The organism is Pseudorhodobacter ferrugineus DSM 5888 (assembly GCF_000420745.1).
GTDB lineage: Bacteria > Pseudomonadota > Alphaproteobacteria > Rhodobacterales > Rhodobacteraceae > Pseudorhodobacter > Pseudorhodobacter ferrugineus.
In genome coordinates this window covers 114,729-170,598 of record NZ_ATVN01000006.1, presented here as the reverse complement: position 1 = coordinate 170,598, position 55,870 = coordinate 114,729, and the positions used below count along the sequence as shown (strand labels likewise).

Annotated in this window: 56 protein-coding genes (2 of these 56 only partly in view); 34 read left to right on the top strand and 22 right to left on the bottom strand. The window is 55.5% G+C overall.

Annotated features, from left to right (window positions below; all coding sequences use genetic code 11):
- Positions 1 to 262, bottom strand: partial view of a Maf family protein gene (locus tag G560_RS0107585; protein WP_022703716.1) — the 5' portion only. 341 nt of this gene lie to the left of the window's left edge; 262 of the gene's 603 nt are visible here — the first part of the coding sequence; its start codon is at positions 260 to 262; the stop codon falls past the left edge of the window.
- Between G560_RS0107585 and G560_RS21195 the strand changes: the two genes are divergently transcribed.
- The 8 genes from G560_RS21195 (at position 261) to G560_RS0107545 (ending at position 8,183) form a co-directional block, all read left to right on the top strand.
- Entirely contained in the window at positions 261 to 473 is a 213-nt protein-coding gene (locus G560_RS21195; protein ID WP_022703715.1) for a hypothetical protein, read from the top strand. The two genes, G560_RS0107585 and G560_RS21195, sit on opposite strands and share 2 nt — an antisense overlap.
- A 184-nt stretch (positions 474 to 657) precedes the next feature.
- Complete coding sequence (gene hemJ / locus G560_RS0107575; RefSeq protein ID WP_022703714.1) at positions 658 to 1,107, top strand: protoporphyrinogen oxidase HemJ; 450 nt, start codon at positions 658 to 660, stop codon at positions 1,105 to 1,107.
- 132 nt (positions 1,108 to 1,239) lie between these two features.
- Complete coding sequence (gene rho / locus G560_RS0107570) at positions 1,240 to 2,538, top strand: transcription termination factor Rho (protein WP_022703713.1); 1,299 nt, start codon at positions 1,240 to 1,242, stop codon at positions 2,536 to 2,538.
- Positions 2,539 to 2,656: 118 nt separating this feature from the next.
- Entirely contained in the window at positions 2,657 to 3,955 is a 1,299-nt protein-coding gene (mnmE, locus tag G560_RS0107565; RefSeq protein ID WP_028913850.1) for a tRNA uridine-5-carboxymethylaminomethyl(34) synthesis GTPase MnmE, read from the top strand.
- 11 nt (positions 3,956 to 3,966) lie between these two features.
- Positions 3,967 to 5,832, top strand: coding sequence for a tRNA uridine-5-carboxymethylaminomethyl(34) synthesis enzyme MnmG (gene mnmG, locus G560_RS0107560; protein WP_033419308.1), 1,866 nt, complete (start codon positions 3,967 to 3,969; stop codon positions 5,830 to 5,832).
- On the top strand, positions 5,829 to 6,455 hold the full coding sequence (gene rsmG / locus G560_RS0107555) for a 16S rRNA (guanine(527)-N(7))-methyltransferase RsmG (protein ID WP_022703710.1): 627 nt from the start codon (positions 5,829 to 5,831) through the stop codon (positions 6,453 to 6,455). Before mnmG ends, rsmG begins: the two co-directional genes overlap by 4 nt.
- Positions 6,448 to 7,275 (top strand): ParA family protein, encoded by an 828-nt coding sequence (locus G560_RS0107550; RefSeq protein ID WP_028913848.1) that lies wholly within the window; start codon positions 6,448 to 6,450, stop codon positions 7,273 to 7,275. The genes rsmG and G560_RS0107550 overlap by 8 nt, the downstream gene beginning before the upstream one ends.
- Positions 7,275 to 8,183: a ParB/RepB/Spo0J family partition protein gene (locus tag G560_RS0107545; RefSeq protein WP_022703708.1), complete on the top strand. Its 909-nt coding sequence runs from the start codon at positions 7,275 to 7,277 to the stop codon at positions 8,181 to 8,183. Before G560_RS0107550 ends, G560_RS0107545 begins: the two co-directional genes overlap by 1 nt.
- A gap of 9 nt (positions 8,184 to 8,192) precedes the next feature.
- On the opposite strand, the gene hemW is transcribed toward G560_RS0107545, so the two are convergent.
- Genes hemW through rph form a run of 3 tightly spaced genes read right to left on the bottom strand, consistent with a single transcriptional unit; the run spans position 8,193 to position 10,681 of the window.
- Complete coding sequence (gene hemW, locus G560_RS0107540; RefSeq protein ID WP_022703707.1) at positions 8,193 to 9,362, bottom strand: radical SAM family heme chaperone HemW; 1,170 nt, start codon at positions 9,360 to 9,362, stop codon at positions 8,193 to 8,195.
- Positions 9,359 to 9,967: an RdgB/HAM1 family non-canonical purine NTP pyrophosphatase gene (gene rdgB, locus G560_RS0107535; protein ID WP_022703706.1), complete on the bottom strand. Its 609-nt coding sequence runs from the start codon at positions 9,965 to 9,967 to the stop codon at positions 9,359 to 9,361. Before rdgB ends, hemW begins: the two co-directional genes overlap by 4 nt.
- Positions 9,968 to 10,681 (bottom strand): ribonuclease PH, encoded by a 714-nt coding sequence (gene rph / locus G560_RS0107530; protein WP_022703705.1) that lies wholly within the window; start codon positions 10,679 to 10,681, stop codon positions 9,968 to 9,970.
- Positions 10,682 to 10,799: 118 nt separating this feature from the next.
- Between rph and hrcA the strand changes: the two genes are divergently transcribed.
- On the top strand, positions 10,800 to 11,879 hold the full coding sequence (gene hrcA, locus G560_RS0107525) for a heat-inducible transcriptional repressor HrcA (RefSeq protein WP_022703704.1): 1,080 nt from the start codon (positions 10,800 to 10,802) through the stop codon (positions 11,877 to 11,879).
- Between the two features lie 6 nt (positions 11,880 to 11,885).
- A complete protein-coding gene (locus tag G560_RS0107520; protein ID WP_028913846.1) occupies positions 11,886 to 12,464 on the top strand; it encodes a nucleotide exchange factor GrpE in 579 nt (192 codons plus the stop codon).
- Positions 12,465 to 12,539: 75 nt separating this feature from the next.
- Here G560_RS0107520 and mutS read toward each other — a convergent pair whose 3' ends face one another.
- The gene (mutS, locus tag G560_RS0107515) at positions 12,540 to 15,167 is read right to left on the bottom strand and encodes a DNA mismatch repair protein MutS (RefSeq protein WP_022703702.1); all 2,628 of its coding nucleotides are present in this window, start codon (positions 15,165 to 15,167) and stop codon (positions 12,540 to 12,542) included.
- 150 nt (positions 15,168 to 15,317) lie between these two features.
- On the opposite strand from mutS, the gene G560_RS0107510 reads away from it, so the two are divergent.
- The 3 genes from G560_RS0107510 to G560_RS0107500 all read left to right on the top strand — a co-directional run bounded on the left by G560_RS0107510 (position 15,318) and on the right by G560_RS0107500 (position 20,388).
- Positions 15,318 to 17,048, top strand: a complete 1,731-nt coding sequence (locus tag G560_RS0107510; RefSeq protein WP_022703701.1) for a glycosyltransferase family 61 protein — start codon at positions 15,318 to 15,320, stop codon at positions 17,046 to 17,048.
- Positions 17,049 to 17,156: 108 nt separating this feature from the next.
- Positions 17,157 to 19,415, top strand: a complete 2,259-nt coding sequence (locus G560_RS0107505; protein ID WP_028913845.1) for an NADP-dependent malic enzyme — start codon at positions 17,157 to 17,159, stop codon at positions 19,413 to 19,415.
- Positions 19,416 to 19,521: 106 nt separating this feature from the next.
- On the top strand, positions 19,522 to 20,388 hold the full coding sequence (locus G560_RS0107500) for a ribokinase (RefSeq protein ID WP_022703699.1): 867 nt from the start codon (positions 19,522 to 19,524) through the stop codon (positions 20,386 to 20,388).
- On the opposite strand, the gene msrA is transcribed toward G560_RS0107500, so the two are convergent.
- Positions 20,385 to 21,005 carry a peptide-methionine (S)-S-oxide reductase MsrA gene (msrA, locus tag G560_RS0107495; RefSeq protein ID WP_081647624.1) on the bottom strand — a complete coding sequence of 207 codons (621 nt, stop codon included), beginning with the start codon at positions 21,003 to 21,005 and terminating at the stop codon, positions 20,385 to 20,387. The genes G560_RS0107500 and msrA overlap by 4 nt on opposite strands.
- A 117-nt stretch (positions 21,006 to 21,122) precedes the next feature.
- Between msrA and G560_RS0107490 the strand changes: the two genes are divergently transcribed.
- The 3 genes from G560_RS0107490 (at position 21,123) to G560_RS0107480 (ending at position 23,344) form a co-directional block, all read left to right on the top strand.
- Positions 21,123 to 22,022: a D-amino acid aminotransferase gene (locus G560_RS0107490; RefSeq protein WP_022703697.1), complete on the top strand. Its 900-nt coding sequence runs from the start codon at positions 21,123 to 21,125 to the stop codon at positions 22,020 to 22,022.
- A 95-nt stretch (positions 22,023 to 22,117) separates the two neighbouring features.
- The gene (locus G560_RS0107485; protein WP_022703696.1) at positions 22,118 to 22,843 is read left to right on the top strand and encodes a sulfotransferase-like domain-containing protein; all 726 of its coding nucleotides are present in this window, start codon (positions 22,118 to 22,120) and stop codon (positions 22,841 to 22,843) included.
- 90 nt (positions 22,844 to 22,933) lie between these two features.
- A complete protein-coding gene (locus G560_RS0107480) occupies positions 22,934 to 23,344 on the top strand; it encodes a DUF7282 domain-containing protein (RefSeq protein WP_022703695.1) in 411 nt (136 codons plus the stop codon).
- Between the two features lie 124 nt (positions 23,345 to 23,468).
- On the opposite strand, the gene G560_RS0107475 is transcribed toward G560_RS0107480, so the two are convergent.
- Positions 23,469 to 24,710, bottom strand: coding sequence for an argininosuccinate synthase (locus G560_RS0107475; protein ID WP_028913842.1), 1,242 nt, complete (start codon positions 24,708 to 24,710; stop codon positions 23,469 to 23,471).
- A gap of 132 nt (positions 24,711 to 24,842) precedes the next feature.
- Between G560_RS0107475 and ilvA the strand changes: the two genes are divergently transcribed.
- Positions 24,843 to 26,090 carry a threonine ammonia-lyase IlvA gene (ilvA, locus tag G560_RS0107470; RefSeq protein ID WP_022703693.1) on the top strand — a complete coding sequence of 416 codons (1,248 nt, stop codon included), beginning with the start codon at positions 24,843 to 24,845 and terminating at the stop codon, positions 26,088 to 26,090.
- A 1-nt stretch (position 26,091) separates the two neighbouring features.
- Here the strand turns inward: ilvA and G560_RS0107465 are convergent, their stop codons facing one another.
- A complete protein-coding gene (locus G560_RS0107465; RefSeq protein ID WP_338053583.1) occupies positions 26,092 to 26,535 on the bottom strand; it encodes an Hpt domain-containing protein in 444 nt (147 codons plus the stop codon).
- Positions 26,536 to 26,571: 36 nt separating this feature from the next.
- Between G560_RS0107465 and G560_RS0107460 the strand changes: the two genes are divergently transcribed.
- Positions 26,572 to 27,858 carry a PP2C family protein-serine/threonine phosphatase gene (locus tag G560_RS0107460; protein ID WP_022703691.1) on the top strand — a complete coding sequence of 429 codons (1,287 nt, stop codon included), beginning with the start codon at positions 26,572 to 26,574 and terminating at the stop codon, positions 27,856 to 27,858.
- 6 nt (positions 27,859 to 27,864) lie between these two features.
- Here G560_RS0107460 and G560_RS0107455 read toward each other — a convergent pair whose 3' ends face one another.
- Complete coding sequence (locus tag G560_RS0107455) at positions 27,865 to 28,311, bottom strand: NUDIX domain-containing protein (RefSeq protein ID WP_022703690.1); 447 nt, start codon at positions 28,309 to 28,311, stop codon at positions 27,865 to 27,867.
- 77 nt (positions 28,312 to 28,388) lie between these two features.
- On the opposite strand from G560_RS0107455, the gene hslO reads away from it, so the two are divergent.
- The 8 genes from hslO (at position 28,389) to G560_RS0107415 (ending at position 37,494) form a co-directional block, all read left to right on the top strand.
- Positions 28,389 to 29,378 (top strand): Hsp33 family molecular chaperone HslO, encoded by a 990-nt coding sequence (gene hslO, locus G560_RS0107450; RefSeq protein ID WP_028913839.1) that lies wholly within the window; start codon positions 28,389 to 28,391, stop codon positions 29,376 to 29,378.
- Positions 29,375 to 29,962: a CoA pyrophosphatase gene (locus G560_RS0107445; RefSeq protein ID WP_022703688.1), complete on the top strand. Its 588-nt coding sequence runs from the start codon at positions 29,375 to 29,377 to the stop codon at positions 29,960 to 29,962. Before hslO ends, G560_RS0107445 begins: the two co-directional genes overlap by 4 nt.
- Positions 29,962 to 31,089, top strand: coding sequence for a CCA tRNA nucleotidyltransferase (locus G560_RS0107440; protein ID WP_022703687.1), 1,128 nt, complete (start codon positions 29,962 to 29,964; stop codon positions 31,087 to 31,089). The genes G560_RS0107445 and G560_RS0107440 overlap by 1 nt, the downstream gene beginning before the upstream one ends.
- Before the next feature lie 64 nt (positions 31,090 to 31,153).
- Positions 31,154 to 32,998, top strand: coding sequence for an ABC transporter ATP-binding protein (locus G560_RS0107435; protein WP_022703686.1), 1,845 nt, complete (start codon positions 31,154 to 31,156; stop codon positions 32,996 to 32,998).
- On the top strand, positions 32,995 to 34,839 hold the full coding sequence (locus tag G560_RS0107430) for an ABC transporter ATP-binding protein (protein ID WP_022703685.1): 1,845 nt from the start codon (positions 32,995 to 32,997) through the stop codon (positions 34,837 to 34,839). Before G560_RS0107435 ends, G560_RS0107430 begins: the two co-directional genes overlap by 4 nt.
- Positions 34,836 to 36,056 carry a class I SAM-dependent RNA methyltransferase gene (locus G560_RS0107425; RefSeq protein ID WP_022703684.1) on the top strand — a complete coding sequence of 407 codons (1,221 nt, stop codon included), beginning with the start codon at positions 34,836 to 34,838 and terminating at the stop codon, positions 36,054 to 36,056. The genes G560_RS0107430 and G560_RS0107425 overlap by 4 nt, the downstream gene beginning before the upstream one ends.
- Positions 36,057 to 36,094: 38 nt before the next feature.
- Positions 36,095 to 36,904, top strand: coding sequence for an ion transporter (locus G560_RS0107420; protein WP_022703683.1), 810 nt, complete (start codon positions 36,095 to 36,097; stop codon positions 36,902 to 36,904).
- Positions 36,905 to 36,987: 83 nt separating this feature from the next.
- Positions 36,988 to 37,494, top strand: coding sequence for a L,D-transpeptidase family protein (locus G560_RS0107415; RefSeq protein WP_022703682.1), 507 nt, complete (start codon positions 36,988 to 36,990; stop codon positions 37,492 to 37,494).
- 78 nt (positions 37,495 to 37,572) lie between these two features.
- On the opposite strand, the gene dalA is transcribed toward G560_RS0107415, so the two are convergent.
- Positions 37,573 to 38,085, bottom strand: coding sequence for a divisome-associated lipoprotein DalA (gene dalA, locus G560_RS0107410; RefSeq protein ID WP_028913838.1), 513 nt, complete (start codon positions 38,083 to 38,085; stop codon positions 37,573 to 37,575).
- Positions 38,086 to 38,244: 159 nt separating this feature from the next.
- On the opposite strand from dalA, the gene G560_RS0107405 reads away from it, so the two are divergent.
- Complete coding sequence (locus G560_RS0107405) at positions 38,245 to 38,844, top strand: L,D-transpeptidase (protein ID WP_022703681.1); 600 nt, start codon at positions 38,245 to 38,247, stop codon at positions 38,842 to 38,844.
- Positions 38,845 to 39,115: 271 nt separating this feature from the next.
- Positions 39,116 to 39,295 carry a hypothetical protein gene (locus tag G560_RS0107400; protein ID WP_022703680.1) on the top strand — a complete coding sequence of 60 codons (180 nt, stop codon included), beginning with the start codon at positions 39,116 to 39,118 and terminating at the stop codon, positions 39,293 to 39,295.
- Between the two features lie 86 nt (positions 39,296 to 39,381).
- Here the strand turns inward: G560_RS0107400 and hemH are convergent, their stop codons facing one another.
- Positions 39,382 to 40,464 (bottom strand): ferrochelatase, encoded by a 1,083-nt coding sequence (gene hemH, locus G560_RS0107395; protein WP_022703679.1) that lies wholly within the window; start codon positions 40,462 to 40,464, stop codon positions 39,382 to 39,384.
- Between the two features lie 54 nt (positions 40,465 to 40,518).
- On the bottom strand, positions 40,519 to 41,352 hold the full coding sequence (locus G560_RS0107390; protein WP_022703678.1) for a methyltransferase domain-containing protein: 834 nt from the start codon (positions 41,350 to 41,352) through the stop codon (positions 40,519 to 40,521).
- Positions 41,353 to 41,375: 23 nt separating this feature from the next.
- Between G560_RS0107390 and G560_RS0107385 the strand changes: the two genes are divergently transcribed.
- The 6 genes from G560_RS0107385 to G560_RS0107360 are packed head-to-tail and all read left to right on the top strand — an operon-like array spanning position 41,376 to position 45,175.
- A complete protein-coding gene (locus tag G560_RS0107385) occupies positions 41,376 to 42,098 on the top strand; it encodes a double zinc ribbon domain-containing protein (RefSeq protein ID WP_028913837.1) in 723 nt (240 codons plus the stop codon).
- Between the two features lie 49 nt (positions 42,099 to 42,147).
- Positions 42,148 to 42,405: a glutaredoxin 3 gene (gene grxC, locus G560_RS0107380; RefSeq protein WP_022703676.1), complete on the top strand. Its 258-nt coding sequence runs from the start codon at positions 42,148 to 42,150 to the stop codon at positions 42,403 to 42,405.
- A gap of 3 nt (positions 42,406 to 42,408) precedes the next feature.
- The gene (locus G560_RS0107375; protein WP_022703675.1) at positions 42,409 to 43,242 is read left to right on the top strand and encodes a carbon-nitrogen hydrolase family protein; all 834 of its coding nucleotides are present in this window, start codon (positions 42,409 to 42,411) and stop codon (positions 43,240 to 43,242) included.
- Positions 43,243 to 43,686: a MarR family winged helix-turn-helix transcriptional regulator gene (locus G560_RS0107370; protein WP_022703674.1), complete on the top strand. Its 444-nt coding sequence runs from the start codon at positions 43,243 to 43,245 to the stop codon at positions 43,684 to 43,686.
- Positions 43,687 to 43,692: 6 nt separating this feature from the next.
- Positions 43,693 to 44,556: an NAD-dependent epimerase/dehydratase family protein gene (locus tag G560_RS0107365; RefSeq protein WP_231575929.1), complete on the top strand. Its 864-nt coding sequence runs from the start codon at positions 43,693 to 43,695 to the stop codon at positions 44,554 to 44,556.
- Positions 44,543 to 45,175, top strand: a complete 633-nt coding sequence (locus G560_RS0107360) for a sugar transferase (protein ID WP_022703672.1) — start codon at positions 44,543 to 44,545, stop codon at positions 45,173 to 45,175. The genes G560_RS0107365 and G560_RS0107360 overlap by 14 nt, the downstream gene beginning before the upstream one ends.
- 67 nt (positions 45,176 to 45,242) lie before the next feature.
- Here G560_RS0107360 and G560_RS0107355 read toward each other — a convergent pair whose 3' ends face one another.
- The 10 genes from G560_RS0107355 to G560_RS0107310 form a co-directional block, all read right to left on the bottom strand.
- The gene (locus G560_RS0107355) at positions 45,243 to 46,952 is read right to left on the bottom strand and encodes a hydantoinase B/oxoprolinase family protein (protein WP_022703671.1); all 1,710 of its coding nucleotides are present in this window, start codon (positions 46,950 to 46,952) and stop codon (positions 45,243 to 45,245) included.
- On the bottom strand, positions 46,945 to 48,981 hold the full coding sequence (locus tag G560_RS0107350; protein WP_022703670.1) for a hydantoinase/oxoprolinase family protein: 2,037 nt from the start codon (positions 48,979 to 48,981) through the stop codon (positions 46,945 to 46,947). Before G560_RS0107350 ends, G560_RS0107355 begins: the two co-directional genes overlap by 8 nt.
- A gap of 3 nt (positions 48,982 to 48,984) precedes the next feature.
- Positions 48,985 to 49,680 (bottom strand): ABC transporter ATP-binding protein, encoded by a 696-nt coding sequence (locus G560_RS0107345; protein WP_022703669.1) that lies wholly within the window; start codon positions 49,678 to 49,680, stop codon positions 48,985 to 48,987.
- Positions 49,681 to 49,683: 3 nt separating this feature from the next.
- Positions 49,684 to 50,406, bottom strand: a complete 723-nt coding sequence (locus G560_RS0107340) for an ABC transporter ATP-binding protein (RefSeq protein ID WP_081647620.1) — start codon at positions 50,404 to 50,406, stop codon at positions 49,684 to 49,686.
- Complete coding sequence (locus G560_RS0107335; RefSeq protein ID WP_022703667.1) at positions 50,394 to 51,329, bottom strand: branched-chain amino acid ABC transporter permease; 936 nt, start codon at positions 51,327 to 51,329, stop codon at positions 50,394 to 50,396. The genes G560_RS0107340 and G560_RS0107335 overlap by 13 nt, the downstream gene beginning before the upstream one ends.
- On the bottom strand, positions 51,326 to 52,204 hold the full coding sequence (locus G560_RS0107330; protein WP_022703666.1) for a branched-chain amino acid ABC transporter permease: 879 nt from the start codon (positions 52,202 to 52,204) through the stop codon (positions 51,326 to 51,328). Before G560_RS0107330 ends, G560_RS0107335 begins: the two co-directional genes overlap by 4 nt.
- 92 nt (positions 52,205 to 52,296) lie before the next feature.
- Positions 52,297 to 53,577, bottom strand: a complete 1,281-nt coding sequence (locus G560_RS0107325) for an ABC transporter substrate-binding protein (protein ID WP_022703665.1) — start codon at positions 53,575 to 53,577, stop codon at positions 52,297 to 52,299.
- Between the two features lie 99 nt (positions 53,578 to 53,676).
- Complete coding sequence (locus G560_RS18775; protein WP_022703664.1) at positions 53,677 to 55,062, bottom strand: hypothetical protein; 1,386 nt, start codon at positions 55,060 to 55,062, stop codon at positions 53,677 to 53,679.
- Positions 55,062 to 55,643 carry an amino acid synthesis family protein gene (locus tag G560_RS0107315; protein ID WP_022703663.1) on the bottom strand — a complete coding sequence of 194 codons (582 nt, stop codon included), beginning with the start codon at positions 55,641 to 55,643 and terminating at the stop codon, positions 55,062 to 55,064. The genes G560_RS18775 and G560_RS0107315 overlap by 1 nt, the downstream gene beginning before the upstream one ends.
- Positions 55,636 to 55,870 carry the 3' end of a thiamine biosynthesis protein ApbE gene (locus G560_RS0107310; protein WP_022703662.1) on the bottom strand. 599 nt of this gene lie beyond the right edge of the window, so only the last 235 of its 834 coding nucleotides appear in the window; its start codon lies beyond the right edge, outside the window; the stop codon is at positions 55,636 to 55,638. Before G560_RS0107310 ends, G560_RS0107315 begins: the two co-directional genes overlap by 8 nt.

Genomic DNA, 55,870 nt, shown 5'->3' with positions numbered 1-55,870 from the left:
CCCATGATTTTCCTTTGAAATCAAGTACCTGATCGCAACCCAGCACCAGCGCGTCAAAATGCTTTTCCGCCAGCTTCCGTGCTTTCATTTCCGCCAACAGGTCTGCAATATCAAGGGGCTTGGCACCGTCTGCCTCTAGGCTTGCCCGGATCGCGTCTTCGTCAATACGTGCGGCCACATGGGCAAAGGTCAGACCCGCGGCAGATAACAGGCGCTGACGGGTTTCAGAGGAAGAGGCAAGAATGATCTGAGGGGCGGCCATGGGTGTGAACAATCCTGTGGAAAATCTGCATATGTTCCGGCAAGCGGAAATGTGGGTAAGCCACTATTTGACGATTGGTGTGGGTAAGGAGTGGTTTTTGTCAAGCGTTCAGGGGTTATATCCACATGTGCAAAGATGGAATTTTGCTCTTGGGAAAACTGCTATAAACCTAGGCTATGTTGATAGATTCGGTGTTCTTCTGTTCAAATAAGTCATTGAATTTAAACTGTTTATAAAATTTTTTTGCATTTATTTACGCACTTATGCACAGGTTGAAAAATGTGGATGAACACTGGGGCAATTTGCGCTATTCCCATATCCATAGGCCCATCTATAACTACATCTTTCTATAAATATCTTATATTTATTAGAAGCGAGAACAAGGAAGCGCAGGCATGACATCGATACTGGCAGACTATTATCTTTGGGTGAAAGCCTTGCATGTGATGTCAGTGATCACCTGGATGGCGGGATTGTTCTACTTGCCCCGGTTGTTTGTGTACCATGCCGAGCAGGTGCAGACCGGTGAAAAGAGTGACGACCTTTTTCAGACAATGGAAATGAAATTGCTGCGGGTGATTATGAACCCTGCGATGATTGCAACATGGATTTTTGGGCTGATGCTGGTGGCAACGCCCGGGATCGTAGATTGGTCGATGGTTTGGTCCTGGACAAAAGGCGCATCGGTGATTGTGATGACATGGTTTCATATGTGGCTTGCAGGGCGGCGCAAGGATTTTGCGACGGGCCAGAATACGCTGACCGGGCGGCGTTATCGGATGATGAATGAACTGCCGACGTTGCTTATGATCGTGATTGTTCTGTCGGTTATTGTGAAGTTCTAAGGCTAAGATTGACTTTTTTGGATGAGTCGCTTAAACGCGACAAAGCTGGGCCGTCCGGTCCGAACAGCTGTTCCCCTTTCTGACGTGATGCCAAAACCCGTTTGGGGTTATTGGATAAGGATAATTTTGAAGATGAACGATGAGATTTTGATTGCCGAAGACGATGTACAGCGTCTTAACCTTTCGGAATTAAAGGCGAAAACGCCCGCAGATTTGTTGGCAATGGCTGAAGAATGGGATGTCGAAAACGCACCTTCGATGCGCAAGGGCGAGATGATGTTCTCGATCCTGAAAGAGCATGCCGAAGAAGGTTGGGAAATTGGTGGTGATGGCGTGTTGGAAGTTGTGCAGGATGGCTTTGGCTTTTTGCGCAGCCCGTCGGCCAACTACTTGCCGGGCCCAGATGATATTTATGTATCGCCCGAAACAATCCGCATGTTTTCCTTGCGGACAGGCGATACGATTGAAGGGGTTATTGCTGCGCCACGCGAAACCGAGCGCTACTTTAGCATGACCAAGGTGACGCGAATCAACTTTGATGACCCTGAAAAGGCGCGTCACAAAGTGCATTTCGACAACCTGACGCCGCTGTATCCGGATGAGCGATTCAAGATGGAAGTTGATGATCCAACGCTAAAGGACCGGTCTGCGCGGATTATTGATTTGGTCGCCCCGATTGGTAAAGGCCAGCGTGGCCTGATCGTGGCACCACCACGCACGGGTAAGACGGTTTTGCTGCAAAACATCGCGCATTCGATCGCGACCAATCATCCGGAATGTTATTTGATCGTTCTGTTGATCGATGAACGGCCGGAAGAAGTAACAGATATGCAGCGATCGGTTAAGGGCGAGGTGGTATCTTCGACCTTTGACGAACCTGCAACGCGGCACGTTGCTGTGGCGGAAATGGTGATCGAGAAAGCCAAGCGTTTGGTTGAACATAAGCGTGATGTGGTGATCCTTTTGGATTCGATCACCCGTCTCGGGCGTGCGTTTAACACGGTTGTGCCATCGTCCGGTAAGGTTCTGACTGGCGGTGTGGATGCGAACGCCTTGCAACGGCCCAAGCGGTTCTTTGGTGCCGCGCGGAATATCGAAGAGGGCGGGTCGCTGACCATTATCGCGACGGCGTTGATTGATACGGGCTCGCGGATGGATGAAGTGATCTTTGAGGAATTCAAAGGTACGGGTAACTCTGAAATCGTGCTGGATCGGAAAGTAGCCGATAAGCGCGTGTTCCCTGCGATGGATATTCTGAAATCCGGTACGCGTAAGGAAGACCTGTTGGTAGATAAGATTGATTTGCAGAAAACCTATGTTCTGCGGCGCATTTTGAACCCGATGGGGACGACGGATGCGATTGAATTCCTGATTTCCAAGTTGAAGCAAACCAAATCAAACTCTGACTTCTTTGATTCGATGAACACGTAACGCCGCAACGATCCGTATTTCATAGCTCGGTTTTTGTGGCCATTTGTTTTGGTCATCGAGGCCGAGCTATTTCATTTTCAGTGCCATGACAGGCTTTAACCTTGGGGTTTTGTAAATGTTGGATACGATTTATGCGCTGGCCTCGGCGAGGGGAAAGGCCGGCGTTGCCGTTGTTCGTGTTTCGGGGCCAAAAGCGCATTCCGCCTTGGCGCTGATGACGGCTGTGCCAAAAACGCGACAGGCGAGTTTGCGCAAGCTGTATTGGCAAGGGGCGGTGTTGGATGAGGCCCTGGTATTGGTTTTTGAAGAGGGCGCAAGTTTTACTGGAGAGCCGAGCGTTGAGTTGCAATTGCATGGCGGGCAAGCCGTTGTTGCTGCCGTATTGCAGGCGCTGTCTGGTATCGACGGGTTACGACTAGCGGAAGCAGGCGAGTTTACGCGCCGCGCGTTGGAAAACGGCTGCCTTGATTTGACGCAGGTCGAAGGGCTTGCTGATCTGATTGATGCTGAGACAGAGGCGCAACGGGTTCAGTCTTTGCGGGTTTTGTCGGGTGCTATTGGCGCCAAAGTAGAGGGTTGGCGACGAGATTTGGTTCGTGCAGCTGCGCTTTTGGAAGCAACGATTGACTTTGCGGATGAGGATCTTTCTGTCGATGTGATGCCGGAAGTGCGTGCATTGCTGGATGGGCTTTTGAGCCAGCTAGATGCAGAGCTTGCAGGTGCAAAGATTGCGGAACGGATTCGCGATGGGTTTGAGATTGCGATTGTCGGGCGGCCGAATGCTGGAAAGTCTACTTTGTTGAATGCGTTGGCTGGACGAAATGCCGCGATCACATCTGAGATCGCAGGGACGACCCGTGATGTGATTGAGGTTAGAATGGATGTGGATGGGCTTGCTGTCACCTTTCTGGACACGGCAGGCTTGCGCGATACTGATGATCCCGTTGAAGTATTGGGTGTTGAACTTGCGCTCCAGCGCGCAAATGCGGCCGATCTAAGGGTTTTTTTGCTGGATGGGCTTAGTGACACGCCTGCTGCTGTTTGCCGGGAGAATGATCTGATTGTCCTGGGTAAAGCTGATCGGTTTTCTGGTGATGATCTTTCCCGTTTTGCGTATCATGTATCTGGCTTAACTGGGCAGGGGGTGCAATTGTTGTTGGGTGCAGTATCTTCTGTGCTGTTGTCGCGAACTGTTGGCGCAGGTACACTGACACGGCAACGGCACCAGATAGCCGTCAGAAATTCTTTGAACGCGCTTCGCTCGGCGATGAATGAACTAGAGCGGCCCTTAATGGGCGTAGAGGTGGTTGCGGAAGAGTTAAGGGCGGCCTCTCGTGCGCTTGAGGTATTGCTGGGCAGGATTGACGTAGAAACAGTGCTTGGAGAGATCTTTGCTAGTTTTTGTATCGGTAAATGAGGATGTTTCACGTGAAACAGTTTGATGTAATCGTTGTTGGCGGCGGGCATGCAGGTTGCGAGGCAGCGGCAGCGGCAGCGCGTATGGGTGCAAGAACCGCCCTGCTGACACTTAAGAAAGAGACGTTGGGCGTAATGTCCTGCAATCCTGCTATTGGTGGTCTGGGCAAGGGTCACTTGGTCAGGGAAATTGACGCATTTGACGGCATTATGGGTGTCGCTGCAGATAAGGCAGGGATTCAATTCAGGTTGTTGAACCGTAGCAAGGGCCCTGCTGTTCAAGGGCCGCGAACGCAAGCGGATCGGAAGCTTTACCGCTTGGCCATCCAATCCATGCTTGGGCAAATACCGAATCTGGAAATTGTTGAAGGCGAGGCAATAGATTTTATTCAGAACGGTACAGTGATTTCAGGCGTTAGAATGGCGGATGAAACCGACTTGCGGGCTGCATCTGTGGTTTTAACGGCTGGTACATTTCTGAATGGAATCATTCATATAGGCGAAAATCAAACATCTGGTGGGCGCGTAGGCGAACTTCCTTCCGTCAGGTTGGCCCAGAGGTTGGCGGAATATGGTTTTGCCCGTGGTAGATTAAAGACAGGAACACCCCCGCGTCTCGATGGCAAGACGATTGCTTGGGATCGTCTGAATGCACAAGCTGGCGATGATGATCCGACAATGCTGTCCTTCCTTAGTCAATCTCCGACAGCGCGCCAGGTCAGTTGTGGAATCACAGAAACGAATGAAAGAACGCATGACATTGTCCGAGAAAATTTGTCGCGTTCAGCAATGTACGGCGGGCATATAGAAGGGGTTGGGCCCCGGTACTGTCCGTCAATCGAAGATAAAATCGTGCGGTTTTCTGAGAAAACGTCGCATCAGATCTTTCTTGAGCCTGAAGGACTTGACGACGATACGGTTTATCCAAACGGTATATCTACGTCATTGCCGGCCGCAGTTCAGGAAGACTATGTTCGTTCAATAGCGGGGCTGGAAAATACGGTAGTCCTTCAACCCGGCTATGCGATCGAGTATGATTTCTTCGATCCCCGCAATCTGACGCCGACACTATCTGTAAAGGGCTTTTCAGGCCTATTTTTTGCGGGCCAGATAAACGGCACAACCGGTTATGAAGAGGCTGCTGCACAAGGTCTTGTGGCGGGTTTGAATGCCGCTGCGATAGCCATGGGCCGTGCAGAGATTTCTTTTAGCCGGTCGGACAGTTATATTGGCGTCATGCTTGATGATCTAACACTGCGTGGGGTTACCGAACCCTACCGAATGTTTACGTCACGCGCAGAATACAGGCTTATTTTGCGTGCTGATAATGCCGATCAAAGGCTAACACCAAAGGCAATTGAGGCTGGATGTGTCGGGGTGGCGCGTCGGCAGGTTTTTGAAGCAAAGGCTGATCGCCTCGCCGAATATCGAGCAGAGCTTGATTTGGTAACCTACACGTCAAAGCAGATTGCGGATGCCGGATTCAAGGCACGGCAAGATGGTGCTCGACGGAGTGGCTTTACTGTGCTGTCTCAGCTAGAGGGCGAGCTGGCAGAAATCGCAGAAGGATTGCCAGAGTTTCCCAAGATACCGGCGGACTTTCTAACCCAGCTTTGGCGCGAATCGCTCTATGCTAATTATTCTGACCGGCAGATCACAGAGGCTGCTGGATTGAAGCGCGATGAAGACACACGGATACCAGATGGATTTGATTATGTTGGACTGCCTGGATTGTCGAACGAGCTTTGCGCAAAGTTGTGCGCTGTGAGGCCAACGTCTATTGCTCAGGCCGGGCGGATAGAGGGAATGACCCCCGCCGCACTTGTGTTAATCTTGTCTCGTGTAAAAAGCGGCGCAACGTGGCGTCAGCGGAAATGACCAATCACGCTCAGTCGATTGCTCCTCTCGCCGATGTTTCACGTGAAACAGTGGATAGGCTTTGTTTATTTGAGCAGCTTATTCGAAAATGGAACCCAACGATAAACTTGGTTTCAAAATCCAGTCTGAACGATGTCTGGATGCGGCACATAGCTGATTCAGCACAGCTTTATAAGCACATTCCCGATGGCGTGGTGAAGTGTGTCGATCTTGGTAGTGGCGGCGGCTTGCCTGGTATTGTTCTTGCCGCTATTTCAGTCGACCAATCACCTGAAAGGCACTTTACGCTTGTCGAGTCCGATCAGCGTAAGGCCGCATTTTTGCGAGAAGCGGTGCGTACTCTTGGCATAAATGCTGCGATCATAGCGCAGCGTGCCGAAACACTTGAACCACAGGGCGCCGAGTTGGTTTCTGCTCGTGCGCTTGCACCACTTTCAAAACTACTTACGGCGGCTCAGCGCCACCTTGCTAAAGACGGTGTTTGCCTCTTTCCAAAGGGGGAAAACTTTGCGCACGAGATTGACGAGGCAAAACATCAGTTTGAGTTTGAATGCAAAACTGTGCAAAGCCTAACCGATCCGAGTGGCGTAATCCTAATTGTTCATGGAATTCGAAATGCCTAGCCCAACTATTGAGAACGCGCCCAGAATTATTGCACTCGCCAACCAAAAGGGAGGCGTCGCAAAGACAACGACCACGATCAATCTGGCGGCCGGCCTTGCCGAGCTGGGCGCCAATGTATTGGTCATCGATCTTGATCCCCAGGGCAATGCATCAACCGGTTTTGGTATAGAATTGGCCAATCGAAGTCTGACAACGTATGACTTAATGGTTGAAGATGCGCCTTTGGACCTCGTCATTCACCAAACCGGCATTGAACGCGTGTCGATCTGCCCTGCAAACGCAGATCTGTCGTCAGCCGACATGGAAATGGTTGCAAATGAAAAGCGTAGTTTCCTTCTGCGTGACGCGCTTCGCCAGCCAAGCATGGCAGAGTTTGGTTTTGATTTTATTCTGATTGACTGTCCACCGTCTCTAAATCTGCTGACCGTAAATGCGTTGGTTGCGTGCCATTCAGTCCTGATACCCTTGCAAAGCGAGTTCTTCGCGCTTGAGGGGTTGTCGCAACTGATGCTAACGGTGCGAGAGATCAGGCAGACCGCAAATAACGACCTTAGGATCGAAGGTGTGCTGCTCACCATGTATGATAAGCGTAACAACTTATCCCAGTTGGTCGCAGCGGATGCGCGTGAGAATCTAGGTGACTTAGTGTTTAAAACCATCATCCCAAGGAATGTCCGGGTAAGCGAAGCGCCGTCCTATGCGTTACCGGTGCTTGCTTATGATTCCGCGTCTAAGGGGTCCGAAGCGTATCGCGCACTTTCCTTAGAAATCGCAGAGCGTTATGGTATGAAACAGAAAGCGACACAGGGGCCAAACTAATGGAAAAGAAACCGGAGCGGCGTGGTTTGGGGCGGGGACTTTCTGCATTGATGTCGGACATCAATGTGACCGCAGAACAGTCGGGCGATACAAGCGCACAGCGTCGCCAAGACTCTTTGATTGCCGTCGAAAAACTTTTGCCTAACCCAAATCAGCCTCGGCGCGACTTTACGCCTGAGGCGCTGGAAAACTTGGCTGCATCAATTCGTCAAAAAGGCGTCTTGCAACCCCTCATCGTCCGTCCAATTGCTGGCACGGATACGTATGAGATTGTCGCAGGTGAGCGCCGTTGGCGCGCCGCACAGATCGCGCAAGTCCACCGTCTTCCTGTCGTTGTTCGTGATTTCGATGATACTGAAGTGCTCGAAGTGGCTATAATAGAGAACATTCAGCGCGCTGACCTGAACGCAATTGAAGAGGCGGCGGGCTTTCGTCAGCTCATGGACCGCTTTGGACATACCCAAGAAAAGATCGCAGAAGCCCTATCTAAAAGCCGCAGCCATATCGCCAATTTGTTGCGTCTGCTCAACCTACCATCTGATGTTCAGGGGTATATTCGTGATGGCAAGCTGTCAGCAGGTCATGCGCGTGCATTGATAACGACCTCGAATCCGTCCGAGCTTGCCAAAACTGTGATGGAGAAGGGTCTTTCCGTCCGTGAAACCGAGCAATTGGCGCGTCAAACTTCAAGCACACCGAGCCGCACAAAGACGTCGAGCGGCGGGGCGCGGTTTGAAAAAGATGCAGACACGCGTGCGTTAGAGGCAGATCTTGGTGCAAACCTTCGAATGGCGGTTAGTATCAATCACGAACCGGGTGGTGAAAGCGGAATTTTGTCAATTAAATACAATACGTTGGATGATCTAGACAGCCTTTGCAGGACGCTGTCTCAAATGGATCGTGATTGACCCACCGCTCTACTCCATTAAGCCTTCAATCACTGCATTCAGTACAAGCCGCCCCTGCGCTGTCGCAGTAAGGCGGCTTTCTGATTTTTCGACCATACCGATATCGACCAAGTCGTTGATTTTCCGCAATGAAACTGGATTACCTGAAAGACTGGCAAATCGGTCAAGATCGATACCAGCGTCCCGCCGCAACCCCATTATCAAATATTCAAGCCCCTGCTCATGGTTGGGCACAGTGTGTCTGCTTTCGGCTCCGGCCTCTCCCTCTACACCAGCCAACCAGGCTGCTGGATTGGCAATGGCCTCCGTCGCATAGCGCGTCCCATCAAGCGTAAGGCGACCATGCGCACCAGGCCCAATTCCGGCATAGTCGCCAGCATTCCAATAAATGCAATTATGCCGTGATTCTTGCTCCTTTTGGGCATAGTTAGACACTTCGTAGGAGCGGTACCCTGCTGCTGCTGTCAACTCTTGGGTTGCCAAATACATATCTGCACCAAGGTCTTCGCTTGGCAATCCACGCAAAAGCCCGCGGCGAAAGCGGTCGCCGAATGCCGTGCCATCTTCGATGGTCAGTTGGTACAGTGACAAGTGGCCGCTTGCCATAGCCAGCGCCTCACGTAGCTCCATCGTCCACGCCTGAAGGCTTTGCTTTTGTCGGGCATAAATCAGATCAAAGCTGACCCGATCAAAGGTTTTTTGCGCAATCTTAATGGCCGCCTTCGCGTCCTCCACGCTGTGCAGCCGCCCAAGCGCCTTCAGGTCGACGTCGTTCAATGCTTGGACGCCGATGGAAACACGATTCACACCAGCATTTCTATACCCATTAAAGCGCCCAACCTCGACAGATCCGGGGTTCGCTTCCATTGTAATCTCGACATCATTGGCAAGGGTCCAAGTCTCTCTAACCTTGCCCAAAATGGCACTTACAAGCTCCGGCGCCATAAGGGACGGAGTTCCCCCACCAAAGAAAATGGTTTGAAGAACCCTACCTTTTGTTTGCGCTCCGACCCGCTCAATCTCGGCCAAAAACGCTGTTTCCCAGCGCCCCTGATCAACCTTTGCTGCGACATGGCTGTTAAAGTCACAGTAAGGGCATTTGGATTGGCAAAACGGCCAGTGAAGGTACAGGCCAAATCCGCCCAACTGCCAATCCTCGGTCGCAAAAGATGGTTTCACGTGAAACAACCAGTCACTAACTTGCGGAACGCATCGGCACGGTGGCTGATCTTGTTTTTCAGATCGGGGCTCATTTCCGCAAACGTCTCATTATATCCGTCCGGCTGGAAAATAGGGTCATAACCATGTCCAAGCGCCCCACGCATAGGCCAAACCACCGAACCCGCCATCTTTCCTTCAAAAACTTCATCGTGCCTATCTGGCCACGCCATCACAAGGGTCGAACAAAACTGCGCATTGCGCGGAAATGGCGCTGCGACCGCTTCCAGTTCCCGCCATGTCCGTTCCATCGCCATACCAAAATCGCGACCATTGGGTGTTTCGGCCCAATCCGCCGTATAAACACCCGGCGCCCCGCCCAGTCCATCAACGCAAATGCCCGAATCGTCCGCCAAGGCTATCAATCCCGATGCCTGTGCCGCCGCATGGGCCTTAATCCGCGCGTTTCCGACAAAATTGTCTTCTGTCTCCACCGGCTCCGGCAGGCCCAATGCACCCGCCGAAACCACTGAAACCCCAAACGGCTTCAAAAGATCGCTAATTTCGATCAGCTTTCCCGCATTATGCGTGGCAACCAGCAATTGCGTCCCATCAAACCTGCGCATTTAGGCCAATGCCGCTTTTTGTGCGCTGACCAGTTCGGCACAACCAGCCTCGGCCAAATCCATCAACTGCCCCATTTCATCGCGTGAGAATGTCGCCCCCTCAGCAGACATTTGCACTTCAATCAATCGGGCGGCACCCGTCAGAATGAAATTCCCGTCTGTCCCTGCATTCGAATCCTCGGCATAGTCCAAATCCAACACGGCTTGCCCAGCATAGATCCCGCAAGACACGGCAACCACATGGTCAATAATCGGATCAGACGTCACTAACCCCGCCTTAATCAGCTTGTTAACAGCCAAACGCAGGGCAATCCAACCGCCCGTAATCGATGCACAACGTGTCCCGCCATCGGCCTGCAACACATCGCAATCCACTACAATCTGCCGTTCGCCCAGTGCCCGACGATCAACGCCGGCGCGCAGCGCACGACCAATAAGGCGCTGAATTTCCTGTGTCCGCCCCGTCTGCTTGCCTGCAGCAGCCTCACGGCGGTTGCGTGTGTTGGTGGCGCGCGGCAGCATGCCATATTCCGCCGTAACCCAACCCTGACCTGTATTCTTCAAAAACGACGGTGCTTTGTCTTCTATCGAGGCGGAACACAGTACATGTGTTTCCCCCATTTTGATCAAACAAGACCCCTCGGCATGCTTCATCACACCTGTTTCAATGGTCACATTGCGCATTTGGTCTAGATTTCGTGCTGATGGCCGCATGGAACGCTCCTAAATATCAATTCATGCACAAATACCCACCCTGTGGATAAGGATGCAAGCGTCATTGACGAATGGACCCCGCTCTCTCTAATGTGCATGGCCCTTGGGAAACAAACCAATGACTGAACAAAACAAACGTGCTGCCCTTATGTCCGAGCTGAACGACCGCTCCCGAGAGGTGTTTCGCCGCGTCGTCGAAGGCTACCTGACGTCGGGCGAACCGGTTGGCTCGCGCACCCTTACCCGCACTCTTTCGGAAAAAATCAGCCCCGCGACCGTGCGTAATGTTATGCAAGATCTCGAATACCTCGGTCTTCTTGGCAGCCCGCACACCTCCTCTGGCCGCATACCCACCCAAACCGGCCTGCGGCTTTTCGTCGATGGTGTGCTAGAGGTGGGCGAGGTCGCGTCCGAAGACCGCAGCCTGATCGATGCCACGATGGGCGATGGCCATTCAGATGTTGGCGCCTTGCTCGATCGCGTTGGCTCGGCGCTGTCCGGCATTACGCAGGGCGCCAGTCTTGTCCTGACCCCGAAACACGAAGCGCCAATCAAGCATATCGAATTTGTTAGTCTCAGCGCCGATCGCGCCTTGGTGGTGCTGGTTTTTGCCGACAGCCACGTCGAAAACCGCGTTTTTACGCCGCCACCTGGCCAAACCCCCTCTTCGATGCGAGAGGCGGCAAACTTCCTGAACGCTTTGGCTGCCGGTAAAACCTTGTCCGAATTGCGCAAAACAGTCACGGCCGAGATTAAAACCCGGCGGCAAGAAATTGACATCCTCGCCCAGCAACTCGTCGAAACCGGCCTTGTTTTGTGGGAAAATGCCGGTGAGCAAAGTGAGCGGCTCATCGTCCGTGGCCGTTCTCACCTTCTCGACGGCACGACCGAAGCCCTCGACTTTGACCGCATTCGTCACCTTTTTGACGACCTTGAACGAAAGCGGGATATCGCCGAGTTTCTGGAACTGACCGAACAGGGCGAAGGTGTCCGCATTTTTATCGGCTCTGAAAACAAGTTGTTCTCACTTTCGGGCTCGTCTCTTGTCGTTTCCCCCTATATGAACGCTGATCGAAAGATCATTGGCGCTGTTGGCGTGATCGGTCCGACACGGTTGAATTATGGCCGCATCGTACCCATCGTTGACTACACAGCCCAACTTGTGGGTCGGCTAATTTCCGACCGGACAAGAGGATAAGGCAAGATGACTGAAACAAGGAAAGACGACATGGCCAACGATACCGCCGCAAAAGTAACCCTCGCCGATGCCCCAGAGGGTGATATTGACATGTCCGAATTTGGCGGCCCGGCCCCGACGGATGAACTCGACGCGCTGCGGGCAGAACGTGATGATTTCCGCGACCGCTTTATGCGCGCCCTTGCCGATGCCGAAAACGCTCGTAAGCGTGGTGAACGTGACCGTCGCGAGGCCGAACAATACGGTGGCTCCAAGCTCGCCCGCGATTTGCTGCCCGTTTATGACAACTTGCGCCGCGCCCTTGACGCTGCCACCGATCAGCATCGCGCCGAGGCTGCGGCGCTGATTGAAGGTGTCGAATTGACTCTGCGCGAACTGCTTTCGGTGATGACCAAGCACAATATGACCCCGATCATTCCCGACATCGGTGATCAGTTTGACCCGCAGATGCACCAAGCGATGTTCGAAGCGCCGGTTCCTGGCACCAAAGCAGGCCAGATCATTCAGGTTATGACTGAAGGCTTTTTGCTGCATGACCGCTTGTTGCGCCCCGCGCAGGTTGGGGTTTCGTCAAGCGTCGGTTAATGCTTTGATTAAGGAGCGGGGGGCTGTTTGCACCCCGCACCCCCCAAGGATATTTGAACCGAAAAGAAAGCCAAGCTATGATTTTAGCTGCGACTTTAGCTCATAGATCAGGCTCAACGCCTCCATAGGCGTCAACTGATCCGGCATCACGTCGCGCAATCGGTCCTCAACCTCGGAAGGTTTTGCGGCCTTTGCCACAGGTGCAGGCGGCAACATCCGAAACAGCGGCAAATCATCAATCAGCGCTTTTTGCTTACCGCCGCCATCCCGCTCACCCGCCTCAAGCGCCTCCAAGACCACTTTCGCGCGATCGGTCACCGCCTCCGGCAGGCCCGCAAGTCTCGCGACCTGCACACCATAAGACCGATCAGCCGCGCCCTTGCGCACCTCGTGCAAGAAAATCACGTCACCTTCCCACTCCTTGACGGTGACGGTCGCATTTTCCACGCCCGCCAGCTTGCCCGCCAGCGATGTCATCTCGTGGTAATGCGTGGCAAACAAGGCGCGGCATTGGTTTTTATCGTGTAAATATTCCAGCGTCGCCCAGGCAATCGACAGCCCGTCATAGGTTGCCGTGCCCCGTCCAATCTCATCCAGAATCACCAAGGCGCGCGCATCGGCTTGATGCAGAATCGCGGCTGTTTCCACCATTTCGACCATGAACGTGGACCGCCCACGCGCCAGATCATCCGATGCACCAACGCGGCTAAAAAGCTGACTAACAAGGCCAATATGGGCAGTTTTTGCCGGAACAAAGCTGCCCGCCTGCGCCAGCAGCGCGATCAGCGCATTCTGCCGTAGAAAGGTTGATTTACCCGCCATGTTTGGTCCGGTCAGCAACCAAATTGCCGCTGTATCACCTGCCGAAACATCACAATCATTCGCTACAAATTGCGCCCCACCTTGTTTTCGCAACGCACGCTCTACAACAGGGTGCCGCCCGCCTTCAATCTTGAAGGCGCGGCTGTTATCGACCACGGGTTCCGCCCAATTTTCCTCAGCTGCCAAATCTGCAAAAGCTGCGGCCAAATCAATCTCGGCAATCGCGCGAGCCGTTGCAGACAGTGCCGCTGCACTGTCAAGAATGGCCTGTCGCAGGCTGGAATAGTGACGTTTTTCGATTTCCAGCGTCAGGTTGCCAGCATTCAGAATTTTGGTTTCCATCTCTGATAGCGGCACAGTCGTAAACCGGACCTGCCCCGCTGTGGTTTGGCGGTGGATGAACGTCTCGGACAGTGGCGCCGACAGCATTTTGTCGGCATGTGTTGATGTCACATCGACGAAATACCCCAGCACATTGTTGTGCTTGATCTTCAAGGCGCCAATTCCGGTTTGCGCCACGTAATCGGCCTGCATCGCCGCAATCACCGCGCGGCCTTCGTCGCGCAGTTTTCGCGCCTCATCCAATTCGGGGTCATATCCCGCCGCGATAAAGCCGCCGTCGCGGGGCAGCAGTGGCGGCTCGGCAACCAAAGCTGCATCAAGCAGCGCATACAGCGCGTCATGCCCAATCAAAGCACTGGCGGCGTGTTGCAAAAGATCGGGGCCTTTGTCGGCAATCGTTTTATGCAGCGCCTTGGCCTGCTCCAATCCCGTTCGTATCGCGGTTAAATCGCGCGGGCCGCCCCTATCCAACGCAAGCCGTGACAATGCACGATCCGTATCGGGGCAGCGCCGCAGAAAATCCCGCAGATCAGTCCGAAAGCGGCTCTGTTCATGCAAATAACGAACCATATCCAAACGGTCTTGGATCGTGATTAGATCCCGTGATGGTGCCGACAGCCGGCGTTCCAGCAAGCGTCCGCCTGCCGCTGTCAGGGTGCGGTCGATCGCCGACAGTAAAGACCCTTCTTTGCCACCCGACAGTGCCGAAGTGATTTCAAGGTTCCGCCGGGTCGATGCATCGATTTGCATCAATCCTCCGGGATCTTCCTGGACCGGGGTCCGTAACAAGGGCAAATTGCCGCGCTGCGTTAGGTCAAGGTAATCCACCAGCGCACCCATCGCAGAAACCTCGGCGCGGTCAAACTGGCCAAAAGCATCTAGAGACGCGACGCCAAACAGGTCACACAGCTTGCGTTCGGCGCCCGTGCTATCAAAACTCGACTTCGCAAGCGGGGTGAGTGAGGGTCCGTCATCCAGTGTCAGGTCAAAGCCGTCTATTACCAGCAACTCTTTGGGTGATAAGCGCGCGAGTTCGGGACCCAAACGGGTTGCAGGGCAGGTAATAACGCGAAATTCGCCAGTCGAAATGTCGCACCACGCAAGGGCAGAACTGTCTCTAACTTCGCTGAATGCCGCCAGAAAGTTGTGTCGGCGGGCATCTAACAACGTGTCTTCGGTCAGCGTGCCTGGGGTGACAAGGCGCACAACATCGCGGGCAACAACCGATTTTGCGCCGCGCTTCTTGGCCTCGGCAGGGTTTTCCATTTGCTCGGCAATCGCGACGCGAAACCCTTTGCGGATCAGCGTCAGCAAATACCCTTCGGCGGCATGCACGGGCACCCCGCACATCGCGATATCTTCGCCCAGATGTTTGCCGCGTTTGGTCAGCGCAATGTCCAAGGCTGCGGCCGCATTGACCGCGTCCTCAAAGAACATTTCATAGAAATCGCCCATCCGGTAAAACAGCAGCGCATCCCTGTGCCGCGCCTTTATCTCCAGATATTGCGCCATCATTGGCGTCACGGTTTCTGTGTTCACGGCCCACCCCCTGGTTTGGCCCTGACCCTACAAAACCATAGGGCACGGGGGAAGGGGCTTTGGCAAACCCTGCTAAATCAGGTAGACCTTTGGCAGTGAAATAGGACATCTTGGGGTTTAGCGACCTCGCCGCCCAAAGTTGTAAGAAGAATGCGCAATCAGATCAGCTTTACCCAACCGTCACAGGATTTGTTCCTGAATCCCGCCCAAGAGGTGGGCATGTCGCTGTTGCGCCCTGCTGACTTTGTCTGGCGGCCGGTGGAACCTGCGTTGATACAAGGCTTTGCCGTAAGCGCGCATGCCGAGATTAACCACAAGATCCAAGCCTATCTGACTGTCATGGATCGTCACAAAGCCTTTTCCAAAGCGATCGAGTTCAACACCGTTCCCGTCCTCTTGCAGCAAGCGTCTTTTCGCAAATCCTTTTCGCTGGTCAATGGTAAGTGCCTGCTAAGTGGGGCGTCAGGCATTCGCCTTTTGAACCGTTACTGTTGGGAAAACGAGGATGATGATTTTGATCCCGAAGATCAGCTTGTTGCCTATTTTCAGCAATGTCAGAGCCTGAATACCACTGCCAGCATCCCCCTTTGGCAAGGCGGCCACCCCGCGAGTATTGCCATCGCGATCGAATGTCGGAACACCTTCAACTACTACCATTTCATCACAGAATCCCTCTCACAGCTTGCGGCTTTGGTTGATGCTGGCTTCCAAGGCGATGTCTTTTTCCACTTCCCCAACAACCCAGATAAAACCCGCCCTTTTGTCATGGATTTCGTCGCCGCGTTGTTCCCCGAACTGGATGGCCGCGTTTTCCTTGAACGTTCGCCCAAAGACTATGATCTTGTGATCACAGCCTTCGACTTCTTTTGCGCCTATTTCCAGTTTCCTCCTGATGTCGTCGGCTCTGTGACCGAATTTGCCCCCTCCGACGCCATGTTTCGTGGGCACGATGCCTACCGCGGCTCGCAAGCCATTTTGTCGATGAACAGCTTCCACTCGGGTCTAACCGCCTTACGAAAACGCGCGCTTCAGGCAATAGATGGAAAGGATTTCAGCTACTTACCCAAGCGCTTCTTTGTGGGCCGTGATGATCGCAAAAGCCGCAAACGCGATATGAGTGGCGGGGAAAAGCTGTATGAAATGCTTCAACTGTTCGGCTTCGACTATGTTGTGTTTGAAAGCCTGACCCCGCTGGAACAAATTGCGATCATGGCGAATGCGGACATGATGGTCTCGTATCACGGTGCCGGTTTTACCAATATGCTGTTCGCTGGCCCGCAAGCCTATGTGCTAGAGCTCGGCACCCTGCAAACTGCCGTATTTCGTTGGGGCGATTTTCGCAGCCTCGCCCATGCATCGGGCTGTCGTTACGTCAGCTTCTTTGCGGATTTCAACAAACCCGACCCGCTGACCAGCCCCTCCTTTGATCTGGACGGAATTGTTCCCGTCGCTTTGTCCGATGGTGGGGTAGCCGAGGTGATGAGCTTTATCGTCTCTATTATGGGTAAACTGCCGCAACTTTCCACGGCGCAAAGCCTTTACCCCCTTGTTCATCGCCTGATGGCTGTACGCGAATATGACCGCGCTTGGCAGCTCCTCGAAAACCATAATCACCTCATAAATGGCCATCTTGGTCTTTGCCTTGCAAAGGCCGATTGCCACAAGCACCGGCAAGAAAATCACTCAGAACTCTTTGCGCTTCACCTTGCCTATGAGGCGGACCGAGAGCGCTGGCAAACGCTTGTGCGCATGATTTGGTGTGCGAAAAAATGCGACAAACCCGATGTGATCACATGGGCGCTTGCCTGTCTTCGCCACGATTTCCCCAAACGCTATGCAGCCCTGACCAAATCCAAGCCATGGATGTTGCAGCTTGCCTAGCCGCAATTGGGCCAAAGCGCCTGTGTTCAAAACTGTCTGGCGCTAACAGCGTTGTGCCCTGCGCTGCCGCCCCCTAATATTGCGCAAATCAGTCAGGATATCGCAAATATGTCGTCCAAAACCCGCGTAACCCCCGAAGAGGCGCTTGCCTATCACCTAGAGCCCAAGCCCGGTAAATACGAAATCGTCGCGACCACGCCTATGGCCACGCAGCGCGATCTGTCGCTCGCCTATTCGCCGGGTGTCGCCGTGCCGGTTCAGGCCATCGCCGACAATCCTGAAACCGCTTATGACTATACCGTCAAGGGCAACATGGTCGCCGTTATTTCCAACGGCACCGCGATTCTGGGCATGGGTAACCTTGGCGCGCTGGCCTCGAAACCGGTGATGGAGGGCAAGGCGGTGCTGTTCAAGCGTTTCGCCGATGTGAACGCCATTGATATCGAACTCGACAGCGAAGATCCGGATGAAATTATCAAAGCTGTGGCGATGATGGGCCCCACCTTTGGCGGCATTAACCTTGAAGATATCAAGGCCCCGGAATGTTTCATCATTGAACAACGGCTCAAGGAAATCATGGATATCCCTGTGTTCCATGATGATCAGCACGGCACTGCTGTGATTTGTGCCGCAGGCCTTATCAACGCGCTTGAACTGTCAGGCAAGAAAATCGGCGATGTTCGGATCGTTTTGAACGGGGCAGGGGCGGCGGGCATCGCCTGCCTCGAACTCCTCAAATCCATGGGCGCGAAACACGATAATTGCATCATGTGCGATACCAAGGGCGTGATCTACCAGGGTCGCACCGAAGGCATGAACCAATGGAAATCGGCCCATGCCGCCAACACTGATCTGCGCACATTAGAGCAGGCAATGGACGGTGCCGATGTCTTCCTTGGTGTCTCGGCCAAGGGCGCTGTTACACCTGAAATGGTCACGAGTATGGCGGAAAACCCTGTTATTTTCGCAATGGCCAACCCCGATCCTGAAATCACGCCCGAGGAAGCACACGCCGTGCGCCCCGATGCCATCGTCGCCACAGGCCGCTCGGATTACCCAAATCAGGTGAACAACGTTCTTGGCTTTCCCTACCTGTTCCGCGGCGCGCTGGATATCCACGCCCGTGCCATCAATGACGAAATGAAAATCGCTTGCGCCAATGCTTTGGCAAAACTGGCGCGCGAGGATGTGCCGGATGAGGTGGCAATGGCCTACGGTCGCAAACTGTCGTTTGGCCGTGATTACATCATCCCCACGCCGTTCGACCCGCGTCTTATCTATGTGATTCCACCCGCAGTGGCCAAGGCCGGCATGGATACCGGCGTCGCACGCCGCCCGATTATTGACCTGCACGCCTATGAACTCAGCCTGAAATCACGGATGGACCCAACCGCGTCGATCCTGCAAGGCATCCACGCCCGCGCCCGTCAGGCACAGGCACGGATGATCTTTGCCGAAGGCGATGACCCCCGTGTTTTGCGCGCTGCCGTTGCCTATCAACGCGCGGGTCTTGGCAAGGCAATCGTCGTGGGCCGCGAGGCTGATGTGCGTGAAAAGCTGGAAACCGCCGGATTGGGCGAAGCGGTGCGTGAGCTGGAAGTGGTGAACGCCGCTAACACCCGCCATTTGGAAACCTACCGCGAGTTTTTGTACAAACGCCTGCAACGCAATGGCCACGACCGCGCCGATATCCACCGCCTTGCCGCGCGCGACCGCCATGTGTTTGCGTCCCTGATGCTGGCGCATGGTCACGGCGACGGGTTGGTAACGGGGGCCACGCGCAAATCGGCGCATGTACTGTCGCTGATCAATCATGTGTTTGATGCCAAGGCGACCGATGGGGCCGTTGGTGTGACGGCGCTGTTGCACAAGGGCAAAATCGTGCTGATCGCCGATACGCTGGTCCATGAATGGCCCGAACCAGAAGATCTGGCAACCATCGCCACCAAAGCCGCAGGCGTCGCCCGCAATCTGGGGTTAGAGCCGCGCGTGGCCTTCGTCTCTTTTTCCACCTTTGGTTATCCGGTGTCGGAACGCGCCACCAAAATGCATCTCGCGCCAAAGGTGCTGGATCAGCGCGGCGTTGATTTCGAATACGAAGGCGAAATGACCGTCGATGTCGCCCTCAACCCTGATGCCGCGGCGCATTACCCTTTCAGCCGCCTGACAGGCCCTGCCAATATTCTCGTCGTTCCCGCCCGCCACTCTGCGTCCATTTCGGTCAAGTTGATGCAGGAAATGGCCGGTGCCACCGTGATCGGCCCAATCCTCACAGGCCTAAAACGCCCCGTTCAAATCTGCAGCACGGCCTCAACCGTCAATGACATCTTGAACATGGCGGTTCTCGCCGCCTGCAAAGTCGGGTAAAACAACTTGACGGGGCCTTACACGCCCCGTTTCATCTGTTCACAAATATCCCGGGGTCCGGGGCAGTGCCCCGGTCCTGCCCTGTGCCACCCAAAAAGGCACTGATATGGCGATCTATACCCTCGGCTCGATCAATATCGACCATGTCTACCGTGTGCCGCATCTTGCACGGCCAGGTGAAACCCTTGCCGCCACCGACTATTCCAAAGGTCTGGGCGGCAAAGGCGCAAACCAATCGGTCGCCGCCGCCAAAGCAGGCGCCAAGGTTTTCCACATCGGCGCAATGGGCCGTGATGCCAACTGGGCGCTCGAAGAACTTACCAACTACGGCGTTGATGTGACGAACATCGCCAATATCAACACGCCCACCGGCCACGCCATCATTCAGGTCGACCCGTCAGCCGAAAACACCATCACTCTTTTCCCCGGCGCCAACCGTCAAATCTCCGACTCCCACGTTGCCTGCGCCCTCGCCTCGGCTCGTCCCAGCGACATTCTCCTGATGCAAAACGAAACCTCGGCACAATCCGCCTCCCTTCGCCTCGCCGCCGATATGGGCCTGCGCATTCTCTACACGCCCGCCCCTTTCGACCTTGCTGCCTTGCAAGAGGCGATCCCCCACGCCACCCTTCTGATGATGAATGAATGGGAAGCCGCCGAAATGGTCGACGCCCTCGGCCATCTGCCAGAGTGCGACGTGATCATCACCAAAGGCGCGGATGGCGCGGAATGGCACAGCCTCAACGCACCCCCCCTCACCCTCCCGGCCTTCCCCGTAACGCCCGTCGATACAACAGGCGCAGGCGATTGTTTCGCAGGCACAATCGCCGCCGCCCTTGATGCCGGCCTCTCTCGCGAACACGCGCTTCAACGCGCCACCGCCGCCGCCGCCCTTCAGGTCACCCGCAACGGCGCCGCATCGGCCATGCCAACCGCGGCCGAGGTCGACAGCTTCCTCAGCACAGCCCCTTAATGGGCAAAAGCCGCCGCTTTGCCCCAAAGCTGCTTCACGCGCTTGTCCCGCCCGCAGGCTGTCCGGTAAAACTTATACGCCTCTGATTGCGCTTTGGGCCCGCGTCGCGTGATCACGATATTGCTGCCCTTGTAATAATCCTGATGATACGCTTCGGCCTTATAAAACCGCCCCGCATCCACCACTGGTGTCACAATCTTGCGCCGCAAATCCGCCGCCGCGCGTCCCTTTTCGGCCTCGGCCACCGCCTTTTGCCCAGCGTTCAGCGGAAACACCGCCGTGCGGTAACTGTCGCCACGGTCACAAAACTGCCCCCCTGCATCCGTCGGATCGACCGACCGGAAAAACAGCTCTAAAATCTTGGCATAGCTGACCTTGGCATTATCAAACGTAATCTCGACCGCCTCGTAATGCCCCGTCCCGCCCTTCCCAACCTGCTTATAGGTCGGGTTCGCCGTCGTCCCCCCGGTATAACCAGACACCACCGATTTCACGCCCGGCACAGATTCAAAATCCGACTCCACACACCAAAAGCAGCCACCTGCCACAATCGCTCTTTCCGTTGCCGCCTGCGCGCCACCCGCCGTCATCGCCAACGCCAGTAAAACCCATTTCATCATAACCAATCCTCCATGTCCCCCATGCTTGCCTCGCCCAATGCCCATAAATCAACTCAACACTCCTGTTGTCACGGCAAGGTGATGCTCCTAACCTGCCGCAAAACAGGGGGCTATATGACTGACCACATCACCACCCACGCCGCCGAAGAAGACGCGCGCAATGAACAAATCCTCATCTGGCTGAACGGCAAACTCCTGCCCAAGGCGCAAGCGCTCGTCTCGGTCTATGACAGCGGCTTCATGCTCGGCGATGGCATCTGGGAAGGTCTGCGCCTCTATAACAACACTTGGTCTTTCGCCGATGAACACCTCGATCGACTGTTCGAGGCGGCAAAAGCCATCGACCTAAATATCGGTATGACCCGCGCCCAACTCCTGACCGCCCTCACCGATACTCAGGCCGCAAATCACATGACCACCGATGCCCACGCCCGCCTTATGGTCACGCGCGGGGTCAAAACCCGCCCCTTCCAACACCCCAGCCTATCGCGCCAGGGGCCAACCATCACCATCATCATGGAACACTCGCGCCCCAAAATCCCGCGCCCGATCCGCCTCGCCACAGTGCCCCATATGCGTGGCCTGCCCATGACCCAGGACCCGAAACTTAACTCCCATTCCAAACTCAACTGCATCCTCGCCTGCATCGCCGCCGAAAAGGCCGGCGCGGACGAGGCGCTGATGTTAGATGCCCACGGTTTCGTAAACACCACCAACGCCTGCAACTTCTTCATCGTCAAAAAAGGCGCGGTTTGGACCAGCACGGGTGACTACTGCATGAACGGCATCACCCGCCAAAAGGTCATCGACCTGTGCCGCGCCAACGACATTCCCGTGTTTGAACGCAACTTCTCATTGGTCGATACTTACTCGGCGGATGAAGCGTTTCTGACAGGCACCTTCGGCGCCCAAACCCCCGTCAGCCAAATCGACGGCCGTCAAATCGGTACAGGCGACATGGGCCCCGTCACCCAACGCCTGCGCACTCTCTACAAAACCCTCGTCGGTGCCTAACCCCGCCCCGCGCCTTTTTCTGTTAAAAAATATCCCACGGGGGTGCGGGGGTGTGAAACCCCCGCTCGGTCCGTCAATAAAACGGAATTCTTACTATGAAAATCGCCATGTGGTCCGGCCCCCGCAACCTCTCAACCGCCTTGATGTACAGCTTTGCGGCAAGGGGCGATTGCGCCGTGGTCGATGAACCCTTTTACGCTGCATACCTCGCGCAAACCGGCATCATCCACCCGATGAACGCCGAAATTCTCGCCAGTCAGCCCACCAATCCGGCACAGGTCGCGGCCCAACTCACCGGCCCTAACCCCGCCCAGCACCCGATTTTTTACCAAAAACACATGACCCACCACATGCTGCCAAACATGGACCTTGGGTGGATGGAAAGTTGCGAAAACGTCTTCCTCATCCGCCACCCCGCCCGCGTCATTGCCTCCTATGCCCGTAAACGGCAGGGGCCAACCCTCACCGACATCGGCTTTCCGCAACAAGCCGCCTTGTTTGAACGCGAATCCAACCGTCTCGGCCGCGCGCCCATCGTGATCGACAGCTATGATATCCGCGCCAACCCCGCCGCAATGCTGGCCAAGCTCTGCACGGCGCTGAACATCCCTTACACTGACAAAATGTTAAACTGGCCCGCAGGCGGCCACGCGTCCGATGGCGTCTGGGCCTCCCATTGGTACGGCGCGGTTCACCGCTCAACGGCGTTTGAGGAGGCTGAAGGCCCGGTCCCAACTCTTCCGCTCGAATACACAGACCTTCTGGCAGCGGCCCTTCCGCTTTATGATGCGATAAAGGCGTTCAAACTTCCCGCGCCCTAAGGGCAAAATTATTGCCTCGGTCTGAAACTTTTTGCCAACCCCATCCGTAGCTTCGCCTGTGATACCCGAAACCATCAAAGGAAAGCTCTTATGAAACTCTTTACCACCCTTGCCGCTGTTGTTTTGTCCGCAGGCACCGCATTTGCAGCGGGCGATATGAGCCAAGGCGTAATGGCCTCCAATCAGAACGTATCAAACGGCATCGTTTCGGCAGAAAAGATCACCGCCGCGCAAAACGGCTGGCTGGTCGTTCACCGCACAAACGCCGAAATGAAGCCCGGCCCGGTGGTCGGTTATGCCCCGATCCGTGAAGGGGAAACGATGGACGTTGCAGCCATCCTGACCGAACCTGTTGCCTCGGGCGATATGCTGATGCTGATGGTCCACGGCGAAGATGGCGGCAATCTTGTCGGCAATTTTGAATACACGCTGGGCGCCAAAGAGGACGGCCCGATCAAGATTGACGGCAAACTGGTGATGACGGTTATCACCGTCGATTAATTTGATCTTTTCGCACAATCAAAAACGCGGGCGCAGGCAACTGCGTCCGCGTTAAAATTTGGTAAACAAAAATCGTAAAGCCCAATAATTACAAAGGTTTCCCGTTTTGTCCGCGCGCGAACATTTACCTCTTTACGCGGGCATTTCGGGTCGCGATCAATTTCAAACGCAGGGCATTCAACCGAATAAACCCAGCCGCGTCTTTCTGATCATAAGCCCCGGCATCGTCTTCAAACGTGACGTGAGCCTCAGAATAAAGCGAATAATCCGACCAGCGGCCCACAACGCTCGCGACCCCTTTATACAGCTTCAACCGCACGGTTCCGGTCACGTTTTCCTGACTCTTATCAATCAAAGCCTGCAACATTTCCCGCTCTGGGCTGAACCAGAAACCGTTATAAATCAGCTCGGCATAGCGCGGCATGATGCTGTCTTTCAAATGACCCGACCCTGAATCCAGCGTGATCTGCTCGATCCCGCGGTGGGCCTCCAAAAGTATGGTCCCGCCGGGGGTCTCATAAATCCCGCGCGATTTCATCCCGATAAAACGGTTTTCCACGAAATCCAACCGCCCGATCCCATGCGCGCCGCCCAGCTCATTCAGCTTGGTCAAAATCGTGGCAGGGCTCATCGCCTCACCATTGATCGCAACCGCGTCACCTTTTTCAAACGTCACTTCAATATACTCGGGCGTATTCGGGGCATCCTCGGGCGCCACGGTCCGCTGATACACATATTCCGGTGCCTGCTCGGCCGGGTTCTCCAAGGCTTTGCCCTCGGACGAGGTGTGGAGCAAATTCGCATCCACCGAAAACGGCGCTTCGCCGCGCTTATCCTTCGCAATCGGAATCTGGTTCGTCTCGGCAAATTCCAGCAGCTTGGTCCGGCTGGTCAAATCCCATTCCCGCCACGGCGCGATCACCTTGATTGCCGGATCCAAAGCATAGGCTGACAATTCAAACCGAACCTGATCGTTGCCCTTGCCTGTCGCCCCGTGGGCCACCGCATCGGCCCCGTGCTCATGCGCCAGCTCTACCAATCGCTTGGAAATCAACGGCCGCGCGATAGACGTGCCGAGCAGATACAGCCCTTCATACAATGCATTCGCGCGAAACATCGGGAATACGAAATCGCGCACAAACTCTTCGCGGACATCTTCGATGTGGATATTTTTGGGGTTGATCCCCAACAGCACGGCTTTTTCGCGGGCTGGCTCCAGCTCTTCGCCCTGACCCAGATCGGCGGTGAAGGTAATAACCTCGCAGCCATACTCGGTTTGCAACCATTTCAGGATGATCGACGTATCAAGGCCACCGGAATAGGCGAGAACGACTTTTTTCGGGGCAAACTTTGTGGCGGCAGACATGGGCTTCTCCTTCGCAATTTCCCCGCAATTACTGACAAAAGCGGGCAAGGGCAAGCGCGCTGCCGTATCTGACGCACAAATCCTGTTGTACATAGACTTGTCTTTGCAGCCAGCTTGGGTCTAATCACGGATATGAGTGATTTTGCCACCAATGCCCGCCTTGCCACAGCTGCTTTGCGTGATCTTTTTGATCCGACGCCTTTGCAGCGCAATGACCATTTATCTGCACAGTATGATGCCGAAATTTGGCTGAAGCGTGAGGACTTGGCACCTGTTCGCTCTTACAAAATACGTGGTGCGGTGAATGCGATGCGCAAGGTGCGTGCGACCAATCCGGCGCAACAGGTGTTTGTTTGCGCCAGCGCGGGCAACCACGCGCAGGGCGTTGCTTATGCCTGCCGGCATTTTGGCGTACAGGGCACAATTTTTATGCCTGTCACGACTCCACAGCAAAAGATCGAAAAAACGCGCGTTTTTGGCGGTGATAGTGTCGATATTGTTTTGACCGGCGACTATTTTGACCAAACCCTTGCTGCCGCGCAAAATTTTTGTACCGACCAAAATGCGCATTTTTTGTCGCCTTTTGATGACCCCGATGTGATTGAAGGGCAGGCCAGTGTTGCTGTCGAGATGCTAGAGCAACTTGGCCGCGCGCCGGATTTGGTTGTTTTGCCTGTTGGCGGGGGCGGGCTTGCGTCGGGTGTAACCGCCTACATGCGCGCTGAATCTCCCAAAACGCAATTCAGGTTTGTCGAACCTGTGGGTGGCGCCAGCCTGACCGCAGCCCTTGCGCATGACGGACCGACAACGATTTCCAGAGTGAATTCTTTTGTTGATGGTGCTGCAGTCGCGCGCCTTGGGGTTTGTACCTATGATTTTTTGAAATGGGTGGATCCGGCCCATGTGCTTTTGGCACCAGAAGACCGGATTTGCGTGACAATGCTGGAAATGCTGAACGTCGAAGGGATTGTATTGGAGCCAGCTGGTGCTTTGTCTGTCGATGTGTTGCCAGAATTGTCTGACCAGATTCGGGGTAAGGCGGTCGTATGCGTTACCTCTGGCGGGAATTTCGATTTTGAACGTCTTCCCGAGGTAAAAGAGCGCGCGCAGCGCTATTCCGGACTCAAGAAATACTTTATTTTACGCATGCCGCAACGCCCTGGCGCATTGCGTGAGTTTCTTATGATGCTTGGTCCTGATGACGATATCGCGCGGTTCGAGTATTTGAAAAAATCCGCTCGAAATTTTGGGTCTGTTCTGATTGGCATCGAGACAAAAAGTGCTGATAATTTTCGCCAATTATTTGACAATATGGGCAAAGCTGGTTTTAGTTTTCGGGATATTACAGCAGACGAGGCTCTCGCCGAATTCTTAGTGTGATTCAGGCGGCGCTTTCGGCTTTTTGACCGATATCGAATGCGGATTTTGATTTTTCATAAATAGCAATAACTTGATTCAAATCTATTGTTTCAAACTGACCCATAGCTGCAGATTTCTCTCCAACTTGGCACATGCTTGCAAGCTCCCTAAAACCAAGATTAAGTGCACTGCCTTTCAGAAAGTGTAGCGCGGATTCAATATCGCGTTCAGGCATGGCAGAGCGAATCTTTTCAGCAACTTCATCTGTCTCTTCCAAAAAAAGCTGAACAACTTCAGCAAAATCCTCTGTCCCGATTTCATCGCGCAGTTCGCGCACACGACCCCAATCAATCATAGCAACCCTCACGTTATTTACCCAAGCTTTCCCAGTCATACGAATCTGGGCGAGGAAGTTTAACATTTTATAATTTTGAAGAGGCTTCAAAGTGCAAATTTTAGGCTTCATACGCCTTTAATATTTGTGCGGCACATAAATAGCGAGATGCGCAAAGGAAACGCCGTGGCCGCCAAACTGAAACAGCAAAAGAATAATGTAATTGCGCATGAAAAGGCGTTTGGGCGGCATGTCTTAGTGGTGGATGACAGTAGGGCGCAACGGCGAATTTTAGTGCTTGCGCTGGAGCGCGGCGGGTATCGGGTGACAGAGGCTGATTCCGGGGTGACAGCATTGGCGCGCTGCCAGGAGGCGGCGTTTGATTTCGTGCTGAGTGATTGGATGATGCCGGAAATGGACGGACTTGAATTTTGCCGCGCGTTCAAGGCAATGCCGCGCGATGGATACGGGTATTTCATTCTTTTAACTTCGAAATCCGAAAAGGGAGAGATTGCGGACGGGTTGGATTGCGGCGCCGATGACTTTCTCGCCAAGCCGGTGAATTCGGATGAGCTTCGTGCCAGATTGCGCGCAGGTGAACGGATTTTGGGTATGCAATTCGAGTTGATGACAAAGAACCGGCTTATCGGGTCGACCTTGGACGAGTTGCAAAAAGTATATGATTCGCTGGATCGTGATCTGATTGAGGCGCGAAAACTGCAGCAAACCCTGGTTCGCGAACGACATCGTGATTTTGGGCGGGGTGAGGTTTCTGCGTTGCTGCGGCCTTCGGGGCATGTGGGCGGTGATCTTGTCGGTTTTTTTGAAATTAATCCACATCGAATCGGGGTCTATTCGGTCGATGTTTCCGGTCACGGCGTTGCATCCGCCATGATGACGGCGCGGCTGTCGGGGCTTTTGTCTGGATCTTCGCCAGATCAGAATGTGGCACTGACCGAGGGCGCCTTTGGCGAGCAAGATGCTCACCCACCTGAAGAAGTCGCTGCGCGACTGAACCGAATGATGTTTGAGAACATTCAGGTCGAGCAATATTTCACCCTTGCTTATGCGGACATCAATTTGCGAACGGGGCAGGTGGCGCTTGTTCAAGCTGGGCATCCGCATCCGGCGCTGATCCGTTCAAGCGGCGCTGTTGAATATATTGGTGCTGGCGGGATGCCGATTGGTCTGATTCCCGGCGCGGTTTATGAACGGGTCGAGGCGCAGCTGCTTCCGGGGGATCGCTTGTTTCTCGTGTCGGATGGGGTGACCGAATGTCCGTCGTCTGAAGGTGAGGAGTTGGGTGAAGAGGGGTTAACGCGGATCCTGCTGGCGAATCGCAAAATGAAGAATCCCGCCTTGTTAGAGGCGCTTGTCTGGGACCTTGCGACCTATTTCGACGGTGAGGATTTTCCGGATGACGTGTCTGGCGCGCTGTTTTTGTTCAAAGGTTAGGGCTGCCTATCGCATTATCTGGGCAAAGCGGTTCATCATCGCGCGATCGCCGGGATTACCGAGGGCACTTGCGGCGGTTGAAAGTGGCAGCCAAAGCGGCGTGTGCCCCGGTTCTGGTGGGGCGGCTATTTGCAACGTAGGACGGCCTACATAAATGGTGCAGATTTTTTCGGCCCATATGTTGTATTCGGGCATGAAAGTGAAGCGTCTGAAGATGCCAAAGCGATATTGAAGGGCCATATGCCAGCCGGTTTCTTCAAAAATCTCTCTGTGAAGCGCCGCAATCGGATTCTCGCCAGGGTCAATGCCGCCGCCGGGGAGTTGAATTTCGGAGTCTGGTTGGGCTTGGTGTGTGGCCAGAACTTCTCGGTTCCGTAGCAAAATTGCATAGACCCCAGGGCGTTTTTTGTAAAGTTGACCGGGTTTTGGTGTGTCTCCGTAACATTTGATCATGGATAAGCCCTTGGTCCTGTGGTTGCCGTACCTATATGTTCGCGGTATGCCAAGGCTGGCTTGCCAAGGGAACCCCCATGACCATCGGAACAAAAATCGCTTGGGACGATACCGTCCTACCTTTTCAGCTTGATAATTCAGACATTCGTGGCCGTGTTGCGCGCCTGGATGTTGCGTTGGAGTCTGTGCTGAAGCAACATGAATATCCACCACAGGTCGAGGCGCTGGTTGCCGAAGCCACGCTTTTGACCGCGATGATCGGGCAAACGATCAAACTGCGCTGGAAATTGTCGCTGCAGATTCGCGGTGACGGGCCTGTGACCATGATTGCGACTGATTATTACGGCCCAACCGATGATGGCGAGCCTGCACGGGTTCGGGCTTATGCCGGATATGACCGTGACGCGGATTTGGGCGATGCGGCGCCGTTTGACCTGATTGGTAAAGGTTTTTTCGCTATTCTAATTGATCAGGGCGAAGGAATGGTGCCCTATCAAGGGATTACCCCAATTGCTGGAAAGTCGCTTTCCGATTGTGCCGAGACGTATTTTGCGCAGTCCGAACAGCTTCCGACCCGCTTTCAGCTTAGCTTTGGCAAGACGACCTTGCCGGGCGAGGCTGCTATGTGGCGGTCCGGTGGCGTGATGTTGCAAATGATGCCAAAGGCTTCTCCTTCGGTTCAGGGGGAAGGCGGCTCAGGCGATGACGGTTTGCTGGCGCATCAGGATTTGCTGGATGGCGACGAGGGTGAGCACTGGAATCGCGTCAATCTTTTGCTGGATACTGTCGAGGAAGAAGAACTGATGGGGCCAGAGGTGGCGCCGACCGACCTGCTGATCCGCCTGTTTCATGAAGAGCAACCCCGCGTGTTTGACCCGCAACCGATTCGTTTTGGCTGCACCTGTTCCGAAGACCGTGTTCGGCAGTCTCTTTCAATCTATGGGCGGGAAGACATAGCCGAGATGACGACGGAAGAGGGCATTTTGACGGCGGACTGTCAGTTCTGCGGGGCGCATTATGTGCTGGACCCGAAAACGTTAGGGACGGGGGCAAATGACGTGGGATGATTGAGGATGCTTTGGGCCGGGCCGTTACGCGCGAGACCGGCACATCATCGGATTTTGACCTGAACCCCGGTTTTGTCTTGCCCGAGGGGCGGAAACTGCGCGCCGCAGCCGTTTTGGTTGCGGTGCAGGATTTGGGCGATGGGCCGCGCGTTTTGCTGACCAAGCGGTCGTCGCATCTGAAGCACCACCCCGGGCAAATTTCTTTTCCTGGTGGAAAGGTTGAGGTTTCGGATGCCGGCCCAGCGGCCGCTGCGTTGCGAGAAGCAAATGAAGAGGTGGGTTTGCCGCCGTCTTTGGTCCGGATCATAGGTACATTACCGACTCATGAGACTGTCACTGGGTTCACCGTCACCCCGATCTTGGCACGAGTAACGGCACCGTTTGACACTGTGGCAGAGCTGGGCGAGGTGGATGAAGTCTTCTTGGTTCCGTTGAACTTTGTAACCAACCAAGCAAATTTTCGGGTAGAAGCGCGGTTTTGGCGTGGTGAGATGCGGCGCTACTATACTGTGCCTTACGGCCCCTATTACATTTGGGGCGCCACGGCGCGTATTCTGCGCGGGCTTGCCGAAAGGATGTCATGATGCAGGTTCAGGGCGATTGGTTGCAGCATGCAGGTACGCAAGCCTTATGTCTTGCGTTGGAATCGAGTGGGTTTCAGGCGCTTTTTGTGGGGGGGTGTGTACGCAATGCCCTGATTGGCGCGCCGGTAAACGATATTGATATTGCAACAGATGCAACGCCAGAAACAGTCACTAATCTTGCACAAAATGCCGGTTTCAAGGTAATCCCGACGGGTATTGATCACGGCACTGTCACAGTCATTGCGCAAGGTGGGGTGCACGAGGTGACGACCTTTCGCCAAGACATCGAAACGAATGGCCGCCATGCCATTGTGCGCTATTCAACTTCGGTGGTTGAAGATGCAGCGCGGCGCGATTTCACGATGAACGCGCTTTATGCGCGCGCGGATGGGACGGTCGTTGATCCGCTTGGCGGCCTGCCAGACCTTTTGGCGCGGCGGGTGCGGTTTGTGGGCGATGCCGATGCGCGCATTACGGAAGACTACTTGCGCATTTTGCGATTTTTCCGTTTTTTCGCTTGGTACGGCGACCCTGCGCAAGGTGTAGATGCCGAAGGTTTGGCGGCCTGTGCTGCACATTCCGCAGGCATAGAGACGCTTTCGCGCGAACGGGTCGGGGCTGAGATTTGCAAATTGTTGTCTGCACCTGACCCTTCTTTGGCGGTCGCGAGCATGGCACAATCGGGCGTTTTGGCGGCCGCTTTGCCGGGTGCCGATGCCAAGGCTTTGCCTGTTTTGGTGCATTTTGGCATGCGTTCCTGGGTTGCGCGCCTTGCCGTGCTTGGGGGGGCTGTTGAGACCTTGCGACTGTCGCGTGCGGACTTGGCGCGTGTGATTTTGATTCGTGAGGAAGTGGAACGGCTGAGGCCGCCGCAAGAGCTTGGGTATAGGCACGGGGTTGAGGTTGCCGAGATGGTCATTCTGTGCTGTGCGGCCCTGTTTGAGGCAGAGCCGCCAGCAAACTGGCAGGCAGATATTGCCAAAGGTGCAGGCGCAGAGTTTCCTGTAGATGCTGCAGACCTGATGGCGCAGTATCAAGGCAAGGCCTTGGGTGATCAATTGCGTCTGTTGGAACAGCGCTGGGTTGATTCAGGCTTTGCTTTGTCGAAAACCGCGCTTTTGGCCTGAGTGTTTTCCTTTTTAGTGATGGGCGGCTATATCGGGCATAACTAGAGCAAAGGGGCGAAGGCCAGTGTTTCGGTATTTTGAAGGCCTGATTGATCCATATGCCGCGTATCCGCAATCGGACACGCCGCCGCGCAAGCTCTGGCCGTTTTTGCGCGAATATATCCGGCCATTTCATAAGGTTTTTGCGATAACGGCGGTTTTGTCGACGATCATGGCATCTATGGACCTCGTTCTGATCTGGTATATCGGGAGGATGGTCGATTTCTTGGCCTCCGATGGTCCGGCACAGGTTTGGGCGGCGCGAGGCATGGAAATCGTGGGTGTTGGGCTTGCGATTTTGTTGATCCGGCCTTTGTTTGCGGGGCTGAATACTGCGCTGCTGCACAATGCGATTTTACCGAATTTTGGCACGCTGATCCGCTGGAGGGCGCATCGGCATGTGTTGGCGCAGCCGGTTGGCTGGTTCGAATCAGATTTTGCTGGGCGTATTGCCAACCGAGTGATGCAAACCCCGCCCGCCGCCGGAGATGCGGTGTTTCAAACCTTTGACGCGGTTGCGTTTTCATCTGTGATGTTTGTTGGAGCCGGGTTTTTGCTGGCCGATGCTGACCCACGCCTGATTATCCCGCTGCTGGTTTGGTTTGTGCTGTACATGGTTTTGGTGCGTTGGACGTTGCTGCGTGCGGGGCCTGCTGCCAAGGCCAGTTCGGATGCGCGGTCGGCGGTCACGGGACGGGTTGTAGATGCTTATACCAACATTCATTCGGTCAAGATGTTCACGCATCATGATGGCGAATTGGCCTATGCCAAGGAGGCGATCGAGGAAGCGCGCCGTACCTTTGCCCATGAAATGCGGGTCATCACGACAATGGATGTGGTGCTGACCATTTTGAATGGCGGGCTGATTGTGGCCGTCACAGGCTATGTTTTGTGGCTGTGGTATCACGGGCAGGCCAGTGTGGGTGTGGTGGCAGCGACGACGGCGCTGGTGCTGCGGTTGAACAATATGACCTATTGGATCATGTGGGCGACGACCAGTTTGGTGCAGGCGCTGGGCGTGGTTGCCGAAGGGATGGAAACCATTGCGCAGCCGATTGGGTTGGTGGACAAGCCCGGTGCGGAGGCGTTGAAGCTAGACAAAGGGCGCATAGAATTGGTGGGGCTTAGTCACCATTACGGGCGCGGGCGTGGCGGGTTGCAGGACGTGTCATTGACCATCGCGCCGGGGGAAAAGGTGGGGCTTGTTGGGCGCTCGGGTGCGGGGAAATCGACCTTAGTCAAGCTGATGCTGCGGTTTTATGATGCCGAGGCGGGGCAGATTTTGATTGATGGGCAGGATATTGCGGGTGTGACACAAGCCAGTTTGCGCGGGCATATTGGGATGGTCCAGCAAGACAGCAGCCTGCTGCACAGATCTGTCCGCGAAAACATCATGTACGGCAGGCCGGACGCGACCGAGGAAGAAATGTTGGAGGCCGCGCGGCACGCCGAGGCGCACGCGTTTATCCTTGATTTGGAAGATCCTGAAGGGCGACAAGGTTATGACGCCCATGTCGGTGAACGTGGTGTGAAACTGTCCGGCGGGCAGCGTCAACGCATTGGGCTTGCCCGTGTTATCCTGAAAAATGCGCCTATTTTGATTTTGGATGAGGCGACAAGTGCACTGGATAGTGAAGTCGAAGCGGCCATCCAAGACACGCTTTACGGTGTGATGGAGGGTAAAACGGTGATAGCCATCGCGCATCGCTTGTCCACGATTGCTGCGATGGACCGGATCGTGGTGCTGGAGGATGGCATGGTTGCCGAGATTGGCAACCATGCCGCGCTTTTGGCGCAAGGCGGGCTATATGCCAAGTTCTGGGCCCGACAATCTGGCGGGTTTCTGGGAACCGAAGAGGACATGGAATGAACATCGTAACCCGCATCGGCGGCTTGATTGAGGCGTTTCGCCCCGCAGACGGCCCCCCACCGCAAAAACTGGCCGCGTTCTTTCGCTGGTGTCTTAGCGGTAGCTGGCCAATGCTGTGGATCGCAGGCGCGCTGTCGGCGATTGCCGGCGCGATGGAGGTGATTTCGGCGCTGTTTCTTGGCTGGGTAATTGATGCAGCACTGGCAAGCGGTGCGCAGGTGTTCTTTGCAGAACAGTTTTGGTTGCTGTTCGGGTTTATCGGGTTTTACCTAATCGTCCGACCTTTGGCCTTTGCGGCATCGGCGGCGTCAAACTCTATCATCGTGGGGCCGAATGTGTTGCCGCTGGTGTTGTCGCGTTTGCACCGCTGGACATTGGGGCAGGCGGTAACATTTTTTGACAATGATTTTGCGGGTCGGATTGCGCAAAAACAGATGCAGGCGGCGCGAGCGGTGACGGACGTGGCGACCGAGGTGATTAACACCGTGGCCTTTGCCTTGGCATCGGTTGTTGGGTCGATCGTGTTTTTGGTTTCGGTCGATTACCGTGCGGCGCTGGCGCTGGCGGTTTGGCTGGTTGCCTATGTGCTGACAATTCGATTTTTCATGCCCTTGGTGCGGGTCAATTCGGCGGCGCGGGCATCGGCGCGGGCGATGGTGACGGGGCAGGTGGTTGATACGATCACCAATATCAAAACCGTCAAACTGTTCGCCCATGCCGCGTTTGAGGACAAAGTCGCGCTGAGGGCGATGCAGGTGTTTCGCGATCGATCACTTGAATTCGGCCAAATTTCTACCCTGTTTCGCCTTGCCTTGATGACGCTGTCGGGCGCGCTGCCCATCATGCTGATTGGTGGCACCCTGTGGCTGTGGTCGCAGGGTATGGCTACGGCGGGCGCGATTGCGGCGGCGGGTGCCATTTCGATGCGGATCGCGCAAATGTCTGGCTGGGTTAGTTTTACCCTGATGTCGATTTATACCGCGATTGGTGAGGTGGAGGATGGCATGCGCACCTTGTCTATTCCGCACACCTTGGCCGATACGCCCGACGCGGTTGACCTGCCGCGCGTCAAAGGTGCTGTGACGTTTCAGGATGTGTCCTTTGCTTACGGCCGCAAGCGCGGCGGGGTCGAGCATATCAACCTTACCATTCAGGCAGGTGAAAAGCTGGGCATTGTGGGCGCGTCGGGGGCGGGTAAATCGACGTTGGTTTCGTTGCTATTACGGCTCTATGACACCGAAAAAGGCGCTGTTTTGATTGATGGCAAGGATGTGCGTGAGGTTACGCAAGAAAGTCTGCGGCAGCAGATTGGTATGGTCACGCAGGAAACCGCGATGTTCAACCGCTCTGCCCGCGACAACATCAAATATGGCCGCCCCGATGCGGATGAGGCCGAGATTATCGAGGCGACCCGCGCCGCCGAGGCACATGAGTTTGTCGAACATATGATCGACCACAATGACCGCAAGGGCTATGACGCCTATCTGGGTGAACGCGGGGTAAAGCTGTCGGGCGGGCAGCGGCAACGGATCGCGCTGGCGCGAACCTTTCTGAAAGATGCGCCGATTTTGGTGCTGGATGAGGCGACTTCGGCGTTAGATAGTGAAGTCGAGGCAGCGATTCAGGATACGCTGGGCAAGGTCATGCAAGGCAAGACCGTGCTGGCAATTGCGCACCGTTTGTCCACGATTGCCGCGATGGACCGTATTGTGGTGCTGGACAATGGCCGCATAGTCGAAGAAGGCAGTCATGAGGCGCTTTTGGCCATGAATGGCCTTTATGCGCGCTATTGGAACCGCCAATCCGGCGGGTTCATCGGATCGGAAGAGGCGGCAGAGTGATTTTAACCATCGAACGACTGGGCCATTTGGGTGACGCCATCGCACAGGGCGAAAATGGCCCTATCTTTGTGGCGCAAGTGCTGCCGGGTGAGGTGGTTGAAGGTGAACTGAAAGGCGACAAGCTGCTGAATGCGCGGATTGTCACGCCTTCGGCGGATCGTGTGCGCCCGCCCTGTGCGCATGCCCGTACCTGTGGCGGTTGTTTGATGCAGCACGCCACAGATGACTTTGTGGTGGCGTGGAAAACCGAAGTGGTGCGGTCCGCGCTTGCAGGTCAAGGTTTGGACGTGCCGCTGCGGCCGATCCTGACTTCGCCTCCCAAATCGCGCCGCCGTGCCACGCTTGCCGGTAGGCGGACCAAAAGCGGTGCTATGATTGGGTTTCATGCGCGCGGGTCCGATGCCTTGGTCGCTGTGCCCAATTGCTTGCTGTTGCACCCTGACCTGATGGCGGCGTTTCCGGCGCTCGAGGCGTTGGTGGTGACTGGCGGGTCGCGGAAAACTGAACTGGCCCTGACCATCACGCGCAGCTTGGCGGGGGCGGATGCGTCGGTTACGGGTGGCAAGCCGCTGGACGGGCAATTGCGGCTGGAACTGGCGCGGGTGGCCGAGGCGCATGGATTGGCGCGCCTGACGTGGGATGGTGAAGGTGTCGCCTTGCGCACAGCACCAATGCAGGCAATGGGCCGCGCGATGGTGGCCCCGCCCCCCGGTGCTTTTTTGCAGGCAACCGAGCAAGGGCAGGCCGATTTGCTGACTGCTGTGCAGGATGCCGTGGGTGGTGCCAAGCGGATTACGGATCTGTTTGCAGGCTCTGGCACCTTTGCTTTGCCTTTGTCCGAACAGGCCGAAGTTCACGCGGTTGAAGGTGATGCCGCGATGATTGCGGCACTGGATAAAGGCTGGCGGCAGGCCGATGGATTGAAGCGCATTACATCCGAGGTCCGTGACCTGTTCCGCCGCCCGCTGGAGCCGGATGAATTCAAAAAGGTGCAGGCCGTGGTGATTGACCCACCGCGCGCCGGGGCGGAAGCGCAGACCAAAACGCTGGCTGGGTCCAAAGTGCCAGTGATTGCCTATGTGTCGTGCAATCCCGTCACCTTTGCCCGCGATGCAAAAACCCTTATTTCGGCAGGATACAGCCTTGATTGGGTGCAACCCGTTGATCAATTCCGTTGGTCATCCCATGTAGAGCTTGCCGCGCGATTCAGCTTGTAAGATATCGTCGCAACCAACCGTTATTGAGTGAGCCTGATATGACTTTTCGCGCGCGCGTCGCTACATGGATCGATACATCTTACGCCCAGAGGTTCATTCTGGGGGTAATTCTGTTTAACGCTGTGATTCTCGGGCTGGAAACATCCGAGTCCGTGATGGTGCAGTTCGGGCCGCTGATCACATTGCTCGATAAGCTGTGTCTGGCGATTTTCATTATTGAGATCGCGTTGAAATTCTACGCGTTTGATTTGCGCTTTTTCAAATCGGGCTGGAATGTGTTTGACCTGATCGTTGTAGGTGTCGCCATCATGCCAGGTGCACAAACGCTGTCGGTGCTGCGGGCGTTGCGGATTTTGCGGCTTTTGCGGGTCATTTCGGTGGCCCCATCCCTGCGCCGTGTGGTCGAGGGCTTTGTGACGGCATTGCCCGGCATGGGATCGGTTTTCGTATTGATGGCGATTATTTTTTATATCGGGTCAGTGATGGCTACAAAACTGTTTGGCCAAAGCTTTCCGCAGTGGTTTGGCGACATTGGCAGCTCTGCTTATTCCTTGTTTCAAATCATGACCTTGGAAAGCTGGTCTATGGGCATCGTGCGCCCGGTTATGGAGCTATACCCCTATGCGTGGGCGTTTTTTGTGCCCTTTATTATGATGACGACATTTGCGGTGGTAAACCTGTTGGTCGGTTTGATCGTGAATTCGATGCAAGACGCGCATAATCAAGCCGATAACGAGCGGACTGACCAATACCGCGAGGATGTCATCGCGCGCCTCGTTGCAATTGAACAACGCCTTGCCGATCAGCAGGGACGGGCCGACGCGCCAGCCAAAATAAACCAATCGTGAGGTGAGTCGACTGATCTAGGCAAGCAGGCCTGATCAGGATAACAGTGCTTGAATTCACGGGTATGCGGATATCGGGGCAGACTATGCGGGCGCTAAAGCTGGTTGCAGCACTTTTTTTGACTCTGGGTCTGGCTGCCTGTGGCGGTGGTCGTGACCCAAAATTTCGCACCTATAATGGCCCTGCGGTGACAAGTGTGGTTGTCGAAAAAGGTGCGCGCAAAATGCAGCTTTTCCACAATGATCGGGTGTTAAAGACTTATAAAATCTCGCTTGGGTTTGCTGCCGAGGGCCACAAGCAATTCGAAGGCGATGGAAAAACGCCGGAAGGCGCCTATTTCATTGATCGTCGCAATCCAAAAAGCCGGTTCCATTTGTCAATTGGCATCAGCTATCCGAACAAAGCGGATATTGCATATGCTGAGTCGCAGGGCAAAAAGCCCGGCGGCGAGATTTTTATCCACGGCAAAACGGGCTACCGTGGTGACAACAAAGGGGACTGGACTTGGGGTTGTATTGCAGTGCCCGATCGGCAGATGGAAGACATCTATGCGATGGTGCGTAATGGCACGCCGATTTTGATCAAGCCTTAGGGACGCAATTTCATAGAAAAAGCCCCAAGCTCCGTATTCGGTCGCTTGGGGCTTTTTTGTTAAAAATAGTGCCGTTGATTAACCGCCAGTCACCATCGTCCACCAGATCTTGCCAGTTGGCTCTTGGAACCAAGCAAAGCCAATTTCGCGGGCTTGCGGATCCATGATGATTTCACGGGTGTCTGCCTCACTCATCCATGCCGACAGCGTTTCAAGCTCTGTTTCAAATGTTTCAGAAATATTCTCGCCAACCAACCGCCCAGTGTAGCCAACGCGGCCAACGCGGTCCAAAGGCGAGGAGCCGTCAGAGCCAAAATGCCAAGGGCGATTCTGAACCGACATATCGCGGGAATGGGTTGCGGCTGCGGCGTTCAGCTGGGCGTTGAACTGCAGCGGGCCTGCACCTTTTGCGGCGCGCAATGCGTTAACCGAATCAAGCAGGCGAAAGGGTATTTTGGCCTCTTGTGCGCCAGAAATGCGGTAAACCTGCGGTAAAGGGCGGCCATCGCTGCCGACCCTGACTTGGTTGCCTGTGCCGCATGCGGCAAGCGCAAGGGACGCACAGACGGCGACGATTGACAAAGCGTTCATTACATTTCCATTCGGTGCAAGCGAACCCTGTCTTTAGCCGTTTGTCGCAGTATGAGCAAACCCAACTCTGCGTGAGTTCGCTTATCAACGTCACTGTGAATTGAAGATCGCGAATAAAACGGTTACTTTGCGGGCATAAATAGCAAAGGAGTCAGGCGAATGAATGCCGACCGTACAAAATATTTGAATCGGCGCACTTTGATGGGTGCCGCAGCGGCCAGCCTGAGCATGTCGGCCGTACCAGGATTCGCGCAGGATAATTCGACCGAAATGGACGCGCCGCGCCAAGGGTCGGTCCGCAACAACATTTCGAGCTTTCGGATGTTGGATTGGCGCCCTTACTTCTCGGACACCAAAAAAGGTGCGATTTTGGTTGATACCACGTCGCGCGCGCTGCATTTCTGGTCCGAGGATCAGTCGGTTTACAAGCTGTACCCAACATCTGTGCCGCTGACCGAGGACTTGACCCGCCGTGGCCGGACCGAAATCACACAAAAAGTTGTTGGCCCAACTTGGCGGCCGACCCCCGAAATGAAGATTCGCAACCCAGAATGGCCCGATTTCGTGCCAGCGGGGCCGGAAAACCCGCTGGGTACCCATGCCCTGCATCTGTCGTGGACCTATTACCGGATCCACGGCACGCATGACACGCGCAAGATTGGCCGCCGTTCGTCGAATGGCTGTGTTGGCCTTTATAATGAGCATATTGCTGTGTTGTTTGACCTAACTAAAGTTGGAACTCAAGTTTTGCTGATTTGAGTGGGTCAAATCATGTTTTGTTGAGAAGGGGCCATTGGCCCCTTTTTTGTTGCGATGGTGCAATTTCTGCTCAAATCATTGTCTTGGCGGGTAAAAGTGTGGCGGATAGTGTTGCCAAATTGACGAAACCGAAAAAGGACAAAACAGAAAGTTACGACCCAGATTGCATTCTGCTGCGCAAGCTGATTAGAAAACACCACGAGGTATAGTCTTGGGTGCGCGTTATCGTCCTCTGAAAAATTCGATAACCCGCGAAAATCTGGAGGTTACTATGAAGAAACTTGCACTCGCAGCGGCTCTGTCCGTTGCTGCGTCGACCGCTTTTGCTGGTGGTATGGCTGAACCAGTAATGGAACCAGCTGTTGTTGAAGCTGCGACTTCGTCGTCGGCTGGTGGGATTGTAATTCCACTGTTGCTGCTGTTGGTTGTAGCAGCTGCTGCATCGCGTTAATCCTTACGGATTAAAGCGAACAAAGGACGGTAGGGCAACCTGCCGTCCTTTTTCATTTTGCGAGGGCTTGGTGGCCATTGGCCGGGTTATTTTACCCAGCCGACCAGATTTTCTTTGATCACTTTTACCAGCGCATCAATGTGCGCAGCATCATCATTCAGGCATGGAATGTAGGTAAAGCGTTCGCCGCCTGCATGTTCAAACGCCTCACAAATCTCGCCATTTATTTCTTCCAGCGTCTCTATGCAGTCGGCCGAGAACGCAGGCGCGATCACCGCGATTCGTTTTTTGCCCTGCTTAGCCAGTTCGGCTACATGCTCGACTGTGTAAGGTTTAAGCCACTCTTCGCGACCAAAGACGGATTGAAAGCTGGTGTCGATATCGGCCTTGTTCCAACCCAGCCGTTCGCGCAACAGACGCGTCGTTTTGGCACAATGGCAATGGTAGGGATCACCCTCCATCAAATAGCGAATCGGCATGCCGTGATAGCTGGCGACCAGTACATCGGGGCGGTGGTCCAATGCGGCGTATGCGCGTTCGACCGATACTGCCAAAGCATCAATATAGGCCGGATGTTCGAAATATTCCGGCACAGTGCGGGCAGCCGGTTGGCGTTTTTCCTTCATTAGCGCCGCAAAAAAGGAATCGTTCGCAGTGGCCGAGGTAGCGCCTGCGTAGTGTGGGTACAGTGGAAAAAACAGAATCTTTTCACAGCCTGCCGCCACCATCGCCTTTACCTTGGATTCGGTTGATGGGTTGCCGTAGCGCATGCAAAAATCAACCATCACCTCATCGCCATAGGCTGCCGCAATCTCTTTGGCGATGGCGGTGGTTTGGTCGCGCGTAATGGTCAGCAGCGGGCTCTCATTTTTCTCATGATTCCAGATCAGTTTGTAGTTCGCGCCTGACGCAAAGGGGCGTCTGGTCAGGATCACAAGTTGTAGCAGCGGTTGCCAAATCCAATCGGTAATATCAACGACACGTTTGTCGGACAGAAACTCATTCAAATAGCGGCGCATCGACCAATAGTCATACCCATCGGGCGTGCCAAGGTTGGCGACCAGAACGCCTATCTTGGGGGCTTTTACCGAAGGGTGGTCTGCGGGAGCATGGGACAGCCGCCCTTGGCCTGCGGGGATGTCGGGTTGGCTGTATTTCGCATCCAGCATGGTGTTATTCCTCATTCTATCTAGCCTTGGCACATAACGCCTATTTGCCAAGGGTCAACCATCGCCCTTTGTCGCAGGCAAGGTGATTTCGGGTGCATTCAGCGCATCTGCCAGCCTTTGGGTTGCCGAACCGGGGCGCAAAGGCTTTTGCTGGCTGTCATGTGGGGCCCAGCCGGTCAAGAAAATCATCTCGAACGTGGCGGAAACACGGCCCTGATCGACGCTATAGGATTGGGAATAGCGTTCAGCAGCCCGTGTAAACACAGCGCGGCGTGTCGGTTTGCGCAGGCGGGCGGCAAGGGCGTTTGTTTCACCCATCGCGCGCAAGTCGTGCATCAGATGGCCTATATCGCGGTAGTGAACCTTGCGGGTAAACCCATCGGCCACTGGCAGGGCAAAGCCTGCGCGCTGCAACAACCCGCCCAGATCGCGAATTTCGGCCATTGGCAAAACGCGAGGTGATAGTCCTCCGGTCACTTCCGTCTCGGCCTCGGCCAAACACGCGCGCAATTCATGAAGGGTTTGCCCCCCCAAAAGGGCGGCAAGGAACAACCCGTCCGGCTGTAATGCGCGTTTGCATTGGATCAATTGCCCTACCGGATCATTGGCCCAATGCAGTGACATCGCGTGGATCACCAGATCATAACGGCCCGAGTCGAGTGCCAAAATCTCGCCATCCGGCACAATATCTGCATTGGGAAAGGCAATTTGCCAAAAATCGGGAAAACCCGTGACGATCGCCACAGATGTAAACGCCTTGTTAACCTCTGTAAGCCTTTCCTTAATCTCGTCCCGCAGATCTTCGTGCAAAAACAGGGCGGGTGCGGACAGGGCGCGCACGCGGTTGCGGGTTAAGGCATTGGTATCGGTCAAAACAGGCATTTTCATGCGTTGAACAATAGGAGCGAAAGATGGGATTGCAAGCCATGCTGCGGTTGATTTACCCGCCGCAATGCCTTGGCTGTGATGCGCGTGTGACGTCAGATTTTGGGCTGTGCGGGACATGTTGGCGTGACACGCCGTTTATTGCTGGTTTGGTTTGTGACACTTGCGGCATCCCGCTGCAGGGTGATGACATCGATGCTGTGGTGCATTGCGATGATTGCCTTTCCATTGCGCGCCCTTGGGCACAAGGCCGCGCTGCAATGCTGTACAAGGGGAACGCCCGCAAGATGGTTTTGCAGCTGAAACATGGGGACAGGCTGGATTTGGCAAAACCCGCGGGTGCTTGGCTGTTGCGCGCGGCAAAACCCCTTATCCGGTCCAATACGCTTATTGCCCCAGTGCCGTTGCATTGGTTTCGGCTGTTTCGGAGGCGTTACAATCAGTCCGCTCTTCTCGCGGCTTCGCTTGGTAAACTAGCGCAGCGCGACCATTGCCCTGACTTGCTGATCCGGCCCCGTTGGACGGCTAGCCAAGGTGGGCGTGACAGGCATGCCCGTTTTGAAAATATGCAAGACGCGATACGGGTTCATCCGCGCAGGGGTGCGCAGGTGAAAGGACGAAATATCCTGTTGGTCGATGATGTGATGACATCGGGCGCAACCCTTGCCGCGGCTGCCGATGCCTGTATGGCGGCTGGTGCGGCCGAGGTGTCTGTCGTGGTGCTGGCACGCGTTGCGAAGGATGACTAAATCCTTATAGTCGTGACAACCAACAAGCACCGCCAAGGGGAATATGCGAATGAAGCCTGTCGAAATTTATACCTCGCCGCTGTGTGGTTATTGCCATGCGGCCAAGCGTTTGCTGACCAAAAAAGGCGTGACCTTTACCGAACATGATGTTTCGCGGGATCCATCTTTGCGGGCTGTGATGATGAAGCGGGCGAATGGTGGCCGTACCGTGCCGCAAATCTTTGTTGGTGACACCCATGTCGGTGGGTCCGATGATCTGCATGCGCTGGATCATGCTGGCAAGCTTGATGCGTTGCTGGCGGGCTAACTGATGCGGGTAGGCCTTGTTCAATTGAATGTTAGTGATGATCCGGCAGCGAACCTGCCGGAAACCCGCCGTTTGATTGGGCAAGCGGCGGCGGGCGGTGCCACGTTTATTCTGACACCGGAATGTACAAATGGCCTATCGTCCAGCCGCGCCCATCAACGGGCGATTTTCCACCATGAAGCGGATGACCCTACGTTGCGGGCCTTGCGCGAAGATGCGGCGCGCTTGGGCGTTTGGCTGCTGATCGGCTCGCTTGCGTTGTTCACGCAAGATGAGGACGGTCGTTTTGCCAACCGTTCGTTTCTGATTGACCCTTTGGGTCAGATCGCTGCGCGCTATGACAAGGTGCATATGTTTGATGTGGATGTGTCTGCTACCGAACGCTACCGCGAATCCGAAGGATATCGGCCCGGGAATCAGGCAGTTCTGGCGCAAACGCCCTTTGGTGTGGTGGGGATGACCGTTTGTTATGACGTGCGCTTTGCATACCTCTATCGCAGATTGGCCCAGGCAGGGGCACAGATTTTAACGGTGCCTGCTGCGTTCAACCACATCACAGGTGCGGCCCATTGGGAGGTGCTGCTGCGTGCACGTGCCATTGAAACGGGCTGTTTTGTTCTGGCCCCTGCGCAAACCGGTTTTCACCCCGAAACCGCTGGTGGCAAAGGGCGGCATACCTATGGCCACAGCCTAGCGATTGCTCCGTGGGGTGAGGTGCTTGCCGATGGTGGCACCGATGTCGGTGTGGCCTATGCCGAGGTTGATCTGGAACGTGTCTCACAGGCGCGGGGGCGTGTGCCGTCGCTATCACATGACCGCAAGGTTGAGGGGCCATAGATGACGGAAAACGCCGAAGATCTTGCCGTCACCTTGTTCGGGGAACTGTTCATGGCCGATCAGTTGGCCCGTAACCGCATTTCCAAGGTGTTGCCGCGCGGGATGGAGCTGTCGCATTTTGCCGTTTTGAACCATCTGGCGCGGGTGGCCGATGAACGCTCTCCTGCCCAACTTGCCCGCGCGTTCCATGTGACGCGCGGGGCCATGACCAATACGCTTAGCAAACTGGAATGGGCAGGCCATGTGCATATCCGCCCCGACTGGGATGATGCCCGTCGAAAATTGGTTGGGATCAGTCCGTCTGGGCGGTCTGCACGCGATGCAGCCGTGCAGGCGGTGGCGCCTTTGATTGCAGAATTTGTGACGGATTTGGGTGCCGAGCGTGTCCGTGCATTTATGCCCGTGCTTCGGGAATTGCGGGTTCGATTGGAAGGAAATGAGTAGCTGCGCATGTTACATGGTCCCATGCCGTTGTTGATTATGGGGGGAACTGGCCGCATTGGCCGGGCTTTGCGGGGGCACGCAGACGCGTTTGCGGCTGTTGGTGTGCGGCCAATGTGGCAATCGCGCAAAGCTTTTCCGGGTTGTCTGCAATGGGATATTCTTGCCGAACCTTGCCCAAATGGGGCTGCAGCTGGTGTTGTTCTGTGTTTGGCAGGCGTTGTTGAGGGCACTACCCAAGAATTGGCCCTGAACGAAGCCTTGGCGATGGCCGCTTGTAATGCTGCGGCCGCCCAAGGCGCGCGACATGTGTTTTTGGTATCTTCGGCTGCGGTCTATGGGCGGTCTGATCTGCCATTGACTGAACAAACTGTTCCCGCACCAACAAATGCCTATGGCCATGCAAAACTGGCGATGGAACAGGCCGTGCTGGCCTGGCATCGTGCTGACGGACCGGGGGTGAGCATTCTTCGAATTGGGAACATTGCAGGTTTTGATGCGCTTTTGGGCGGATCCACTCCTCATAAAGACGTGCAGCTTGATCGAATTTCGGGACAGGCTGGAGGGCCTGAGCGGTCGTACATCGGCCCGCAAAGCCTGAGCGCCGTTCTGGTTCGTTTGGTTGGCCTTGCGGCTGTTGGGCGACCTTTGCCCAAAATACTGAATGTTGCAGCGGCACCAACGATAAAAATGGGTGAATTGTTAACTGCGGCAGGGGTACCGTGGCACTATGGCCCGCCAAACCCTGATGCGATTGCGAAAGTTGAGCTCGACATCAAGTTGCTAGCGGGACTTGTCGATTTAACGCCGTCTGCAGGGCGGGCAAACGTGATGGTCGAGGAATGGCGGGGTTTGGGACATGAGCGGACGTAAACGGATCCTTGATCTGACGTTAGCCGCGATCCTTTCTGCGATTCTTGTGGTTCCCTTCTCGATTCTGTTGGTGGTGATGATTTATAAAGAAGGCTTTCCGCTGTTCTATGTGGCAAAGCGCATGAAAGGCGTTGGGCAGCCGTTTTGGCTGTGGAAGTTGCGGACGATGACGATGGTAGGACCTGAAAAGGGCGTTTCGGGTGGTGATAAATCGGCGCGCATTACACCTTTAGGCGCCTTTGTTCGGCGGGCGCGAATGGATGAGGTGCCGCAGATTTGGAACGTCGTGAAGGGTGACATGAGCTTTGTCGGCCCCCGCCCGCCCTTGCCAGAATACGTCGAACGATTTCCTGAAATTTATACAAAAGTACTGAACAGCCCAACGGGAATAACCGGACTTGCAAGCCTGCGGTATCACGCGACCGAGGAAAGGCTTTTGGCGGCGTGTCAGACTGCCGAAGAAACTGACCGCGTTTATGCCCAGATCTGTGTGCCGGCCAAGGCACGTCTGGATTTGCTGTATCAACGGAAATGGTCGATCTGTTTGGATTTGAAACTGATCTGGGAAACGGGAACTGGTATTTTAATCAAACGCTTCCTGAAGGGGCGCGACGCTTGAACATGTGCGGCCAAGCGCCCAAGGCGTGATGCCTCCGGCGGGGATATTTCTCCAAAGAGAATTTGAGCTAGGTTTTCCGGCCGAAAAGCTGATCTGCTTGCGCCTTGGAATAGCGGCCAAGCCGGACGTCTTCGGCCACCAGAGATGGGTCGCGCAGGTGCGGGTCACCATAGCCGCCCCCACCGGGCGTGCGGACACGCACGCTGTCGCCAGGGTGCAAGGTGATATCCTGGGCTTTGGATAGGTGCGGCGGGATGAAAACCTCACCGTCTCGGGTAATTTCAACACGGTTCACAGCGCCATCTGCACCGCCGAGTGCCCCTTGGGGGCCAGTGCGGCCATGATCCATGACAAAGCTCGCCCGCGCGGTGCCGCGCAGCAGCTCTAATTCATAGTCCAGCCCAAAGCCGCCGCGATGCTGGCCCGCGCCGCCTGACCCTTCATGCAGAGCGTAGCGACGGTAAAGGACGGGATAGGTTTGTTCCATAATCTCGACCGGAGGGGCCTTGGATATGCCAATGGTCGAACAGCCGTTTGACAGGCCATCATGATTGGCATTGCCACCGTAGCCGCCGCCCGAAATTTGATACATCACGAAATCGCGGCCCTTTTCGGGGTCGTACCCGCCAAGGCCGAAATTCCCTGAAGTGCCTGCGGGGGCCGCGGTTACAAGATTGGGCACAGCTTGGACAAGGGCGGCAAAAACCGCCTCGGCGATGCGCTGCGATACTTCGGCGGCACACCCCGACACAGGGCGAGGGTAATGGGCATCCAAGAACGTGCCCACATGCCCCATGATCTCAAGCGGCTCAAACGCGCCTGCCGACAAGGGCACATCGGGGAAAATGTGGCGCAGGGCAAGGTAGACAGAGGAAAATGTGGTGGCGCGGACAGAGTTCATGGGGCCGGCGCAGGGCAAAGACGAGCCCGTGAAATCAAAGGTTAGCTTGTCGTCATGGCGGGTCACAGTCAGCGCGATGGTCAGGGGTTCATTGACCACGCCGTCACTGTCAATAAAAGCGCGCGATTGGTAGCTGCCTTGCGGGATCATTGCGATTTTGGCCCGCATCTGGGCAGCGGCGAGCGTACGGATTTCCGCGATGGCAGCGGTGACAGTATCATCGCCGTAACGGTTGAGGAGCTCGGTGAGCCGATCTGCGCCGACCAACAGGGCCGAGGCTTGCGCCTGCACATCACCGATCCGCTGTTCGGATACGCGGATGTTAGAGCGTATGATTGCCCAAATTTCAGTGTCTAACACGCCCCTTTTGAAAAGTTTAACGGGAGGCAGGCGTAGACCTTCTTGTTCCGCAGCTGTGGCCGATGCGGAAAACCCGCCTGGCACCGCCCCGCCTGTATCAGGCCAATGGCCAGTGTTCGACAGCCAGCAATAGATCTCACCATCGCGATAAAACGGCATCGCAAATCGTACATCCATGAGGTGCGTGCCGCCAAGGTAGGGGTCGTTGACGATATAAATGTCACCCTCTTCAGGAGGCAAGGTTTCGCCGTTGGCGATGCGTTCAATGATATGGCGGGTGGAAAACTGCATGGTGCCGACGAATACTGGTAGGCCCCGGGCGCCTTGGGCGATCAGCGCGCCATCGGTTGCAGAATAGATACCATCGGAGCGATCATCTGCTTCGGCAATTACGGGTGAAAATGCAGCGCGGCTGAAGGTCAGGTCCATCTCATCGCAGCATTGTTGCAGGCCTGCTTGGATCACGGCAAGGGTAATCGGGTCAATTTTAGCTATATTAGAGACTGTTTTAGACATGCGGCACCGTGATGATCAGGTTTCCATCGGAATCGGATGTGACGGTGCAACCCGGATGCACAAGGGTTGTTGTGTCCATCTGTTCGATCAGAGCAGGGCCAATAAGATGCAGGTCCAAGGGCAGATGGTCGCGCCAATAAATCGGCGTGTCATGCCACCCGTTGAACCAAACCTTGCGTGTGGAGTGTGGTTTCGCTGTCACGTGGCGGCCTGCTGGGTCAATTAGACGAGAGAGGTCCATTTCGGGGCGCTGACCGATAACAGAGGTATTGAGGTTTACCAGATTGGCGCGAATCGTCGGTAGGTTCACACGAAAACGGGCGTGATAGGCGGCTTCAAACCTGTGCTGCAAATCTTTGCGCGTTGGCGTGGCGTTGGGCAAGGGCACGCGCAGCAGGTGGGTTTGACCGATAAACTGCATATCGGCGGAAAGTTCGGTTTGGATTTGCGTCAGATTGATGCCTGCCGCCTTGATACGGTTGGTGCCAGTCGCAATCTGATTGGCCAGAATGTTGTGAACATCGGCTATGTCCACGCTGTCGAGTGGGCGGTTCAGGGTGCGAACAGAATCATGTCTCAGATCGGCGACAACACAGCCCAAAGCGTTGGTCATGCCTGGTCTGGCAGGCACTAACACCCGTGGAATACCCAGTTCGGCAGCCAAAGCCGTGGCGTGCAGCGGGCCTGCGCCCCCGAAGGCAAACAGCGCATAATCGCGTGGATCGGCGCCGAGGGACAATGAAACCATGCGGATCGCACCCGCCATATGAGTGTTGGCAATGCGGATCACAGCCTCCGCTGCCGCATGGGGTGAAAGACCGAGGGGTTTACCAATTTTGGTCTCGAATATTGCAGAAAGTTCGGATTCATCGGCGCCAAAGCGTGTGGCGGGAAGGCGCCCGAGCAAAAGGTTTGCATCGGAAATGGTGGGTTCGGTGCCGCCGTTGCCATAGCAAATCGGACCAGGGACAGAACCCGCCGAATGGGGTCCAACTCGCAACATGCCGCCTGCATCAACACGCGCGATGGACCCGCCACCCGCGCCAACCGTGCGCACATCGACCATCGGCACATGGATTGGCATCGCATATTCGACCTCAATCTCGTTTGAAACTGGGGCGCGAGCATTTTTGATGAGTGCTACATCGGTTGATGTCCCACCCATGTCATATGTAATCAGGTTGGAAATGCCAGCACGGCGGCCGGTAGCGACGGCTGCCATAACACCGGATGCGGGACCGGACATCACGGTTTTTACCGCCTCGGCGCTGACTTGTGATGCCGGAACCATGCCACCGTTGCCGTTCATGACCAAAAGGTCGTTTTGATAGCCTTTGGTTTCAAGGGCTGTGGCAAGTGATTGGATATAACGTTCCAGCAGCGGCTGGACCGAAGCATTGACGGCAGCGGTCACGCCGCGCTCAAACTCTCGGGATTCAGACAAAAGGGCGTGGCCGCAAGTGATGTAGCGCGTGGGCCAAATCTGGGTTGCGAGTTCTGCGGCGCGTAGTTCGTGTGCGGGGTTTGCATAGGCGTGCAGAAAGTGGATGACGAGGGATTCGCAGCCCATTTCCGCCAGTTTAGTGACGTTTTGGCAAAACTCATCTTCATCCAAGGCGGTCAAAACGCGGCCTTTGGCATCCATACGCTCGGATACTTCTAACCGAAGATCACGGGGAATGATCGGCATAAATTGGCCCGTCATACCGTAAGCGTTGGGGCGTGTACGGCGACCAAGTTCCAGAATATCCCGGAAACCACGCGTGGTTATAAGGCCAGTTTTGGCTAGCTTGCGTTCCAGCACAGCGTTGGTCGTTGTCGTTGTGCCATGCACGATAAGGGCAAGGTCAGACAGGGGCGTTTGCGACTTATCGAGGGCGGACAGGACGCCCGCCGCTTGGCCGCCTGCATTCGGGTCCAGTGTCGTCGGGGTTTTGGCGAGTCGCACCTCACCCGTTGCGGGGTTCAGGATAACAAGATCAGTAAAGGTGCCACCAACATCTGCGCCAGCGATCAGGGTTGCGGCCATTTCCTATACCCCTACATAGGTTTTGAATTGTGCAGAATCGGTGCTTAGACCCGTGTTAGGCACAGTTTCTGCAACACTGCCCGCCGTGACAAAGGCGATATGATCGGCCATCGCCAGCACGGCATCGACCCGCTGTTCTACCAGCACTATTGCCACCCCCGTGGATTTCAACGTCAACAATGTGTCGCGGATCAACGTGATCATAGAGGGTTGCAACCCTTCCGTCGGCTCATCCAGTAACAAAACGCTCGGTTCGAGACACAGCGCGCGGGCTATGGCGAGCATTTGTTGCTCGCCACCCGACAGGGTACTTGAGCGCTGCGACAGCCGTTCGCGCAGGCGGGGAAACAGCGACAGCACATAATCGCGTGTGGCGCGCCCTTTGCCTCGTGTCATCAACCCAATCTCGATATTTTGTGCCACCGTCAGCTCACCAAACAGTCTGCGGCCTTGGGGGACATAGCCGATGCCCGCGCGTGGCACTTCATGTGCGGGTAGGGTTTGCAGCGGCGTACCACTCAGGGTGATGCTGCCCGCTGTCGTGGAAATCTGCCCCATGATGGCCCGCAGCATGGTGGTTTTGCCAGCACCGTTGCGGCCCATAACGCATGTGACCTGCCCCGGCCCTGCCGTTAACGACAACCCGCGTAACACCTGAACATTGCCGTAACCCGCGTTGATGTTTGAAAGCTCCAGCATCCGTTAGCCCCCCAAATAGGCGGCTTGCACCGCCGGATTGCTGCGAATTTCGGCAGGGGTGCCAGTGGCGAGCGTTTCACCAAAACTCAAAACGGTGATCTGGTCGGCAAGATCCATCACCACATCCATATTATGTTCGATCAACAACACGGTGGTCTGCGGCGTCACTTCGCGGATCAAGGTGTTAAAGGCGTCAATTTCCGCATTCGCAAGACCTTGGGTCGGTTCATCCAATATCAGCAGCTTGGGCGCCATCGACAGCCCCATTGCGATTTCAAGCAGGCGCTGGTGTCCATAAGCCAGCGTACCCGCGTTTTGATCTGCACGACCGTCCAAACCCACGCGGGCCAATGCGGCCATCGTTTTCGCGCGCAAATTGGTGCTGCCTTGGCGCTGAATTGCCAAGGCTACGTTATCAAATACTGGCAGATTGGCGTAGATAGAGGTGATCTGGAACGTATAGGCGATACCGCGCGCCACGCGGCTATGGGCGGGCAAGCGGGTGATATCGGCCCCATCGAATTGGATGGTGCCCGCGCTGGGCGTGATGCGGCCCGAAAGCAAGCTGACAAAAGTGGTTTTGCCCGCACCATTTGGGCCAATAAGCGCATGAACTTGACCTGCGGTCAGGTCAAAATCCACAGTCTCGACCGCTTTGATACCATCGTAATGCTTGGTCAAACCGCGCGCTGACAAAAGGGGGGCAGACAGGATCATGGCAGCCATTTTGCTCCCCTGTCCCGCACCCAACCCAAGATGCCCTTGGGCGCAAACAGCACCAGAATCAGCAGCGCCGCTCCCACCACGAACAGATGTGCGGTGGTATAGCCGGATGAAATATCAATCAGATAAAACATCAACAACGCCCCAAGAAACGGCCCAAGGGTTGTGCCTGCCCCACCCAGCAAGACGTATAGCAATGGCAGGATCGAATATTGGATCGTCGCAAAACTGGCCCCGACATAGCCAAATAGAACGGCATAGGCCGCCCCCGCTGCCCCCGCATAAAGGCCGGAAATCAGCAACGCTGTCAGCTTTATTTTGAACGGGTTATAGCCCAGCATACGGGACCGTTCTTCATTCTCGCGCATCGCGATCATTGCGCGACCAAGGTTGGACCGCGTCAGTGCAAGGTTCAACAGCAGGCCGACCGAAAACAGCGCCAACGCCGCGAAATAGCGCGGGGTATCAGACGACAGATCAAGGCTACCGATGCTGCGGGCGGCGCGGGTAATCACGATACCCTCATCGCCCCGCGTATAGGCCCCGAAATAAAGGATGGTCAGATACCCCGCCTGAGCAAACATCAGTGTCACAATCATAAAGCTGACACCACCGGTGCGCAGGGCCAAAACCCCCGTGGCTGCGGCGATCGCCGCCCCCGCCAGCAGCCCCAACACCAAGGCCGGTGCGGCGGACAGGCCCCAAAGCTCTATTCCCAAACCTGTGGCATACATCCCTGCGGCAAAGAAAAGCGCGTGGCCAAGGGACAAAAGGCCAGTATAGCCAAAGGCAATGTTGTACCCCATCGCAAACACAGCCAGCACCATGATGCGGGCGATGTTGGTGTGATGATAAGATGGCAGCAGGAATTGCGCGGCAAACAGCGCGGCAAGGACCGCAAGATGAAGGGCAAGTGCGCGGGTCATGGCTTGGTTCCAAACAGGCCTTGGGGGCGAAACACCAACACCATGGCGACCAGCAAGGTGGCTAGGATTTTCGCCAGTGTCGGGGAAAAGAACACCGAGATCACACCGTCTGACAACCCGATCACCAAGGCGGCAACCAATGTGCCGCGCAAGGACCCAAGGCCCCCGATGATAACCACAATAAACGACAGCAGCAGCGGGTCGTGCCCCATCAGGTAATGGGCCTGCTGAATAGGCACGATCAACACCGCCGCCACCGCCGCCAACCCCGCCCCCAACGCAAAAACGGCGGCATAAACCCGGTCTACATTGATGCCAAAGGCGCGTGCCGTGTTGCGGTCAAGCTGCGTAGCGCGCATGATCAGCCCCGCGCGCGTGCGGGTCATCAACAGCCACACCGCCAGCAAAATCGCAAGGGCCGCAAAGACCACAGCGATCTTGTAACCTGAATACCCAAACCACGGCAGCTGAATGCGCAAATCAAAGGGTGCCAAAACCGGCCGTGCATCAGGCCCATAAAATGTTAGCGCTGTTTGCTGAAAGATATAACTCAACCCAATCGTCGCCACGATCGTCGCCTCGGGGTCATAGTTCAGCCGCTTCAGGATCAGTGTATCCGACAGCGCCGCGATGCCCCCCACCAGCAACGGGCAAATTACCAAGGCCGCGGCGAATGCCACAGCGGGTGGACCGGGCATAAAATGCGTCACAAACCATGCAATTACGGCACCCAGCATAAAAAACTCGCCATGTGCCACGTTAACCACGCGCATCACGCCAAACACAAGCGACAGCCCCACAGCGGTCAATGCCAGAACGGCGGCCATGACCATGCCTTCCATCAAGGCCAACAGCAAAAACGGCCCGAAATCCATTCAGCAATCCCTGTATTTCATCTTTGTCTAAATACCTCGGGGGTGAGACGCGCAGCGGCGAGGGGGCAGTACCCCCTCACGACCCTAATCCCTCAAAACGACATTGTAGTGTAATCGACAGCGTCCTCATACATGCCGTCCTCGATACTGGTCATATGAACCCGCACCAACTTGCCGCCCTCTACTTTTGAGATGCTCTGATGCCCGAACACTTGATGCGTCTTGCCATTAAACACCTTGGCGCCTTGCGGATGCTCCATGCTTTCAGGCATATTGGTCATAGCCTCAATCGCCTCGATCAGCTTTTGCCTGTCGGCGGTGGTTTGATAGCCGGCCGCCTCCATCCCCTTTTTCAGCACAAACAGCGTTTCCCAAGTGGAAAACATATGTGCATAGGTCGCCACGTCTTTGGAATCCGACACCGATGCGCCAGTGTCATCCACGCCCACTGCCATGCGGTAAAACGCTTCATGCTCGCTCGCATCGGCCTGTTTCACGCGGCAATGGCCTTCCCAGAAATGCGTGCCTTCCAGAAACTCAAGCCCGGGTGAGGCGGTATCCACCGCTTCTAGGCTGTCGATAAAGCCAAAGATTTCGGGTCGTGTTCCCGTACCATAAAACTCGCCCAATTCCTTTACAAAGGTCAGAACGGCAGGGCCCACCATGACGTGATACAGCACTTCAGTTTCCTTGGGGATCTGCGGCAAATAGCGTGTAAAACTGGTTTCGGTTGGTGGAATCGCGATGTGCTTGATCACCTCCCCACCTTGTGCTTCAATCGCCGCCGTAAAATAGTCACGGTGATCATGGCCAAAGGCATAGTCGGGAAACACCATCGTAACCTTTTTGCCAAGGTTCGCGGCCACCCAAGGCGCCATTGATGACACCTGTGCCCGCACATCCGTAATGCCTGGCTGCATGGTCCAGCGGTTCAACTTGCCCGATGCCACGTGGAACCCTTCGGAACAGACCAAATAGGGCACCTGCAATTCGCCCGCGCGTGGTGCCGATCCGTTAACCACATGGCTGAACAGCGGCCCGAAGATTGCATCGCAACCCGCTTGCGATGCCAGCTTTTCCACCACTTCCGCCCCGCGCTTAGGGTCGGTGCCATCATCCTCGAAAATTACTTCAACCGGCCTGCCATTGATGCCACCTTGGTCATTCAGCACCTTCAGCGCCGCTTGGGTTGTGCGCTCGTACCAACGGCCATAGGCTGCACCAATCCCTGTGCGGTGCAGCTGAAAGCCCAGTTTGATGGGCGCAGAACTTTGCGCTTGCACGAACCCTGGCAGGGCCAACGCAGATGCAGTTGCCGCCATACCCTTAAGCAAAGTGCGGCGTGAGGGGGTCATTCCGATCAGCTTCGTCATGTCAGTGTCCTCTGTCTGTTGGGAGTGGCCGTTTTTGACAGGCCTTGGGGGAAAGAATGAACCGATGTAACCCTATTGTCTATGGTTTTAGCCAAGCGCCTACCCCGTGGGCGAGGCAAGCAACCATAGCCCCAGCACGGTATACCCCACCATCAAGGCGGTCAGGGGGAAATGCACGCGCGCCTGTACCCCCTCGGGCGTTAACCGCAGCGCCAGGATCACAGCCAAAACATGCGCGCCAAGGATCAGCAAAAATTGCGTGTTCCAGATCAGCGTCATCGTCCAGCGGTCGGTCAAAAACCCCATAGACACATAAAACGCAGGCAGCCCCAGAAAATCATCGCCGCGAAACAAGGGGTCATTCAGCGCAGCCAGCGTATATTGACCCGCCGTCAACAAGGTCGTCAGGTAGTGTGCGGCATGATAGCCCGCTGAAATTGCCAAAAATGACAGCATCACCGGCATCAGGTTTGCCCGCACTGCCGTGGTCCCAGCGCCCCCTGCAAAGGCACCAACCGCCTGCGTTTGCAGCATAGGTCCAAGGCGCAATGCCGCCAAAATGGTTGCCGCTGTCAGCGCCCAAGTAAGCAATAAACCAAAACTGTTCACCCCGATAACTGCCGACCGTCCGGTAAATTCCAAAGGGTTTTCGCCAATTACCGCCATGTACCAAAACGTTTCTCGCAAACCATCAAATGTCAGGCCCGCCAATGCCAGCGTGACAAAACCGATCGCCGAAGGTGACAGCGGTGGCATGGCAAGCACCTGTGTCCCTGGCCAGCCCATATGCAATGTGGCGCGGGGGCCTTCTACCTCTAACCAGAACGGCGCTATTTTGGACAAATACCCGAAATACACGGTCAAAAACTCGCCTTGTTCCAGCCAGTCCTCGCCTTCAACCACGCCCAGCACGAAAATCACGGTCCAATAGCTTGCCGTAGCAAGGGCAAGGGTTTGCGGATCGTCGGGCGACATCGATACAATGTAAAACCAGAAAAATCCGAACAGGCCCGCAACGGCAGGCAAATGGCCCAGCCGTGCAATGCCCGCGCCCCTCGTGCGGCCAAGGATTTGACGGGTCAGCTGAATGGGGGCGGTCCACGGGTTCACCGCGCGCCACATGTTGCCAAAAACCATACATCCCATCGGTAGGGCGACCCAAACAATCGTCCAGATAATCAACGTCAGCAGGTTGTGCATCGGGTCACGCGCGCCGACAAACCCGATCAGCACAAGCGCCAAAAGCACGATCCACGCGGCATAGCTGGTCACGGATACAGGCAGCCAAACCCTGCGCGTCAGCAGCGTGCGTAGCGTCATGTCGGGCACAAGCCGCGGGGTGGTTGCCAGTAGGCCGGTCACGGCTACCGTGACCGCCGCCCCCAGCATATAATATCCGGTTGGCAGCGTCATGATGATCGAAGGCGGCAAGGCGCAGGCGAATGCCGCGCTTGGCAGTAAAGCGATGAGGATGGCGCCGCGCATCAGCGCAAACCATCCTCGCCCTTTACGTCCCATGCTTCTAACCCGCCCATACGCGAATGGACCCGTCCGCCGCGTGCCATCGCAAGAATAAACGCAATTTCGTCGGCGCGCGGGGCATCGGGGACTGACACGGTAAAGGCGTCAAAATGGCTGCGGACATAGGCCGCGTTGATATGGCCCAAGGGCACATCCAACGTGGTGGCCAGCGTCCCAACCTTCATTGCACTTGGCACAATCGCTTTGCTGGTCCCCAATCGTTCGCGCATCGCATAGCCGCCAGGCACATGCCACAGCGCGCCATGCTCAATCTCACCTGCCGCCCCGACAATTGCACCTTTGCCATAGCCATCAATCCCGTCCCGCCCGCCCATCGCGGCAATCAACTGATCCGTCAGCATCAGGCCCAAGGGTTTCAGCACATCCATCGCGGGTTGCAACTCGCCCTCAAACCGGCCGGCGAATGGGTTCTTGACCACCGCCACGATTGCCCCGCGTTGGTGCGTGCTTGCCGGCGCGGGTCCGCCTTCATGCAGGATGTCTTCGATAAACAGCAAGGTTTTGCGCAAGGCAAAGTCAGACATATTCGGGGTCCTTTACAAGGCTGAGAGTGCCAAGGGTGCAAGATTGAGAGTGCAGGAAAAGCGCGGCCCCCGCAATAAGGCCCTTGTCGGCATAGGTTTGTGCCGCCGCATAGCCATTGTTCAGCGCGCGGGTAATCTCGGTGCGTGTCAGCGTGCCAACCGCAGTGGTGACAAGAATATTGCCAAGGTCACTATCAGCCTTCACGTCGCGCGCAGGACGGCGGGTA

What these genes read in the sequence shown, in the direction of transcription:
- G560_RS21195 (WP_022703715.1), top strand. Translation starts at nt 261, where the DNA reads ATGGGTGTGAACAATCCTGTGGAAAATCTGCATATGTTCCGGCAAGCG.
- hemJ (WP_022703714.1), top strand. Translation starts at nt 658, where the DNA reads ATGACATCGATACTGGCAGACTATTATCTTTGGGTGAAAGCCTTGCAT.
- rho (WP_022703713.1), top strand. Translation starts at nt 1,240, where the DNA reads ATGAACGATGAGATTTTGATTGCCGAAGACGATGTACAGCGTCTTAAC.
- rsmG (WP_022703710.1), top strand. Translation starts at nt 5,829, where the DNA reads ATGACCAATCACGCTCAGTCGATTGCTCCTCTCGCCGATGTTTCACGT.
- G560_RS0107550 (WP_028913848.1), top strand. Translation starts at nt 6,448, where the DNA reads ATGCCTAGCCCAACTATTGAGAACGCGCCCAGAATTATTGCACTCGCC.
- G560_RS0107545 (WP_022703708.1), top strand. Translation starts at nt 7,275, where the DNA reads ATGGAAAAGAAACCGGAGCGGCGTGGTTTGGGGCGGGGACTTTCTGCA.
- rdgB (WP_022703706.1), bottom strand. Translation starts at nt 9,967, where the DNA reads ATGCGCAGGTTTGATGGGACGCAATTGCTGGTTGCCACGCATAATGCG.
- rph (WP_022703705.1), bottom strand. Translation starts at nt 10,681, where the DNA reads ATGCGGCCATCAGCACGAAATCTAGACCAAATGCGCAATGTGACCATT.
- hrcA (WP_022703704.1), top strand. Translation starts at nt 10,800, where the DNA reads ATGACTGAACAAAACAAACGTGCTGCCCTTATGTCCGAGCTGAACGAC.
- G560_RS0107520 (WP_028913846.1), top strand. Translation starts at nt 11,886, where the DNA reads ATGACTGAAACAAGGAAAGACGACATGGCCAACGATACCGCCGCAAAA.
- G560_RS0107510 (WP_022703701.1), top strand. Translation starts at nt 15,318, where the DNA reads ATGCGCAATCAGATCAGCTTTACCCAACCGTCACAGGATTTGTTCCTG.
- G560_RS0107505 (WP_028913845.1), top strand. Translation starts at nt 17,157, where the DNA reads ATGTCGTCCAAAACCCGCGTAACCCCCGAAGAGGCGCTTGCCTATCAC.
- G560_RS0107500 (WP_022703699.1), top strand. Translation starts at nt 19,522, where the DNA reads ATGGCGATCTATACCCTCGGCTCGATCAATATCGACCATGTCTACCGT.
- msrA (WP_081647624.1), bottom strand. Translation starts at nt 21,005, where the DNA reads ATGAAATGGGTTTTACTGGCGTTGGCGATGACGGCGGGTGGCGCGCAG.
- G560_RS0107490 (WP_022703697.1), top strand. Translation starts at nt 21,123, where the DNA reads ATGACTGACCACATCACCACCCACGCCGCCGAAGAAGACGCGCGCAAT.
- G560_RS0107485 (WP_022703696.1), top strand. Translation starts at nt 22,118, where the DNA reads ATGAAAATCGCCATGTGGTCCGGCCCCCGCAACCTCTCAACCGCCTTG.
- G560_RS0107480 (WP_022703695.1), top strand. Translation starts at nt 22,934, where the DNA reads ATGAAACTCTTTACCACCCTTGCCGCTGTTGTTTTGTCCGCAGGCACC.
- G560_RS0107475 (WP_028913842.1), bottom strand. Translation starts at nt 24,710, where the DNA reads ATGTCTGCCGCCACAAAGTTTGCCCCGAAAAAAGTCGTTCTCGCCTAT.
- ilvA (WP_022703693.1), top strand. Translation starts at nt 24,843, where the DNA reads ATGAGTGATTTTGCCACCAATGCCCGCCTTGCCACAGCTGCTTTGCGT.
- G560_RS0107465 (WP_338053583.1), bottom strand. Translation starts at nt 26,535, where the DNA reads ATGAAGCCTAAAATTTGCACTTTGAAGCCTCTTCAAAATTATAAAATG.
- G560_RS0107460 (WP_022703691.1), top strand. Translation starts at nt 26,572, where the DNA reads ATGCGCAAAGGAAACGCCGTGGCCGCCAAACTGAAACAGCAAAAGAAT.
- G560_RS0107455 (WP_022703690.1), bottom strand. Translation starts at nt 28,311, where the DNA reads ATGATCAAATGTTACGGAGACACACCAAAACCCGGTCAACTTTACAAA.
- hslO (WP_028913839.1), top strand. Translation starts at nt 28,389, where the DNA reads ATGACCATCGGAACAAAAATCGCTTGGGACGATACCGTCCTACCTTTT.
- G560_RS0107445 (WP_022703688.1), top strand. Translation starts at nt 29,375, where the DNA reads ATGATTGAGGATGCTTTGGGCCGGGCCGTTACGCGCGAGACCGGCACA.
- G560_RS0107440 (WP_022703687.1), top strand. Translation starts at nt 29,962, where the DNA reads ATGCAGGTTCAGGGCGATTGGTTGCAGCATGCAGGTACGCAAGCCTTA.
- G560_RS0107430 (WP_022703685.1), top strand. Translation starts at nt 32,995, where the DNA reads ATGAACATCGTAACCCGCATCGGCGGCTTGATTGAGGCGTTTCGCCCC.
- G560_RS0107420 (WP_022703683.1), top strand. Translation starts at nt 36,095, where the DNA reads ATGACTTTTCGCGCGCGCGTCGCTACATGGATCGATACATCTTACGCC.
- G560_RS0107415 (WP_022703682.1), top strand. Translation starts at nt 36,988, where the DNA reads ATGCGGGCGCTAAAGCTGGTTGCAGCACTTTTTTTGACTCTGGGTCTG.
- dalA (WP_028913838.1), bottom strand. Translation starts at nt 38,085, where the DNA reads ATGAACGCTTTGTCAATCGTCGCCGTCTGTGCGTCCCTTGCGCTTGCC.
- G560_RS0107405 (WP_022703681.1), top strand. Translation starts at nt 38,245, where the DNA reads ATGAATGCCGACCGTACAAAATATTTGAATCGGCGCACTTTGATGGGT.
- G560_RS0107400 (WP_022703680.1), top strand. Translation starts at nt 39,116, where the DNA reads ATGAAGAAACTTGCACTCGCAGCGGCTCTGTCCGTTGCTGCGTCGACC.
- hemH (WP_022703679.1), bottom strand. Translation starts at nt 40,464, where the DNA reads ATGCTGGATGCGAAATACAGCCAACCCGACATCCCCGCAGGCCAAGGG.
- G560_RS0107390 (WP_022703678.1), bottom strand. Translation starts at nt 41,352, where the DNA reads ATGAAAATGCCTGTTTTGACCGATACCAATGCCTTAACCCGCAACCGC.
- G560_RS0107385 (WP_028913837.1), top strand. Translation starts at nt 41,376, where the DNA reads ATGGGATTGCAAGCCATGCTGCGGTTGATTTACCCGCCGCAATGCCTT.
- grxC (WP_022703676.1), top strand. Translation starts at nt 42,148, where the DNA reads ATGAAGCCTGTCGAAATTTATACCTCGCCGCTGTGTGGTTATTGCCAT.
- G560_RS0107375 (WP_022703675.1), top strand. Translation starts at nt 42,409, where the DNA reads ATGCGGGTAGGCCTTGTTCAATTGAATGTTAGTGATGATCCGGCAGCG.
- G560_RS0107370 (WP_022703674.1), top strand. Translation starts at nt 43,243, where the DNA reads ATGACGGAAAACGCCGAAGATCTTGCCGTCACCTTGTTCGGGGAACTG.
- G560_RS0107365 (WP_231575929.1), top strand. Translation starts at nt 43,693, where the DNA reads ATGTTACATGGTCCCATGCCGTTGTTGATTATGGGGGGAACTGGCCGC.
- G560_RS0107360 (WP_022703672.1), top strand. Translation starts at nt 44,543, where the DNA reads ATGAGCGGACGTAAACGGATCCTTGATCTGACGTTAGCCGCGATCCTT.
- G560_RS0107355 (WP_022703671.1), bottom strand. Translation starts at nt 46,952, where the DNA reads ATGTCTAAAACAGTCTCTAATATAGCTAAAATTGACCCGATTACCCTT.
- G560_RS0107350 (WP_022703670.1), bottom strand. Translation starts at nt 48,981, where the DNA reads ATGGCCGCAACCCTGATCGCTGGCGCAGATGTTGGTGGCACCTTTACT.
- G560_RS0107345 (WP_022703669.1), bottom strand. Translation starts at nt 49,680, where the DNA reads ATGCTGGAGCTTTCAAACATCAACGCGGGTTACGGCAATGTTCAGGTG.
- G560_RS0107340 (WP_081647620.1), bottom strand. Translation starts at nt 50,406, where the DNA reads ATGGCTGCCATGATCCTGTCTGCCCCCCTTTTGTCAGCGCGCGGTTTG.
- G560_RS0107335 (WP_022703667.1), bottom strand. Translation starts at nt 51,329, where the DNA reads ATGACCCGCGCACTTGCCCTTCATCTTGCGGTCCTTGCCGCGCTGTTT.
- G560_RS0107330 (WP_022703666.1), bottom strand. Translation starts at nt 52,204, where the DNA reads ATGGATTTCGGGCCGTTTTTGCTGTTGGCCTTGATGGAAGGCATGGTC.
- G560_RS0107325 (WP_022703665.1), bottom strand. Translation starts at nt 53,577, where the DNA reads ATGACGAAGCTGATCGGAATGACCCCCTCACGCCGCACTTTGCTTAAG.
- G560_RS18775 (WP_022703664.1), bottom strand. Translation starts at nt 55,062, where the DNA reads ATGCGCGGCGCCATCCTCATCGCTTTACTGCCAAGCGCGGCATTCGCC.
- G560_RS0107315 (WP_022703663.1), bottom strand. Translation starts at nt 55,643, where the DNA reads ATGTCTGACTTTGCCTTGCGCAAAACCTTGCTGTTTATCGAAGACATC.